This window comes from Streptomyces sp. NPDC020884 (assembly GCF_044333935.1).
Classification (GTDB): domain Bacteria; phylum Actinomycetota; class Actinomycetes; order Streptomycetales; family Streptomycetaceae; genus Streptomyces.
In genome coordinates, this window is sequence record NZ_JBIRRY010000012.1 from 223,365 (window position 1) to 281,035 (window position 57,671).

Genomic DNA, 57,671 nt, shown 5'->3' on the forward strand with positions numbered 1-57,671 from the left:
GTAGGCCCAGGAAGGCGTCTCGATGGCCTGGGACGTGAGGGCGGCCTTCACCATGGCGGGCTCGGTCACTTCGTCGCTCCTGTGACGTCGGGGTGAACTCGAATGAATCTGAAACGATTCACGCGGCTTGAAGGTAGGAGCGCCCACGAGAGCTGTCAACCCTCCTGGCAGCCTGGACCCGGCGGAACCTCACTCGGATAAGGGTCGAACGAGAATTTGCGTTCACCCCCATTGACGCGACCCAAGGGACCTGCCTAACGTCCCGGCAACTCATTTGAAACCTTTCACGATGCCGTGAGGACGCCCTCCGCGTCGTTGAGGAGCCCCCAATGACCCACCGGTCCGCCAAGGATCCGGCCCCCGTACTGGCACTGAGGGACGTCTCCAAGTCCTTCGGGGCCGTGCGAGCCCTGCGGGACGTGTCCCTCGACCTGTTCCCCGGCGAGGTCCACGCCCTCGCCGGGGAGAACGGCGCGGGAAAGTCGACCCTGATCAAGACGCTCGCCGGAGTGCACCGGCCCGACGCCGGCCAGGTCCTGCTGGACGGCGAGCGGGCCGTGTTCCACGGTCCCGCCGACGCCCGGGACGCCGGCATCGCCGTCATCTACCAGGAACCCACGCTCTTCCCCGACCTGTCGATCGCCGAGAACATCTTCATGGGCCGGCAGCCCCGGCGGGCGCTGGGCCGGATCGACCACCGGGCCACCCGGACCGCCACGGCCGCCCTGATGCACCGGCTCGGGGTAGAGCTCGACCCCGACCGCCCGGCGCGCGGCCTGTCGATCGCGGACCAGCAGATCGTCGAGATCGCCAAGGCCCTCTCCTTCGACGCCCGCGTCCTGATCATGGACGAGCCGACGGCCGCGCTCACCGGCAGCGAGGTGGCGCGGCTGTTCGGCGTGGTCCGGGCGCTGCGCGAGCAGGGGGCCGCCGTGCTGTTCATCTCGCACCGGCTGGAGGAGATCTTCCGCATCTGCGAACGGGTCACCACCCTGCGGGACGGGGCGCTGATCGCCAGTGAACCGCTGGCCGGCATGGCCGAGGAGGATCTGGTCCGCCGGATGGTCGGCCGCGACCTGGACGAGCTCTATCCGAAGCAGGACGTCGAGGCCGGCGAGGTCGCCCTCAGCGTCCGGCGGCTCACCCGCGAAGGCGTGTTCACCGACGTCTCCTTCGATGTGCGCTGCGGCGAGATCGTCGGCATGGCCGGGCTGGTGGGCGCCGGGCGCACCGAGGTGGCGCGGGCCGTGTTCGGCATCGACCGGTGGGACGCGGGCGAGGTCGAGGTGGCCGGACGGGCCCTCGTCAACGGCGCCCCTTCCACCGCCATGGCCGCGGGCCTCGCCCTGGTACCCGAGGACCGGCGCGCCCAGGGCCTGGTGATGGGAATGTCCATCGAGCGCAACATCGGCCTGACCGGCCTGCGCACCACCCGGAAGGCGGGGCTGATGGACCGGGGCGCGGAGCGCAGCCGGTCGCTCGACTGGGCGGTGCGGCTCCAGGTGAAGTACGCCCGCATCGCCGATGCCGTCTCCACCCTGTCCGGCGGCAACCAGCAGAAGGTGGTCCTGGCCAAGTGGCTCGCCACCGGGCCCGCCGTGCTGATCGTCGACGAGCCGACGCGCGGGATCGACGTGGGCACCAAGGCGGAGGTGCACCGGCTGCTGAGCGCGCTGGCCGCCGACGGGGTGGCGGTGCTGATGATCTCCTCCGACCTGCCCGAGATCCTCGGCATGGCCGACCGGGTGCTGGTGATGCACGAGGGCCGCCTCACCGCCGAGATCCCCCGCTCCGACGCCACCGAGGAGAGCGTGATGGCCGCAGCCACCGGGAGGGCCGCCGCATGACGGTGACGACGACCGAACCGGCGCCCGTCGCGCCGATCCCCGAGTCCAGCAGCACCCGGCTCGTCGACCGCGTCTTCAGGATGCGCGAACTGGCCATCCTGTTCGTCCTGTTGGTGATGCTCGTCGTCACCCAGCTCGGCAACAGCGCGTTCCTCTCCGAGCAGGGCATCAAGGACCTGCTGCTCAACGCCACGATCCTGGCGCTGGTCGCCACCGGCCAGTCGCTGGTGGTCATCACCCGCAACGTCGACCTGTCCGTGGGCTCGACGCTCGGCATCAGCGCCTTCGCCGCCGGTACGTATCTCCAGGGCGGCGGGCACCCGGTGGTGGCCGTGGCGCTGGCCGTGCTGCTCGGCGTCGGGTGCGGGCTGCTGAACGGGCTGCTCGTGAGCCTGGGCCAGGTGCCCGCGCTGGTCGTGACGCTCGGCACGCTCTACATCATCCGGGGCATCGACTCCATCTGGGTGGGCTCGCGGCAGATCACCGCGGCAGATCTCCCGGGCGGATTCGTGGACTTCGGCTCCGGCGGCATCTCGGCGGTGCCCTGGCTGGCGATGATCGCGCTGGCGCTGCTGGTGTCCACGGCGTACTACCTCAAGCACTTCGGCAGCGGGCGCGAGCTGTACGCGCTGGGCTCCAACCCGGAGGCCGCCCGGCTGGCCGGGATCCCCGTCCGCCGGCGGATCCTGCTCGCCTACACCTTCTGCGGGGCGCTGGCCGGTCTGGCGGGCGCGCTGTACCTGGCCCGCTTCGGCAACGTCGACTCGGGCACCGGCACCGGCTACGAACTCACCGTGGTCAGCGCGGTCGTGGTCGGCGGCGTGGTCTTCACCGGAGGCTCCGGCACGGTCTACGGCGCCGCGCTCGGCGCGCTGCTGCTGACCTCGGTCAACAGCGTGCTGCCCGCCCTCGGCGTCAGCTCCGTATGGGTCCTCGCGATCAACGGCTTCCTGCTCATCCTGGCCATCGCGGTCGACCGGATCGTCGCCCTGCGCGTGGCGTCCGCACTGAAGAAGAGGAACGCCCGCCATGGCTGACTCCGCACTCGCGCGCGCCGTCCGCTGGGACACGGTCGTCGGCGCGCTCCTGATCGTGGTGCTGCTGCTGTCCTTCGGCTTCGTCGACGGTTTCGGCAACGCCCTCAATCTGTCGTTCCTGATCGGCAACACCCTGCCCATCGCGCTGATCGCCCTGCCGATGACCCTCCTGGTGGTCTCCGGGGAGATCGACCTCTCGGTGGCTTCCACGGCCGGCCTCTCCGGGGCGGTCATGGGGGCGCTGTGGAACCAGGGCCTGCCGATCGAGGCGATCATCCCCATCTGTCTGCTGCTCGGCGTGGTGTGCGGGCTGGTCAACGGGCTGCTCGTGACCCGGCTCGGGCTGCCGTCGCTCGCGGTCACCATCGGGACGCTGGCCGCCTACCGGGGTATCGCGCAGATCGTGCTCGGCTCGGACGCCGTCACCGACTTCCCCGCCCCCTACCTGGACTTCGCCGCCGGACGCATCGGCGACACGTTCGTCCCGTACGCCCTCCTGCCGTTCCTGGCGCTGCTCGCCGTCGCCGTACTCACTCTGCACGCGACGCCGTTCGGACGTTCCCTGTTCGCGACGGGGGCCAACGAGGAAGCGGCCAGGTTCGCGGGCGTGCGGGTGAAGCGGCAGAAGCTGATCCTGTTCACGGTGACCGGCCTGATGGCCTCCCTCACCGGGGTGTTCTGGGCCCTGCACTACGCCAGCGCCCGCTTCGACAACGCCACCGGCCTCGAACTGTCCGTCGTGGCGGCCGTGCTGCTCGGAGGCATCGACTTCGACGGCGGCAGGGGAACGCTCGGCGGCGCGGTCGCGGGGGTGTTCCTGCTCGGGGCGCTGCAGAACGTGATGAGTCTGGGGGACGTCTCCGCACAGTCCCAGATCGTCGTCACCGGCGTGCTGCTCGTCGTCTCCGTGCTCGGCCCGCGGGTCGGGCGGCAGATCTCCGTCGCGAGGGCGGGGCGGCGAGCCGCCTCGGCTCCGACTCCGGCCCCGACCTCGGTTCCGTGACCGCCCCGCCCCCGCATCCGCATCCGCCCCACCGGCTCCGTAACCACGCCCCGGCTCCGTAACCACGCCCCCTTCCGCAAAGGACCCCTGCCATGCGTACGTCATCGATCCGCCGCACCTGTGCGGCCCTCGCGGCCGTCACCTCCCTCGCGCTCGCCGTCACCGCCTGCGGGGGCACCACCAAGAGCGATGTGAAGGAGGGGAGCGGTTCGGCCGCCTCGGCCGGTGAGGCGGACCCGGACGCGCCCACCAAGAAGGGCCTGACCGTGGGCTTCCTGCCCAAGCAGGTCAACAACCCCTACTTCACCACCGCCGACAAGGGCGGGCAGAAGGCCGTCGAGGGCCTGGGGTCCACCTTCAAGGAGGTCGGGCCGACCAGCGCCACCGACACCTCGGGCCAGGTCTCCTACGTCAACACCCTCACCCAGCAGCAGGTCGACGCCATCGCCGTGTCCGCTCAGGACCCGGGCGCGCTGTGCACCGCGCTCAAGCAGGCCATGAAGAACGGCGTCAAGGTCGTCACCTACGACTCCGACACCAAGACCGACTGCCGCAACGTGTTCATCTCGCAGGCCGGCGCGGAGGACCTGGGCCGGACCCAGGTCCAGCTGCTCGCCGAGCAGATCGGGTACAAGGGCGAGATCGCGATCCTGTCCGCCGCCCAGACCGCGACGAACCAGAACCTGTGGATCGACTACATGAAGGACGAGTTGAAGGACCCGAAGTACAAGGACGTGAAGCTGGTGAAGGTGGCGTACGGCAACGACGACGCCCAGCAGTCCTTCCAGCAGACGCAGGGGCTGTTGCAGGAGTACCCGAAGCTCGCCGGGATCGTCTCGCCGACCACGGTCGGCATCAAGGCGGCGGCGCAGTACCTGTCCGGTTCGAAGTACCGGGGCAAGGTGAAGCTGTCCGGTCTGGGCACCCCCAACGACCTGCGCTCGTACGTGAAGAACGGCACGGTCGAGGCGTTCGAGCTGTGGGACCCGGCCAAGCTCGGCGAACTGGCCGGCCACACCTCGATCGCCCTGGCCTCCGGGCAGATCACCGGCAAGGAGGGCCAGACCTTCGAGGCGGGCGAGCTGGGCACGTACACGATCGGCAAGGACGGGGTGGTCAGCCTCGGCAAGCCGACGGTGTTCGACAAGGACAACATCGACGACTTCGACTTCTGATGCACGCGGATAGGCTGAGGGCTCGATCCGCGTCCCTCGCCCCTCTGGAGGTCTCCGTCTGATGGCCCGGTCGGTGGGTATCAAGGACGTGGCCCGGGTCGCCGGAGTATCGGTGGGCACGGTCTCCAACGTCATCAACCGCCCGGACACGGTCGGCCCCGACACCCGGGCCCGCGTCCTGTCGGCGATCGACCGCCTCGGCTACGTCCGCAGCGAGTCGGCGCGGCAGTTGCGGGCGGGGCGCAGCCGGATCATGGGGCTGCTCGTCCTCGACATGGGCAACCCGTTCTTCGTGGACGTCGCGCGCGGCGCCGAGCGGGCCGCGCGCGAGGCGGGGCTCGGCGTCATGGTCTGCAACAGCGCGCAGAGCCCCGGCGAGGAGGCGGAGTATCTGTCGCTCTTCGCGGAGCAACGGGTCCGGGGCGTGCTGCTCACCCCCGCCGACGCGACCGGGCGCAACATCGAGGCGTTCCGGCGCCACGCCATCCCGTTCGTCCTCGTCGACCGGGTCGCCGAGGGCACCACCGAGTGCTCGGTGTCGGTCGACGACGTGGCGGGCGGGGCCCTGGCCGTACGGCATCTGCTGGACGCCGGGCACCGCTCCATCGCGTACGTGAGTGGGCCGCCCGGCTTCAACCAGGTCCGGGACCGCCGTACGGGCGCGCTCGCCGCACTCGCCGAGGCGGGCCTGGGACCGGACGCCCTGCGGGAGCTGCCCACGGAACGGCTCGACGTGGCGGCGGGCCGGGACGCGGGGGCCCGGCTGCTGGGGCTCTCCGACCGTCCGACCGCCGTGTTCTGCGCCAACGACCTGCTCGCCCTGGGCGTGCTCCAGTCCCTGTTCGCCGCCGGGGTCTCCGTCCCCGGCGAGCTGGCCCTGGTGGGGTACGACGACATCGAGTTCGCGGCGGCCGCCGCTGTGCCGCTCACCTCCGTACGGCAGCCGGCGGCGACCATGGGGGCGCTGGCGGCGGGTCTGCTCCTGGAGGAGACCGGGGCGGCGGAAGTGCCCCACGAGCACCGCCGGGTGGTGCTCCAGCCGGAGCTGGTGGTGCGCCGCTCCAGCCTCGCCCAGCGCTGAGAGCGGGCCACGGCCGGGGGTCAGAGGTCGGTGAGGAGCCCGTCCAGCGGTCGGGGCAGGCGGGTGAGGTCAAGGGATCCGGTCAGGGCGCGGGCGTAGTGCTCCTTGCGGCCGCCGATGGTTCCCATGAAACGCCGCAGCTGCGCCTCGATGGTCCGCTCCCGCTGGGCGGGCTGCCGTTGGAAGGTCCGGAAGGTGCGCAGGTCGCCCTGGTCCTCGATGACCTGCTGGACGCCGTCGGTGCCGAGCGCCCGGATCAGCTCGTCCTCGAGGTCGGCGTGGCAGGTGAAGAAGCCCAGCGTCTCCAGGTCGTCGGGGGCGAGAGCGGCGCCGAACCCGGTCCGCTCCAGGCCCTGGAGGAAGAAACGCTGCTCCGCCGCGTCGCAGAGACCGGCAGGGCGGACGTCGAGCCCGTCGGGTCCCAGGAGGCGCAGGAAGCGGGTGATGCTGGTGGCGCCGCCGAGCGGCACGACCACGACGCCCTCGGCGGCCAGGGTGCGCCCCTGCCGTTCGGCCAGCGCCTCCACGGCGGCGCGGTCGCTGACCCCCTCGACGAGCACCACGGTGCGCAGGCCGAGGTCGGCCGCCAGCTCACGGGCGGCCCCGGCCTCGGGGGGCGCCGGCGCGTCGCCGTCGCCCGCGGCCCAGGAGATGACCGTCTGCCGGAAGCGCGTCTCTGTGTCCACGGGGCCAGTCTCGCACCATGATCGGCGGCGTCGGCAAGGGTTTTTCGCGTACGTGGACGGAGGGGCTCGTGCGTCAGCCCGTGGGCGCGTACGTCAACGGGGCACGGGCGGCCGCCGCGCCAGGTACAGGCCGACGCCCAGGGCGAGGACCAGCACACAGCCGGAGAAGGTCAGCCCCGCGTTCCTGAGGCCGATGCCCAGAGTGAGGGCGCCGACGCCGACGACGGGCAGGGAGATGCCCAGGTAGGCGATGACGAAGAACGCGGACACGGTCGCGGCCCGGTGCTCGGGCGGCGCCGCCGCGCTGATCGCCGTCACCGCTCCCCGGAACGCCAGCCCCTGGCCGAGACCGCCGCACAGGGCCCCCGCGACGAGCAGAGGCAGCGAGGCGGACAGCAACGAGGCCCCGACCAGCACCAGTCCGGCGACCAGGACGAAACAGCCGCCCGGCAGGGCCCGGCGCTCGCCGACCCGTCCCATGAGCGCCTGCCCGGCCGTCGAGGCGAGAAAGACGGAGAAGACGACGAGTCCGGTCAGCGCCAGGTTGTGCACGTCGAGCGTCTCGGCCACGAACGCGGGGGCGACCGCCGTGAAGAGACCCAGCAGGGAGAACCCGGCGAAGGCGGCCAGCGCCGAAGCGGCGAACACGCCGCGCACCTCGGGCGGCACCGCCAGTCCCTGCGGCCGCAGCCGCAGACCCCGTACCCGGGAGGAGGCGACCGTCTCGGGGAGGTACCAGGTCAGCCCGGCCGCCACGACGATCAGCGCCAGGTGCACGACGAAGGGGAGCCGCAGGGGCCAGGGCGCGTACTCGGCGAGCAGCCCGGACAGGAGCGGGCCGCAGCCCAGGCCGCCCATGTTCGCGGCGGTCGCGGCCAGCCCGGCCCTCGCCGCGCGCCCCGGCGGGGCCAGTTCCATCACCGTGACGGTCGCCGCGCCGCTCAGCAGTCCGGCGGCGAACCCCGAGAGGAGGCGGCCGGCGAAGAGGGCCGGGAGCCCTCCCTCGAAGAGGAAGCACAGGGCGCTGGCCGCCGAGAAGCCCAGGGCGGCCAGGAGAACGGGCCGTCGCCCCGCCTCGTCGGAGACGTTCCCGGCGAGCAGCAGCGTGGCGATCACGCCCAGGGCGTAGACGGCGAACACCACCGTCACCATCAGTTCGGAGAAGCCGAGCTGTTCCCGGTAGAGGCCGTACAGCGGGGTGGGCAGTGTCGTGCCCGCCATGCCGATGGCGAAGACGGCCGCCGCGGCCGGGTAGCCGAGGCGTCTCCTCCGGTGGGCGGCGTCGGTCGTCCGGCTCATGCGGCGGCCGGCGGGGCCGTCGTCGCAGCAGGGCTGATGGGGGTGAGCACGCACCGCCGGCGGTGCCCGCGCCGGACGGAGACGTCCCGGACCCACTCATGGGCGTCGAGACGGCGGACACGGGCCCTCGGTGTGCTGATGGCCGCGATCCGGGCTCCGCTGTCTTCCATTTTTCGAGCGTAGCCGTGGGACAGGGGGGCCGCAGTTCATGGGCGGCCGGGCAGTCGCCGACGCTACGAGAGGGTCGGGGCCGTGGTCTCCTCCGCCGCTTCCGCCAGCGCGTCCGCGAGGCCTTCCGTCGTCAGCACCATGCTGACCGGGGCCGAACTGTTGAGGCTGAGGCTGTGTCCGGCGGGGATGCGGGCCAGCAGCTCCGTGAACGGGAGCGTCACGGATGCCAGCTGCCCCAGGCCGCGGAGGTAACGCGGGGAGGTGTAGACGGGGACCACCGCCGTGCCGTCGGGCGCCGACGCGCTCACCGGCTCCCCGTCCGCGGTGACCGGCACCGCGACCTGGGCCCCGGCCAGTGCCGCGGTGACGTCCTCGGCGGGGCCGTATCCGGTGGTGGCGAGCTGGACGGCGCGGTCCACCTCGTCCGCGGGCTCGGGCCACCCCATCGCCTCCGGCGACGGGCGGTACTCCGGGTTGTCCTCCCACTCGACGATCTCGCCGGTGGAATCGGAGCGCCACTGACCGATGACGGCCCACTCCGGTGGCGGGCCCTCGCCCCGCCAGGCGGGGTCGGTCAGATAGAGCCAGTGGTCGGGCGCGAGCCGGGCGGCCTCGACGAACTCCTCCGGCGGCGGGGGGTCCACCGGGGAGAAGGCAGGGGCCTCGGTGCCGGGCTCACTCATCGTGTCCTCGTTCGCTGGGGGTGCCTGATTCCGTGCTCGGGCGTCCGCCGGTCCGGGCGGGGGTTCCCGGCGCCTGCTCGCCCGCCGTCTCCTCCCACCGGGCCCGGAGCTCGTCCGCGCGGACGAGCAGGGCCGCCGGGGCGGACGAGCTGAGGAACAGTACGTTCCGGCCCTCCGGCAACCGGTGGAGGAGTTCGGGAAGCGTCATCATCACATGGGCGGGCAGGCGGTCCGCCCGTGCCCGCGGCGACTCCGGGAAGACCGGGACCGCGTGCGTTCCGCCAGGGGTCCGCGTCGATGCCGGTCGCCCGTCCTGGCCCACGCACACGGCGACGGTCCCGGCCTGCGCGAGGGCGTCGGCCACATCCGCATCCGGTCCGTACCCGGTGGCGGCCAGATGGACGGCGGCGTCGGCGTCACTGACCGGCGGGGGCCAGCCGAGCGCGGCGGGCGACGGCCGGTAGTCCGGATTGGCCTCCCACGCGACGATCTCGCCCCGCTCGTCGCTGCGCCAACGGCCGAGCACGGCCCACGGGGGCGGGGACTCGTCGTCGCTCTCGCCGAGCCAGTGCCGGTCGGTCACCGACAGCCAGTGCTCGGGCGTGCTGCGGGCCGCCGCGAGGATGTCCGCGGGCGGGGCCGGGAAGCCCGGTTCGCCTGCCGCGACGGCCGCCGGCGGGCGGGCGGAAGGCGGGACGGAGGCTCGCGGGAAGCGGGCCGGGGCGGCCTCCTCCGTCGCGGGGAGGAAGGCGGCGTACAGGTCCCGGGCATCCCCGGGGAGCCCGTCAGAAGCCGGCATTGAGGTCACTCCAGACAGTCGTGCTGTGTCGTGCTGCGCGGACTACGCGGCACCGGTCGTGCCGTCGTCATTCCCCGTCCCCGTCCTCGTCCCTGCCCCCGTCCCTATCCCCGTCTCCGTCCCGCCGGTCGGCGGGACGGCCGGTGTCGCCCGCCGGGAGAACTGACAGCAGCGCTCGGGCGTGCTCGTCCGGGAACAGCCCCTCGCGGGCGACGAAGGTGCGCAGTTCCTCCTCCGTCAGCGGGTGGACATCCCAGTACCGGCCCCAGTTGCTCCGGTAGACCGAGGCGGCCGAGGGGCCGATCTCGTCCAGGGCGTGCTGCGCGCCCATCATCACCTCGTGGAAGCTGTGGTGACCCACCCCCACCAGCACGCTCACCAGTCCGGCCCGGATCAGACCGAGGTCCACGGGCACCCCGGCGAGCCGGTTCAGCCGGGCCACGTGGGTGACGATCCGGTAGGCGCTGCCCGAGGTGCCGGTCAGCACCAGGCCGCCGGACTCCTCCGAGCGGGCCTGGAAGTCCGCGGCCATCGGCAGGGTGAACATCTGACCGGCCGGCGACCACATCAGTGCTCCCTGCCGGACCGCGAGGCGCCGTTCGGCCGGGCTGAGCGCGGGCCCCACCTCGTGGGGGCGCAGAGGGGTCCGCAGCATCGCCTCCAGCTCCTCCCGCTCCTGGGCCTCGTCCTCCGGGTCCAGCTCCGCCGCGCGGAGTTCGGCCAGCTCACGCTCGTAACGCCTGAGCTGCTCGGTCCGGTGCCGGTCACGGCGCTCCACGCCGATCACCGGATGCTGCGGCTCCACGCCTCCCATCAGGTGCGGGACGAGATTGCTGGCGACGCCGTTGAAGAGGAACGTCACCCGCTCGCGCAGGTTGCCCGACTCCACGACCCGTACAAGGTTCTCGTACGAGGTCCCTACGGCACCGCCGTCCTCCCCGCTGTCGCTGCCGAACAGCCGGTAGTCCGTACGGTTGTGCAGAGCGATGAGCCAGAGCGACCGCACGACCTTGCCGAACTCGTCGTTGACGAGCTGGTTCTCTCCCAGGTGGGCGGCCAGCCGCTGCTCGAAGGAGAGGGCCTCCTGCGCGTAGCGGACGCGGGCCAGGACCCAGGCGGGGGCCGGGGTGGCGGCGGGTGCGGGAGCGGGTGCGGCCGGCACCGGCGTCTGCGGGCTCGGCTCGTCGTCCGCGTCATCGTCGTCGTCACGCGACAACAACGGCCTCGGGTCATCGTCCGAGTCATCGTCACGCGACAACAACGGCCTCGGGTCATCGTCCGAGTCCGTCTCCTCGTCCGTGTCCAGTGACAGGGCCGGGAACGATTCGAGGACCGGCGGACCGCCCGGCTCCCCCGGGCCCGCGAAGTCCGCGTCCTCGACGGCCGGAGCGAAGTGCGGGTTGGTGACGTACGGTCCGACCGGCAGTCCGTACGCCATCGGCTGCGCGCCGCGGATGTACCGGCGTCCGACGCCTCCCGGGAAGAGCACCTCCTCCTGGTCGGGGAAGGGCGAGGCCAGGCCCAGGGTGGCGTTCACGTCGATTCCGCCGGGCGCCTCGATGTCGTAGCGCCAGCGGTAGCGCCGGTGGAGGGCGGGCGCGCCCAGCGGGTTGGCGCGGGCGCTGTCGCGGACATAGTGACGGTTCGCGGTCGTGCTCGCGAAGACCGTGTCCGGGACCAGGGCGCTGCCGCCGTAGACGTGATCGATCAGGTGCACCATCTCGGGGCCGTACGGCTTGAGTCCCTCGCCGAAGACCCGCTCGGGCCCGTCCGGGCTGAAGCGGTACAGCGGGCCGTCGTGGTCGCGCCACAGGGCGTCGGGCAGGGTGCTGTTCGCCAGCGCGCCGGGGTCCGCCGCGGTGGTGGCCGGTTCGACGGGCGGGGTCGGGCGGACCGGTCCCGTGGCGGGCCAGGCGACCGGTACGGGAGAGGGGTCCTGCTGGTCCGCCGTGCTCGGCACCGTCAGCAGACGGGAGGAGGCGACCAGGCCGCGACCGGGCAGGTACCAGTCCCAGGCCGGGCCCTCGGTGTAGATCTGCCCATCCATGCCGGTGACGCCTCCGGCGGACGGGCCGTCGGGGTTGTACTCCCCGCGCAGGCCGAGCGACGGGATCTCGGCCACGAACACATGGAAGTCCGGGTCGTCCTGGCCGTAGCCCCAGACGGTGTGCCGCCCGGTGGCGGCGGCTACCGGAAAGCCGTCGAGCGTCTCGGCGAACCGTTCGTCGAACCGCCCGTCCGCCGCGTAGGGCAGGGGCGCTCCCGTTGACGTCGCGGTCGGGGCGTTCTCGGCGCTCCACTCGGCGGACCGCACCGGGGTCGCCGGGGTGGTGGACGGGTCGGGGGCGGACTGATCGACGCCCGGGTCGGGGGCATACGGCAGGCGCGGGCGGGTCCGGTGCCAGCCGGCGGGCTCGGGCGCGGCCGGGTCCGGGTCGGCCGCCGGGCTCGGCAGCACGGTCACCCGGCCGGGCCGTGTCGCGTCGCCCGCGGAGACCTGGAGCGGGCCGTCGTAGCTCCAGACGGTCCGGTCGTTCCGTGACGCGAACTCCCCCAGCAGGGCGGCCTGCTGGGCTGCGCCGAGACCGGACACCAGGAGCACCAAGGGGCGTTGGTGGTGGGTCAGCGGAAGTTCCGGGTCTGATTCCAGGAGGGCGTAGAGCTCCTCCGGTGCGATGTGGACGGTACCGCCCGGCAGGCGCAGGGCGACGGAGCCGGTGCCGTCCGCCTCCGCGTGGACGAACCACGGGGCGAGGGAGCCCTCCTGGGCCCACGGGGCGAATCGCTCCGTGGTCTCGGACGCGGCGCCGGGCCCCGCCTCCGAGAGTCGGATCGGGTCGAGCCCGCCGGGGATCGGCACGGGTCCCCAATGACGGCCCTGGACTGAGCCGTCGGCTGTCCGGATGCGGCCTTCGTCGGCGAAGGCGCCCAGCGTCTCCAGGTGGAAGACGGCGAGCACGCCCGGAAGGCCGGGGTCCCGTCCGGCGGCGAGGGCCTGTTCGGACAGCTCCCGCAGCCGGGCCTCGGCCGCCGCGTCCCACGGGGCGGTGGCGGGCAGGTGCAGCGCCGTACGCCCCGACTCCTCGTTCTCGGCGGCGGAGCGGGCCTCCAGCAGGCGGGCGGCGCCGGTCATCGCCCAGAGCGCGCGGGCCCGGTCGCGGGGGCCGAGCGGGCCGGTGGGCTGCCGCAGCACCGCCCGTACGGTGGCTTCGGCCACCGCGTCGGCGGCCGTGAGCCGGTCCAGCGCGGTCCGCAGGGTGGGCGTGTCCCACACCTGGGTGAGGCGGGCGTCCGGCGGTGCGGACAGGGCCCGGTCGAGTACGGCCTCGTACGCGGCCGGGGTCGGCCCGGATCCGTGGGAGGGCGCCGCGAGCAGTTCCCACAACTCCAGGCGCAGCGGCGTGTGCGGGGCCAGGTCCGGGTCGGCCGCCCGCAGGTTCTCCAGTGCGCCGATCCCCCGCAGCAGCCGCTCGTGCCGGCCGCCCGGAACTCCGAGGTCGGCCTCGACGTCCGCGCCGAAGACCTGCCGCAGCGCCCGGACCAGCCGCAGCGCGCGCGGCCCTTCGCGGTCCCAGGCGGCGAGTCCCGAGGGGTGGGTCAGGGGGCGCAGCCCGGCGGCCTCGGCCACCTGCGCCGCCGTGTCCACCGGTTCGGGCCGGAAGGTCTCCATCCGCGCCCGGGTGCCGTCCGGCGTCGCGGCCAGCAGCCGGACGGTGTCGTTGTAGCCGGTGCGTCCGGTGGCGGCCGAGGTGGTGCGGCCGCTGTGATTGGCGGCGTGCTGGGCGAGCGCCACCTCCTCCAGCGGGTCCTCGACCGGCGGCGCGGGCCGGGTCAGCGGCTGGGCCCGCCGGGGGTCGCCCGCCACACCGCCGTAGCAGCTGGCGACGTGCAGCCCGTCGCCGGCCGCGCGGGCGACCACCTCGGGCAGCCCGCCGACGTAACGCCCGCCGTGCTCGGCGCCGAGGAGCAGCACCCGGCCGTCCCGGTGGACGAGTTTGAGGCCGCCGGGCACGCCGTGGGCGTGGAAGGTGTAGACGGACGCCTCGGGGTCGGGGGCGGTCTCCTCGGCGCCGACCGGGTGGTAGGCGTCGCCGAGACGGAGGACGTGGGTGCGCTCGCGCATCTCCCGCCACCGGCGCAGCCGCCGCTCCCGCAGCCGCCTGCGGCCGTCGTCCGGCATGGACTCGCGGCCCTCGAAACGGTGGTCGGCGCCGACCAGGGGGCGGGTGTCCACGTCGCTGTCCCGGAACCGGATGCCGTCGACCGTGACCCACGCGCGGTCCTCGGCGGGCGGGGTGCCTTCGGCGGGCGGGCCGAACGGCACCCAGTCTCCGTAGGCGTCGTTCGGGTCGGCGTCGACGAGGGAGAGCACCTGCGGGTCCGTGCCCGTTCCCGCGCCCCGGATACCCGTTCCCCGCGCCGCGTCCAGCAGACGCCCGTCCCCGCTGGGGGCCCAGACCCTGCGGCCCAGCCGCTCCGCCACGGCACGGGCCAGCCGCCCGCCCTGCGCGCCCGCGTACGGGCTCGCCAGCACCACCGGGACGTCCGGCGCCAGCCGGGCCAGTGCCGGATCGGCTGCCAGCAGCTCCGCGACCTCTTCCGCGTCCAGCTCGCGGCCGTCGGCGAACAGGGAGTCGTAGCCGCCTTCGGCCGCTACCACGTAGGCGTCGTCGCCCCAGGGCGCGGGCTCGTCCGACACCTGCCGCAGCACGCCGTTCCGCTCCTCGTGCACGTGGATGCGGGAGATGCCGACGGTTCCGGTGGCGAGGCCGGTCCAGTCGCGGCCGCGCGTGGCACCCGACGCGTCGGTCAGCCGGGTGGCGTCGGAGAGCAGCGGGTCTCTCGCCGGGGCGGCGTCGTCCGCCGGGGCGAACGCCCGGTCGGGGCCGGTCGGTTCGGTCCGGGCGGCCCGCCCGGCGGAACGGGGCAGCGGCGCCGGGACGGGGCGTGGTGCGTCCTCGGCCGAGGCGGGGTGCGCGGGGCGGGTCCGCTGCCAGGGGGCGGCCCCCGGGGTGGCGCCGTCGGCCGTCGGGTGCAGGGTCAGCACGGGGTCGCCGCCATCACCGGTGCCCGAGAGGTCCGCCGGGAAGCCGGTCCACCAGACGGTGCGGCCCAGCCTGCGGGCGATGCGGTCCGCGAGATCGGCGGCGTCGGCGGCCGGGCCCGGCAGGGCGAGGACGACCGGAACGGTCAGCTCGGTGCGGGCCAATGCCGTGTCCGCTGCGAGGAGTTCGGCGAACTCGTCGGCGGTCGTCCCGTAGGTGTCGCCGTTCCAGGACACCTCGACGCGATCCGGGTCGTCCGCGTCGGCCCCGACCCGCACCAGGTAGGGGACGGGACGGTCCTGCCCCTGCGCCCAGGGTGCGTCCTCCAGTCCGGTGGGGGTACGGAAGCGGGCCAGGTCCACATCCGGCGACGGCCCACCGGTGTAGTCGCGGCCGGTGCCGTCGGACGCGCCCTGGACGGTGTCGCGTGCGGTGTCCTCGTACGCGCCGGCCTCCTGGAGCGCGTACGCCGCCGCGCTGTCGGGATCGGACGCGTCCCGGCCCACCGCGAAGGCCCGGGTGAGCACGTCGAGCGCCTCGGTGCGGCGGCTGTGGGAGGCGCCCGGGTCCGGGTCCAGGTGGAGGACCCGGGCGATGAACTCCTGGGTGGCCGGGCCGGTCCCCGGCAGCGTCTCCTCGGCCTTGACCCGCGCCCAGAACAGCCGGGACGTCTCCGCCTCGCCCACCTCGTCGGTGCGGATGCGCAGAACGGCGGCGGCCTCGTCCGCCACATCGCCCTCCGCCAGCCACTGGGCGGCGGCCTCCACCGCGGGCAGGTCGACGAAGCCGATGAGCCCGTCGCCGGGGTAGCGGGCCCAGTGCTCGGCGGCGGCGGTCAGCACCCGGCGGGTGCTCTGCCGGTCCACCCCGGCGGCGGCCTCCGGGTGCGCGGCGACGACCCGGTGCAGCAGGTCCAGCGTGAGAGGACCGGCCTCCTCGAAGTCTGAGTCGCTGCGCCACATCTGGTCCACCGCCGCCGCACCGCGCAGCAGGCCGTCGAAGCCCGGGTCGTCGTCGATGTCGTGGCCGAGGGTGATCCGCAGCGCCCGCACCAGGCGCAGCGTCCCGGTGCGCATCTCGTCCGACACCTCGCCGTCGCCGGGGCTGATCCCGGCCACCTCCGCCAGCCGGTCCAGCTCGTCCCCGGCGGGTTCGGGGCGGGCCAGCGCCCAGGCCCGGCGGCGCCCCTGGGCGTCGGCGAACAGGGTCCGCTGGTAACGGCCGTTGCTCTGCCGGGTGCCCTGGGAGCCATAGGCCAGGCGTACCGCGCGCCCGGTGGCGTTGGCGACGTGCTGGCCCATGGACACGGAGGCCAGTGGGTCGGCGACGAAGGGCCCGGCATAGGCGTCGGATGCGGTGCTCGGCTTCGGCACGGCGCTGTCGCGGGGCGCCCCGCTCCAGCAGACGACGAGGTCGACCCAGTGGTCATCGGGCAGGGTCGTCAGGCTCTTGCGGCGGCGCAGCCACGGTCCGGCCTCCCGCTCGTCGACGGCGCGGGTGGTGCCGTCGCGCAGGGCCAGCGTCAGACTGCCGGGTGAGCCGTGCAGGTCCAGCCGGTACGCGCGGTCCTCGGGGCCCGGCCGGGGCAGGTCGTACTCGCCGGAGACGCGGTCGGTGGCCGGGTGGTCGTGGACGAAGGTCGCCATCCGGTCCAGGTGGCGGTCGTCGTCCTCGAAGTCCCGGGCGAACTCGGCGGGGTGGTGGGAGGCCCGGCCGATCTGCCGGCCGCTGAGCGCGCTGACGAGGGCGCGGCTCACCACGTCGTGGTGCCAGTCGGGCGCGTCGTCGTCGGCGTCCGGCCCGAGCCCGGGGGCGCTGGCGATCCAGTCGCCCCGGGGGGTCTTGGGGGTGCGGACGACGTCGATGGTGCTCGCCTCCCCGGGGGCGGACTCGACGGTGACGCGGCCGCTGTGCGCCCACACGGTCCGGCCGGTCCGGTCGGCGAGCCTGCGGGGCAGGTCGAGATAGCCGTCGGCGGCGAACGGCACGGCGAGCACGACGGGCGTGTCCGGCGGCAGCGCCTCGCGGGCCAGGTCCGCCGCGACCAGCTCCACGAACTCCTCGATGCCCAGTTCGCGGACGGTGCCGTCCGGGAGCCGCGCCGCCACCCGGTCGTACCCGCCTTCGGCGGCCACCACGTAGGGAGTCGTGCCCCTCGGCCAAGGGGCCGGTGAGGTGCTGACGACGTCGTAGCCTCCGGCGGGGTCGGCCTCCAGCAGGTCGCCCTGGGTGGTGTCGAGCCCCGTGACGTCGCTCGTGCCCCAGTTGAGGCCCGGTACCCGGCTGCCGCCCACGGTGAAGTGCTGGGCGCGGCCCGGCGCGGTCACGCCCAGCTCGGACAGGTGGTACGCGGCCAGCGCGGCAAGGCCGGTCGCCCGTCCGGCCGCCGTGGCCCGGCCCACCAGGCCGAACAGCTCCTGCCTGGTGTCCTGCTGGACGGTGTCCCCGGGGGCCGGGTGCAGGACGCGACGGGCGATGGCGTCCACGTCGAGCGGCCGGCCCCGCAGCGCGCGGTCACGGCGGCGCAGGCTGTCGAGCTGCTGCACCGCCACCGCGTCCGGAGGCTGGTGAAGGACCACGGTCGCCTGCCGGCCCAGCTCGGCCCGGCTCATCCCGGCGAGGGCGCCGGTGCCCACCCAGTCGGCGGGCACGCGCGCCATGGCCTTGACGACGACGGCGAAGTCCTGGTCGGTCAGGCGGGGTGCGTCGGCCGGCAGATCCCTTTGCAGCCGCTCCAGTTCGTTCGCCAGCAGCCGGGTGAAGCGGTGGCGCGCGGTGGTGGCCCGTCGCCTCGCGGGCGAACCGGCGGGCGCCCGGTCGGGGCGGATGTCGGCGCCGTAGCCGGTGACCTCGACGCGGGGCAGCGACGCGCCCGCGCGCCGGTTGCGCAGACCGGTGGCCGCGACCTGGGCGGCGAGCAGCTCCAGGGTCCGGTCGCCCTGCGCGGAGGGGCTCGTCTCGTCCCGCCCGAACGCCACCAGGGTCCGGGGCGGCAGCGGTTGCAAAGCCTTCACCGAGGCGGGGGTGACGGGCGTGGCGGGGGACGCGGGGGCTGTGGGTACGGAGGTGGACTCGACGCCCTCCATCGGGTCGCCGAGAGAACTGCGTTGGTTCCGGGCGGAGTTGTCGGCGGACGGGTCGGGGGTCCGGGCGGGACCGGCAGACGGGGCGGGGGTCCCGACGGGACCGGCAGAGGTATCGGGGTTGCGGTCGGGACCGGCAGAAGGGTCGGGGGTCCCGGCGGGACCGGCAGAGGTATCGGGGTTCCGGGCAGAGTCGGCGGCAGTTTCGCTGTTGGTGGCCGGAGTCGGCGCACCGGGGCCCGGTGCCGGTGCAGTAGACACCGGCGGCACACCCAGGTCGGGGGTGGCGGGTGCGGTGAACCGCCAGTCCGTGGCGCTGGGCTCGGACAGCGTGGAGAGGTCGGGCGCCAGTACGGGGAGTTCGCCCTCGGCGGCGTCCGGGGCGGACAGTTCGACCGGGGAGGTACTCCACCAGACGGGCCGGCCCAGCCTACGGCCGACGGTCTCGGCGACCTCCGGGGTGGGGCCGCTGAGCCCGTCGAGCAGCAGCAGGACCGGCGTGGCGGACTGGATCCCCCGCAGTTCCGTGTCGGCGGCCAGCAGTTCGGCGAACTCGGCGGCCGACAGCCGGTAGGAGACCCCGCCCACGGTGACCTGGACCTGGCCGCTGTCCTCCAGGTCCACCGAGGCCCGCACGGCGTAGGGCACCGGCCGGTCCCCGCCGTCCGCGTCCTGCCCGGCCCACGGCGCGTCCACCGTCGTGTCCGCGACCCGGAAGCTGTCCAGGCCGGGCAGCAGGGTCGCGGGGCCGCGCCAGTCCCGGGCGGACCCGAACGCCCCGCCCATGGAGGTGAGCAGCGCGGGCCCCGCGAGGGCGCCGGCCGCCTCGACGGCGTACGCGCCCACCACATCCGGGTCGGCCATGTTCCGGCCCGCCGCGAACCCCTGGGTGAGCAGGGCGCGGGCCCGCTCGCGCAGGGCGTCGTCCAGCGGGGCGGCCGGGTCGAGGCGCAGGGCGCGTACGGTCAGCGCGTCGGCGGCCGGGCCGGGGCCGGGCAGCGTCTCCTCGGCGCGGACCCGCGCCCAGAACATCCGGGTCCGGTGCGCGGGCGCGTCGGCGGGGTCGGCGAGCCGCAGCGCGTCGACGGCCGCCCGGTCCACGGTCGCCCCGTCGGCGAGCCAGACCGCCGCCGCACGCAGCTGCGGCAGGGTCACGAAGTCGCTCACCGGCAGCGCGCCGCCCGAGTTCCGCCACGCCTTCGCCGCGTCGGCCAGCACCTCGCGGGTGACGTCTGCGTCCACGCCGCCCGTGGCGAGGGGGTGCGCCGCGATCACCCGACTGAGCAGTTGGGGCCAGAACGGGCCGGTGGGCTGGAGGTCCGGGTCGGCGAACCACATGTTGACGACCGCAGCGGCCCCGGCGACCAGCGCCGGGAAGTCGTCGGCCAGCTGAACGTCCGGGCCGACGACCAGCTTCAACGCACGGACCACGCGCAGCAGTTCGGAGCGGACGCGCGGGGACGGCTCACCCTCGAAACCGGCCTGCTCCGCCAGCCGGTCGAGCTCCGCGTCGTCCGGTTCCGGACGGCTGGTCTCCCACCACCAGGGGCGCCCCTGGGCATCGGTGGCCAGCACCCGCACCGGGCCGTCGCCGAAGCGGACCACGCCCTGGGAGGAGTACGACAGCCGCGTCGTGCGCCGCAGCTGGTTCGCCAGGTGCTGGCCGAGGGCGAGAGCGTCGTCGCCGAGCGGATCGACGGTGAACGGCGCGGGCAGTGCGCCGTCGAGCTGGGAGACGTCCTGCGCGGAGCCCTGCCCCGGGGCTCCGGAGTGACAGATCACCAGGTCGACCCAGTGGTCCTGCGGCAGGCTGGCCAGGCTCTTGCGCCGCCGCAGCCACCCGGTCGTCTCGTCCCGGTCCACGATCCGGCTGCTGCCGTCGGCCAACGGCAGGGACAGCCCGCCCGGGAGCCCGTGGCCCGCCAGCCGGTAGGCCTTGTTCGCCGGGCCGGGGTCCCGCATCGGCAGCTTGCCGGAGTACGTGTTGGTCGCGGCGTCCCAGTGGACGTAGAAGGACATCCGGTCGAGGTCGCGGTAGCTCTCGCGTTCACCGACCAGTTCGGCGGGCTGGTGGAAGCTGCGCCCGATCTGCTCGCCGGTCCCGGAGCCGACGATGGGCTGGGTCAGCACCTCGCGGTGCCAGGCCGGGGCGTCGTCGTCGGGGTCCGGCGCCAGGCCGGGGCGGACCGGGAGCCAGGTGCCGTCCGGCAGACCGTCCCGGTGGAGCACGGCAATGGTGTTCGGCGCGGTCGGGTCGGGGTTGCGCTGGGCCGGGCCGGTGTGGACCCAGACGGTGCGGCCGGTGCGCTCGGCGAGCTTGCGCGGCAGATCCAGGTAGCGGTCGCCGGCGGACGGAACGGCCAGCACGATCGGGGCCCGCTCGGTCAGCGGGTGGCGGGTCAGGTCGGCGGCGACCAGCTCGGCGAACTCGTCGGCGTCCAGCTCCCAGGTGGTGCCGTCCGGCAGTTGCGCGGTCACCCGGTCGTGGCTGCCGTCCGCCAGCACCGGGTACGGGGTGGTGTCCCACGGCCACGGCGCGATGTCCACGTTTCCGGTGGGGGCGGGTGCGCCCGTCGGGCCGGTGGTGAGCCGGTCCACGAACAGGGCGTCGATCCCGGCGGTCTCGGCGCCCGTCCAGTTCAGGCCCGGCACCCGGTCGCCGCCGGCCGTCACGTGCCGGGCGCGGTCGTCCGCGAGCAGGCCCTGCTCCTCCAGGTGGAAGGCGGTGAGCGCGGCCAGGCCGGTGGCCCGCCCGGCGGCCAGGGCCCGGCCGGTCAGCGTGTACAGGTCCCGCCGCATCTCCGGATCGACGAGCACGGACGGCCCCAGGTGCCAGATCCGGCGGGCGACGGCGTCCACGTCCAGGGGCCCGGAGCGCAGGTCCCGGTCGGTGCGGCGCAGCGCGTCCAGGGCGTCCAGGGCGGCGGCGTGGCGCGGTGATGTGACGCCGATGGTGGCCTGGCGGCCCAGCTCCTCCCGGCCGATCTGCCCGGCCAGGGCCACGGTGGCGCCCTGGCCCGGCACACGGCTCCGGCCCCGCGCGGCTATCGTGAAGTCCTGCGGCCGCAGCGGCGTGACCCCGGCGGGCAGGTTGGCCTGGAGGGTACGCAGGGCGTGATCCAGCTTGCGTACGAACAGGTCATGGGTGGCCCGCGCCCGCAGATCGCCCTGCGCCTGGGCGGCCTGATCCCGGTCGCGCGCGGTGCCGGCACCCCGTGCGTCGGCTCCGTAGCCGGCGATGTCGATCCTGGGCAGCGGCACCCGGTTGCGCCGGTTGCGCAGCGCGGTCCGGGCGACCTGGTGCGCCAGCCGCTCCACCCCGCGCTCGGCACTGTCGTCGGGCCCGGTGGCCTGCGGTGCGAACGGTACGAGGGTCAGCGCGGGCAACGTGGTGAGCGGCCGGGCGGGCGGGGCCGCCGGCACGGCGTACACCGGCTGTCCGCCGTCCGCGCCCGGCCCGACGGGTGCGGGCACGGGCAGACCGAACGTGAAGTCGAAGTCGGGCAGGTCACCCAGATCGCCCAGGTCACCCAGGGCGTCCATGCCTCCCAGGGCGTCCAGAGCATCCAGGTCGAGGCTGTCCAGGGCGGAGGGGAAGCCACCGGACAGATCGAGACCTCCCAGGTCCCCCTCCAGGTCCATGCCCATGCCCATGTCCACGTCCGCGCCCAGGTCCACGTCCATGTCCAGGTCCGGGAGCTGGTCTTGGCCCTGGCCGAGGTCGGGCAGGTCCAGATCGGGCATGTCCAGGTCCGGCAGGTCGCCGCCCGGCCGGGACTGGAGCGCGGGCCGCTCCGGCGCGGCGTCGCCGCTCGTGGACCCGCCCGCGGGCACGGTCCAGCGCGGTGCCAGGCCGAGACCGGTACGCAGGGTGTCGGCCAGTTCCGCGACCGACGCCCGTACGCCCTCGGCACCGGCCTCCGCCGCCAGCAGATGATCCGCGACCCGGCGCACCGCGTCGCGGAAGGCGTCACCCGCGTACCGGAAGTCGGCGAGCACCGGGTGCGGTTCGGGCGGCAGCACCAGGGCGACGGCGGCCGACCAGGCGCGGGCGGTCTCCGTATCTCCCCGGCCCTCGGGGGCCGCGTCCAGGAGGTCGGCGTACGTCCCGGCCCAGAGCCGGCGCGCCACGTTCGCGGCCACCGCGTCCAGCTCCCGCCGCCCCCCGTCGTCGTCCCGGACCAGGCGTACCCGGGCCAGGTCCAGCGGGGAGAGTCCACGGGCGGGCAGTCGGCCGTCACCGCTCAGCATCATCTCGGCGCGCAGCCCCGGCGAAAGCGTGACGCCCGCTTCGCGCAGCTCGTCCGGGCCGACGGTCTCCTCCGCGCCGGGGGGCGCGGGGTCGGACGGCAGGTCGTCGGCGGTGACCTGTTCCGCGATGTGACGCCGCTGTTCGGGGTCGCGGGACACGGCCGGGGGCGGCGCGAGGGGACCGCTGGCGTCATCGGAGGTGGTCCGGGCGGCACCCAGCGCGTCCGGAGCGATCCCCAGGGCCCACAGCCGCTCCTCCGCCCGCTCCAACAGCCTTCGAGCGGTGCTGACTTCGGCCGGTGTCCCGGGGGCAGCCCGGACCGCCGCGTCGAACGCGCTCCGCGCCCGGCCGTGCGCCTCCCAGGCCGCGTCGAGGTCCGCATCGGACCCGGTCGTCATCGTCCGGGCCTCCGGTGAGGCCGAGTTGATCGCCGGGGCCGGGGCCCGGACGGGGGCGGAGGCCGGGCCGTCGGCGTCCAGCAGTTCCTGGGCGTGCTCATCGGGGAAACGGCCGTCGCGGGCGATGTGCCGGCGCAGCTCCTGCTCGGTGAGCGGGTGGATGTTCCAGTAACGCCCCCAGTTGTCCTGGTAGTCCAGCGCCGGATCGTGGCCGGGGACGGAGTCCAGCGCCAACTGGGCGCCGCGCATGACCTCGTGGAACGAGTGGTGGCCCGCCGACAGCGACATAGCGATCATCCCGGCCCGGATCAGCCCGAGGTCGAGGTCGAGGCCCCACTGGTCCCGCATCCGGGCGGCGTGCACCAGGAAGCGGTAGGTCGACCCCGCGGTGCCGGTCAGGACCAGGCCGCCCGAGTCCTCGGAGGCCGCCTGGATGCCGGAGCTCATCGCGAGGTCGTAGACGGAGGAGGCGGGCATCCAGGTGAGCCCGAGGTCGTTCACCGCGAAGGGACGCTCAGCCCGGCTCAGCGGCGGACGTACGTCGTCGGGGTCGGTCTGGACCGTGTGCTCCCGGGTGGCACGGCCGAGCGCCGCCTGCTTCTCCGCTGGGGAGAGCGTGGCGTCCAGATTCAACTGCGCGGCCAGCCGCTCCAGTTCGGTGCGGCCCTCCGCCTGGCGGCGGCTGGGACGCTCCGCCTCGATCTCCGGGTTCGGGTCCTCCCGGCCGCCGAGCATCTCCGGCACCAGGTCGCTGGAGATGCCCTGGAACAGGAAGGTCACCAGCTCCCTCAGGTTGCCGGTCCGCAGCACCTGCTGGAGGGCGGGCCGGCTGGTGCCGACCGTGCCGGGCATGCTCGGGTTCTCGCTGCCGAACGTGGCGAGGGCGCGCGGGTACTGCTGCCGCGCCCGCTCCCACGCGGCGCGCGCCATCTTCCGGAACTCCTCGGTCACCGCCTCGTTCTCGGCGAGGTGTTCGGCCAGCCGGCGCTCGAAGGCGACGGACTCCTCGGCGTACCGGATACGCGCCCTGACCCACGCGGGCACCGGTACGCCACGGTCGGGGCTGGGCGTCGCGGACCGGCGGCCCGGACGGGAACGGTCCCGGTCGGAGCGGGTGGTGGACGCGGTGTCGCCGGGCCGGGCGGGCGGGGCCCCGGTGGCCGGGTCCCCGTCGCCGGAGAGCGGCCCGTCCGGCGCGGTCCCGGCGGTCGGGCGGGGCAGCGCGGGCGGTTCGGTTCGGGGCAGCTCTCCGGCGGGCGTGGGGCGGCCGGGTGCGGGCGGCGACGCGTCCCGGCGGTCGTCGATGTCGACGGTCACCACCCGTCCCCGGCCCGGGTCGGTGGCGCGGCGGACCCGCTGGGCGTCCAGGGTGAGCGTGAAGTCGGAGAGCCTGACGTGCGGGCCGGGAGCGCCTTCCTGGAACGTCCTCAGCAGTCGGCCCAGCCGGTCCCCGAGCGCCTTGCCGACCGCCGCGGCCCGCTTCTCGCCGCTGGCCCGGGAGCGGTTGCCGTGTCCGGTGACGGTGACCGTGGGCAGGGGCAGGCCGTTGGCGCGGTTCCACAGGCCGGTGCGGGCCAGCGACCGGGCCAGGGCGTCCAGACGGTCGTCCGCGTCGTGCGACAGGGTGTGCTGCTGCTCGGCGAAGCGTACGGTCCGCTGGTCGGGGCGGAGCGCGTGGCCGTGCAGGGCGACCGTGGTGAGCGGATTGGACACGGCGGGTGAACGGTCCGACAGCAGCGCCGCGTTGACGGCGTGGGCCGACTCGCCGGGGCGCTTGCTGTACGCCCGGAAGAACCACTGGTCCTTGTCGTCCGGGACCGGTGCGGCGGACCGTACGGCGTCCCGGGCGCGGGCACGGGCCTGGTCCACCTCGCGCTGGGCCAGGGCGTGTTCGGGGCGGTCCTCGGCGAAATACCACCGGACGTGCTCGGCCTCGTGGACGGCGGCCAGCGCCCGGACCGCGCGGGCGAACCCTTCCAGCCGGGCGATCTCCGCGGGATCGGCGGCACCGCGCCGGGCCGTCTCGACGCGCTGGTCCGTCTCCTGGGCCAGCGTGTTCAGCCGGTCCTCGTCGTAGCGGTCGAGGTTCTCGTCGACGACCGCGTCGAGTTGGTCGGCCGGCAGGTCCGGGCGGGAGTGGGTCTCGTTCTCCAGGGTGATCTGGTGGGTGCCGTCCTCACTCGCCAGCACCACCTGCGCGAAGTGGTACGGGGCGTGCGGACCGACCGGGTCGCCGGGCTTGGCGTGGTTGTGGGTGAAGAGCTGGGCGCCGCCGTCGTTCGTGGTGCTGACCGACTGGATGAGATAGCCCTCGCCGACCTCCGCCCAGGCGTACTCGTTGACCCCGGCACGGGCGGAGGCCTGCGTCAGCGGGCCGCGCAGTGCGTTGTCCTGGGTGTGGCTGAGGGCCTGGCCGTACGCCGCGCCCGGGGTGGGCGCGCCCACGACCCCGCCGGTGAAGCGCGGGTCCCGGCCCGCCTGCCGGACGGCCCAGTCGGGCGAGACGCCGGTGGCGGGACGGGTGCCACGGGCGACCTCCGTCAGTGCCTGGGCCAGGTGGTGGGTGCCGGTGACCTCCCGGCCGTGCAGGCCGTTGGCGGGGGCCGTGGCGACGGTGCCGTCGGGGGTGCGGAAGGCGAGGTGGGAGAGGGGTGCGGCGTCCGTTCCGGCGACCATCCGGGCGAAGTCCCGGGTGAAGGCGTGCTCGGATTCCCCGGAGTCGGTGAGGAACCGGGGCTCCACCCGGAACAGCGGTTCGCCGGGCGTGCCGTCCTCCTGGTCGAGCACCACACGCACCGACGGGTCGGCCTCCAGCCGCACCCCGGCTCCGGCGGCGGCGAGTCGCGCCGAGGAGCGGTCGATCGCCGCCCGGGTCGCGTACACCTGGCGGCCCCGGCCGGTGGTGTCGTCCCCGGCCGAGAGGAGCGCGACCGTCCGGTCGGCGGAGATGTGCAGCGGCGGCCGGTCGGCGGCCAGGATGCTCCCCGGAGTCTGCTGGGGCAGGACCAGCGCGGGCTCCTCGGCCCCCTCCTCCGTACGGACTTCGCCGACCGTCCGGGGACCGGGCTCGGTGAACAGCACTCCGGTGCCGCTGTCGTCGACGACCTGGTAGTCGCGGGTGATCAAGGGGTGGGGGCGCAGAGCGTCGGTTCGGCGTTCGAACTGGGCCAGGTCGGCCAGCCGGTCGAACTCGGCGTCGCCGTCGCTGGTGGAGCCGCTGTCGCTCCAGGCGTCGCTGCCGCGGTCGTCGTCGCTGTCGTCGCTGACGTCACGGGCGCCGGGCAGGCCGGGCTCCTGGGGCGGCGGGGGCGTGGTCCAGTCCGGCCCGGTCTGCCCGGCCCTGCGATGCACGACCAGGTGGGCGGCCCCGGTGGTGGGGTGGGTGGCGACCTCGGCCGGTCCCGTCGGGTACCAGACCGGGCGGGCCGTCGTGCCGGCGACCAGATTGGCGACCTGCGCGGCGAACGCCGGGGGCAGGGCGAGGACGATGTCCGCGCCGCCCGGCCGCCGGGAGTCGTACGAGATGATCCGGGCCATCTCCTCGGCGTCGCGGACGACGAAGGTGCGCCACGGCGTGACGATCTCGACGCCGCCGCCCTGCGCCGCCTCGGCCACGAACAGGTACGGGTTCCGCCAGGGCGCGCCCTGCCCCGTCACGCTGCCGGAGCGCTCGGCGAGGTAGGAGTCCGGAGCCGGCAGGCCCCGGTCCGTCCCGGTGAAGTTCCGTCCCGCCGGGGTCCGGTCCGTGGTGCGCAGCAGGGTCTCCTCGGCGAGGGCGTCCCGCCGGGTCTCGATCTGCCGGTCGACGAAGTACACGGCGAGGTCATCGGCGCTCGCCAGGTCGTCCGACGACGCCTCCAGCGCCAGCGCGCCCAGATCCCGTACGTCCTGGTTGCCCACTTGGGCACGGTGCGGCAGGTGCAGGACGTTCCGGGCGAGGTCGGCCAGCCCGGCGCGGGGCGGACGGTCGCCCGCCGCCTCCTCGACCAGCGCGTAGAGGGCTTCGGAGGTCTCCTGGAGCCGAGAGCGCGGGGCTCGGCTCCACTGCGGGCCGAACACCGCTGTCAGCCACTGGGGGTCGGCCCAGGCCGGGCCGTTCTCCTCCTCGCCCTCGGAGTCGGAGTCGGCGTCCGAGTCGGAGTGGAATTCGGCGTCGGTGGCGGTGGCGGTGGCGTCGTGGGGCCGGGGCTCCGCGCCGGACAGCGTGCTGAGTTCGTACGCCTCCTCCTCCCCCGGCAGTCCCGGCAGCCCTGGAACGTCGCTGCCGGCGGGTGTCTCCGCCGTCTTCGGGGCCGGGGCCTTCGGCTTCGGGGCCGGGGCCGGGGTCCTCAGGAGCAGCGGTGCGAAGTCCCCACCCCGGCGGCGGAGTCGGAGGACCGGCGCGTCGGCGGAGGGACCGGCATAGGTATGGGCGGTGCCGTTCTCCTCGATCAGGGTGACGGTGGCGCCGGTCGCCTTGGCGGCCCACTCGGCCACCGCGCGGTCGGCGGTCGGCCCCCACGGAGCGTGGGCGAGATGGCGGCGCAGGTGTCCGTCCCGGGCGTCCCGGCTCGGCGCGGGCACGCCCGGTCGTTCCCGGAGGGGCGGGGGCGAGAACAGCGCGTCGCGTTCCGCCCGGTCGCCGGGGAGCCCGTTCAGGCGCATCAGCTGGGCGGGCGACGCCCCGGCGCGGGTGCGGAGCCGGGCCGCCGCCTGCGGGTCGCGGCCGGGCTGCTCGGCGGCGTGGCGCAGGGCCGTGGAGAGCGCGGCGAAGAAGCCGTTGCCCCGGCCCACCGGGGTGCCCTGGGTGTAGGTGGCGCCGTCGGGTGCGGTCAGGAGGCCGTTGCGGTCCAGCCGGTAGCGCGGGCCGCTGGTGTCGGCGGGCGGCAGCCAGGGCGGGGTGGGGTGGCTGCGGTGGGCGGGCGGCTTCGGGGTGGTCTCCGTGCTGGTGCCGACGGTCGCGTCGGTGCCCGTGCCCGTGCTGGCGGTCGGCCTGGGGGGCAGCGCGGTGGCGGAAGGCCGTGTGGCGCCGGGCGGCAGCGCGGCGGAGAAGAAGCCGTCCGCGGCGAAGAGCACCGGGCCCGAGGCCGGGTCGGCGGTCGCCGGGTCGGCGCCGTGCGGGAGGAACGTCTGCTGCCGCCCCTCCCCCGTCACCACCGTCACCGGGGTGCCCAGGACCCGGGCCGCGAGCGCGGGCAGCACGTCGGCGCCACCGTGGTCGCCCGCCCGGCGCTCGGGCGGGGCCGGGTCCCCGGCGTCCGGGTCCGCCGTCGCGGGCTCGGCCGTGAACGGGCGGTACAGGGCTGCCGTGGCCAGCGCCACCCGTTGCTCCGGGCTCGGCCAGAACGTCTGCGGGAGCCGGCCGAGCGCGTCGAACTCGGCCTGCTGAGCAGCCGTCAGCTCCACTCCCGCGGCGTCCAGTTCGGCCTGGGTGAAGGTGTCCAACACATCCAGGGCCAGGCCGTCGAGCAGATCCTCGTTGCCGTTGTCGCCCAGCGCCCAGGCCAGCCGGTCGCGGGCGGCGTCAATGGCCTCGGCGGTGACCGCCGGGTCACCGGGGGCGGCTGCGAACCGGTCGGCGAGGTCCGTGTCGAGCAGGAAGGGCAGCCGGCCCCGGTCCTGGGCCGTCGCCAGGAGCGCGTGGAAGAACGAGGCCCCGTCGTGCGGCACTTCGTGGACCTCGTGCACCGTGTGTCCGTCCGGCGAGGTCAGGGTGCGCGGGGCGGAGTCGGTGGCGTCGGTGACCTTGTACGGTTCCGGCGCCTCGGAGCGCCAGTCGGGCGCGGTGTACTCCTGCGACACGTCCTTCACCGCCACCGAGCCCGAACCCTGGTGGTGAGCGGTGAGGCGGGCGGCGGCCAGGTGGAGGCGGTGGTGGTCCTTCGCGGCGGCGTCCAGCCGGTCCTGCCAGCGGCGTACCTCTTCGCGGGCCGTCTGCCAGGCGGTGACGGCCGGGGAGTCGGCGACGGCCCGGGGCAGGACCGTGGCCCGGCCGTCGTCGCCGAGCGCGGTCTGTTCCTCGGCGCTGAGGTCGAGCCAGGTCTCCCGGGTCCTGGCGCGGGCGTCGTAGTAGTTCTTCTCGGCGGTGGCGAGGTCGGCCGCCGCCTTGGCCTGGTCGTCCCAGGCCGTGCGGGCCTCGTCGGGGAAGGTGGTGTCGTCCAGGAGGCCGTAGTCGCGGGCGATGTCCTCGCGGAGCCAGACCAGGGCGGTGGTCTCGGCCTCGACGGCGCGCGGACCGCGCCGGGGCTTGCCGAGAGCCTGCATCGGTCGGCTGTCGGTGACCCGGTGGTCCACCTCGGCGACCGACAGCCAGCTGACGGGGACCGCGAACAGCATGCTGCGGTCGGTGACCACCTTGACGTGGGCGCCGAGGGTGGTGTCGGTGGCGCTCCTGAGCGCGGTGGAGTCGTTGGCGCCGCCGATCGGGACCGTGGCGCCGGGGTTGGTCACACCGGCGTTGCTGTTGCCCGCCAGCGGCGACGTACTGACCGCGCCCTCGATGTTGTCGGTGATGCCCGCGTCCAGCGCGTCGCCGGTCTTGCGCCGCTGCATGGCCTCCATGCGCGGCTTGTTCTCCACGGCCAGCAGCCGGGCGCCGCTGCGGTGCATCTTGGCGTAGAGGCGGGAGTCGGCGGTGTGGGACTGGCTGAGGAGCCGGGCGGAGGACTGGGTGGGCAGCGGCGAGCCGTCGGGGCCCAGCGCCTCGCGGAAGCCCGCGGTCAGACCGATCTGGGAGGTGGCCTCCTGCTGGGCCTGGGCCGGGGCGGTGCCGAGGCCGGTGAGCGGGGTGTGGCGGGCCATCCGTACGCGTTCGGCGAGCGAGGTCCCCGCATGCCGCCGGCCGAGGTCGAGGTCACCGGGGAAGCCGCCGGCGCGCGCGGTGGCGAGGGTCAGGGCGTCCTGCACGTTGGCCGAGCCGAGGATGTCCACGGCGAGGATGCCGGAGCCGATCACATCGTCGAAGGGCAGGATGTCCGGGTCGCTCGCGCCGGTCTCGCCGTCCGTGGTCCGCCATTGGGCGATGCCTTCCGGACGGGCCTGATCGGCCGTCAGTATCTTCGCCGCGCGCTCGGGTTCGGGTAGGTCCTGTTCGGTGAGCGCGCCGTCGGAGCCGTCGCCGTCGGGGGTGAGCAGGCTCGCCGGGAGGATCTCGTTGAGGCTGCCGACGGGGGCGGTGGCGGTGGGACCGAGGGGCTTTCCGGACGCGTCCACCAGGGTGGCCGTCAGGGTGTAGGTGGTCACGATCTCGGCGTGCGCCTGAGTGGTGGCGATATTGGGCATCGTGGTGCTGCCGACCGCCTCGGTCACATTGCTGGACCGCTGCTTGGCCGCCGTGCCCTGGAGCGCCGGGTTGGCGACCAGCGCGCCGCTGCCCGCCGCGCGTTCGCTGCCGCTGAGCGTCACATCGGCGCCCCGGTCCTGGGACCGGCCGTCGACGTCGTCGCGGGCGGTGGTGCGGTAGTCCTCCAGCTCGTAGCCGGTGCGCAGCCGCTCCACGGTGGTGGTGACCGGCGTCAGGGTCAGCCTCAGCTGCCCGGGGCTGCCGCCGACCGGCAGGTGGTGCGGGCTGGACCAGCTGCGGTAGCGGACCGGCAGGGCCATTCCGTCGGTGGTCAGCTCGTGCACATGAGAGCGGAGGAAGTCCGGCGAGAGGCGCTGGAGCACCTGTTCCCGGTCGTGCGAGGGCACGCCCATCCGCTCCAGCTGCCCCATCAGCTGCTGCGCCGCCCGGCTCGCGTCGAGTTGGCCGTTGGGGTGGGAGGAGAAGTGGCGGCGGAGGAAGGGGGGCAGCCGGTAGCCGCCGCCGAGGTTGTCCGGGGTGCGGGTCGCGAGGCCGTCCGGGGCGAGCCCGGCCTCGATCGCGTCCTGCATCGGCAGGTGGAACATCACCGCGTCGCGGATGCGCTGGAGCGCGGCGGCGGGCGGGCGCGGGGCGAGGCCGCGCCCGAGCCGTTCGGAGATCCGCCCGGCAGCGGAGCTGATGGCGCCCCCGGCGCGGGTGCCGATCGTCCCCATCGCGGCCGTCCAGCGGTCCCGTACGGCCACGGTCTCGGCGGCGTCGGCGACCACCAGGTACATCCGCCCGGCGTAGCTGAGGGTGGTGTTACGGCCCCGGGTGAGGGTCTGGGAGACGCTGCGCCCCGTGCCCCAGGCGTACTGGAGAGCGGTCGAGTACGCACCCACCAGAGCCTGTTGGCCGGGTGCCTGCTGCAACGGCGTTACGGCGCCCTGGAGTCCGAGGGTGGTCCGTGAACCGGTGCTGGAGGTGCCGGCGACGCGGTGCTCGTTGCCGATCGTGGCCTCGAGGTTGCCCGGCTTCGGGTCGCTCTTGACGCGTACGTTGTCGAGTTCGCCCCGGACCGTCGCCTTGAGGTAGTGGGTCGAGAAGGGGCCCGCCCCGGTGAGCCCGGTGATGCGGGAGCCGAACGGGCCGAGGTACTGGCCGAGTTGACCGGCGATGCCGAGGTTCGCCATGGCGCGGCGCAGGGCGGTGCGGATCGGGGTGCCGGGCGCGCTGACGTGCCAGGAGGAGCCGGTGGCACGGTCGGCGGTGTCCTGGACGAGCCGCTGGCGCTGCTCGCCGCCCTCGGCGCTGAGGACCACGTGCGGGGCGCTGAGCAGCTTGTTCACGAGCTGCCGGTCGGACTCGGTGGTCCGGGGCAGGGGCCGCGTTCCGTCCAGGAGCTGGTCCGCCTCGGTGGACGGGAGGGGACGCGGTGCGGGGGCGGGGGCGGGCGCCGGAGCGGGACCGGTGGCCGGAGGGTCGGCAGGGGCGTAGCGGTCGGAGCCGTGGGCCGCGGGGACGGCGAGCTCCACCCGGCCCACGGTCTCGGTCCCCCGGGTGAACAGCGGGCGCTCCCCGACCTTGCTGACGAAGACGCCCGCGCCGAGCAGCCCCACGGTGACGAGCCGGGTCCAGCCGCGCGGGCGGCGGTGGCCCTCGAAGGTGGCGCCCAACTCGACCTGGTAGCTGTAGAGATCGGCGCCGTTCTGGAAGGCCAGCTGGTCGTGGGCGACCGCGACGGTGTTCTTGGTGCCTCGCGTGCGCGTCTGTGCGTAGCGGGCGCCCAGGGAGACGTTGCCCGCCTGGCGGGGCAGCCCGGCTTCGGGGTCCTTGTCGTGGTCGCGCGGGGAGATGCCCAGCTCGACACCGGCGGAGAGGGTGGTGGACTCCTGCTGGCCCTGGCCGGAGATCTCGGTGCCGATGACGGCGTTGCGCAGCGAGCGTTCGCTCAGGGTGGTCTCGAACTGCCGGTCGGTGAGGCGGGCGCGCAGGATGAGGGTGTGGTGGCCCCGGCGGACCTTGCCGTCCTCGGTGAGGGTGACCGGCAATCCGGTGGTGGTCAGGTCGTCCAGGCTCTGCGCGAGGCTCGGCCGGTTCAGCGCCTCGCGCACCTGGCGCTCGTTGTGCAGGGCGGTCCGCATGCGCCCGTCCCCGTACCAGAGCTTGGCCAGGTGGGGGTGGCGCAGCATCAGCGGCGGGACGAAGAGCGACGGGTACGCGCGGTGCAGCGTGTCCAGCACCGTGTCGGTGAAGGCCTTGAGAGGGTCCTGGGGGGCGGGGGCCGGGCCGGGCGCGGGGGTGGCGGTCGCCGGGGTGGGGGCCGGCTGCGCGGCGGGGCGCTGGTCCGGCACGAAGCCCTCGGCGCGGACCTGGCCGCCGATGTGCACCGGGTCCTGACGGGTGAGGTACCACGGCACCGGCGGCTCGGCGTCCGGGTTCGGGCCGGTCGCTCCCGGCGTACGGCTGTCCCAGCCCGCGAGGCGGCGCGCGTCCTGGGTGGAGTACCAGTCGAGGCTGACCACCCGGACCGGCTGCGCGGCGGAGGCCGGCTGACCGGCCTTGCGCACCATCAGGGTGCGCTCCACCCGGTACAGCGCCATCGGGTGGTTGCGGACCCGGCCGGTCACCTTGCGGGCGGCGTCGGTCCCGAAGTAGTGGCCCCGGCCTGCGCTGAGGTCGGTGCGGACCAGGGGGCCGCCCTGGAGGCGTACGTCGGTCTCGGGGCCGATGAGGGTGTAGTTCGGCCCGGCGGTGACCTGGACCCCGAGTCGGGTGTCGCGGACGTGGGCGCGCTGGTTCTGGTAGGTGGTCTGGGTGAGGTCGCGGACCTCCGCCTTGACCGACTCCGTGACCAGGGTGGCCCGGTGCGGGATCGACCGCTCGACGATCAGGTGGCCCAGCGGGTGCTGCCCTCTGCCCCGGGTCAGCTCGGGTCCGCTGACGGGTCCGGAGAACCGCCCGAAGAGGCCGAGCAGCCGTCCGGGGCGCACATAGGAGACCAGGGTGCGGTGGGCCGAACTGCCGGGCTTGGCACCGGAGATGGCCATGGCCACATCCTCCGGCGGGTCCGTGAGGTGCAGGGCGGTCGTGTCGCTGATCCGCGGTTCGGCCCCGTCCGGGAAGGTGAGCGTCTCCGGGGCCCGCTTCGGCCCCTTGAAGGGCACGGTGAGGTCGTCCGGCAGCCGCCAGCTCAGCCCGTCCCGCATGGCGAACCCGGCGGAGTGCACCTCGCTGCGCTGCCAGCGGGGGGTGGCGGCGGGCGCGGTGCCCGGACCGGGAGTCGTCGGCGCCGGGGGCTTCGGGGCCTCGGTGACCCGCTCGACGCGCACCCGGTAGTGGACGTCGTCCAGATGCAGGTGGGACCCGTCCCAGGCCCGGTACTCGCTCTGGTGGTACGCCTGGGTGCCCTGGGTGTAGTCGGTCCTGCGGGTCCAGCCCAGCGAGACGCCGATCTTCAGCATCCAGTTGAGCGGCGGGCCCATGCCCAGCGCGGCGGCGACCCGGCGTCCGACACCGACGCTGCGCCCGCCGCCCGTACCCGCCTGGCCCCGCCGCATGGTGTCCAGCCGGACGGTGGCGCCGCCGGGCTCGGAGAAACGCTCCCAGCGGTGGTAGGGGACGGCCTCGACGACCATCTCGTGGCCGACCCCGGACTTCTCCCGGCCCACGAAACGGGCGCCGCGCGGGGCGGTGAACGCACCGGGCTGGTCCTTCAGCAGACGCAGCAGCTCCGCCTCGTCGAACTGGGCCCGGAGCTTCTTGGGCAGCTGGTCGAAGACCTCCTTGGCCACCTGCTCGGGCGAGCGCAGGGTGAGGACGCCCAGGCCGTTGAGGAGCCCGGCCCTCGGCGTCCCTGCGGTCCGCGCGCCCGGGTCCCTGCCGCCGTCGTCCGGATCGGCGTCGGGGCTGATCAGGACGGTGGGCAGCCGGCTGCCGTCGTCGAAGGTGACGGTGCGCGGCGCGGGGCCCGGCGGCCGGGCGTCCTCGCCGGTCAGCAGCCGTGCCGGGCGGTGCCGCTCCAGCTGGGTCTCCAGCGGCACGGGGTCGCCCCGGTCCGGGATCTCCTCGGCCGGCGCGTCCAGCTCGGTGACCTGGCCCATGCTCCGCAGCCACTCGCCGAAGACGTCGGAGCCGGCCGGGTCCTGGGTGACCGGGGCGGGTGGGGGCGTCGGGGTCGAGGTGGAGGTGGGCACGGCTGCGGCCGGAACCAGGGCGTCGTAGTGGTCAACACCGTTGTAGGCCAGGTGCAGGACGCCGCCCCGGCCGCCCGGGTTGAGCGGGGTGACGGAGGTGCCGCCCGGGGCCGAAGCGTCGGGCCGGACGAGCCGCAGCTCGACGTCGAGGGTGTGCGCCAGCGCGAGCGGGAGCGCGTCGGCGAAGGGCGAGGACCACAGGGCCGTGAGCTCGGCCGCCGCGAGGATCAGCCCGTCGGTGCCGAGCCGCCGCGCGTCGGCGGGGGTGGGGGCCACGTCGGCGAGGTGGGGGTAGCCGCTGTCCCGGAGGATGCGCCGCCACCGGCGTCCGTCCCCGTCGGTGACGACCGCCTGCTCGATCCGGTCCCAGCGCTGCCCGATCCGTTCCCGCGCCTCCGGGTTCCGCACCCCGGCCAGGGCGGTCATCCGCAGGTCGTCGACGACGGCGAGCACCGGGTCCGGGGTGGCCTCGACGTCCGGGGCGAGCAGTTCGGAGCCGATGAGCCGGTCGCGGAGCAGACTGCGGAGTCCGGCGAGGTTCCGTGCGGCCCAGGCGGGCGGCACGTCCTGGCTGCGCGCGGTGTCGAGCAGCGACCGGAAGAGGCAGTCGCCGTCGGCCCGGGTGCGCAGCCTGCGGAGGGCCTGCCCGTCGGCGTGGACGGTGTCCGCGAGGCCCGGCGTCCCGGTGTCCTTGCTGAACAGGTCGACGTCCTCGGCGATGCTCTCCGGACGGCCGGACGGGGAGGGCTCGGCGGACGGACGGGGCTCGGGGTGGACGAGCACGGCGTGGTCGTTGCCGGGGCTGAAGCGGAGCAGCGGTTCGCCGGACGAGCCTTCGTGGGAGCTGACGATCTTGTCGAAGACCGACTTGTCGAAAGCGGTCGGCGGATTCCAGAACATGTGCGCGCCGTGCGCCACGGCCATGTCCTTGGCCCGCATCTCCTCGATCAGCGCGTCATGGGCCGGATGCGAAAGCCGCGAACCGTCCGGCGACGAAACATCGAACAGGTCATGGTCTCCGGTGATCGGCCGACGACCGCCTCCGTCATCGAATCCGAACACGATTCCGTCGTGAACGGTGAACTTGCCGTCGGCCTCGTACTGCGCCATCTTCCCGGCCAGCTCATGGAACTCCGTGGACCGCTGATTGAACCGGGAGACCACCCGGTCCCACGCATCCACCGGAACCGAACCCTGATCCGGCAACACCGGCTTGAAATAGCCGACCAGACCGATGTTCCCCGCATCGGCGCCCAGCAGAACATCAGCGTCGGTGACCGTCTTCGCCTTGATCTCCTGCGGCTTCGGCATCGCCCCCGCATCCAGCCACTTCGGCGCCGACGGATTCGTCGGCCGCACATCCACGACCACATTCCGGTCCCGCGCCACATCACGGAACTTGTTGAAATTCTTCTCCGGAATGCCGTACGTGTGCCGGGCCGTGTAGGAGTCGACCTGTCCGGGCTTGAGCTTCTGCGTCCAGGTGAGGACGGCGTGGTCGCTGTTGGGGCTGAAGCGGAGCAGCGGTTCCCCGGAGGGGCCCTGATGGGAGTTGACGATCTTGTCGAAGACCGACTTGTCGAAAGCGGTCGGCGGATTCCAGAACATGTGCGCGCCGTGCGCCACGGCCATGTCCTTGGCCCGCATCTCCTCGATCAGCGCGTCATGGGCCGGATGCGAAAGCCGCGAACCGTCCGGCGACGACACGTCGAACACGTCGTGATCACCGGTGATCGGCCGCCGATCACCCTCGCCGTCGAGACCGAACACGATTCCGTCGTGAACGGTGAACTTGCCGTCGGCCTCGTACTGCGCCATCTTCCCGGCCAGCTCATGGAACTCCGTGGACCGCTGATTGAACCGGGAGACCACCCGGTCCCACGCATCCACCGGAACCGAACCCTGATCCGGCAACACCGGCTTGAAATAGCCGACCAGACCGATGTTCCCCGCATCGGCGCCCAGCAGAACATCAGCGTCGGTGACCGTCTTCGCCTTGATCTCCTGCGGCTTCGGCATCGCCCCCGCATCCAGCCACTTCGGCGCCGACGGATTCGTCGGCCGCACATCCACGACCACATTCCGGTCCCGCGCCACATCACGGAACTTGTCGAAGTTCTTCTCCGGAATGCCGTACGTGTGCCGGGCCGTGTATGCGTTGACGACGAGCGAGTTCACCGGGGGCGGGACCGGAGGCGGCGTCCCGTCGGACTCGGGGGCACCCTGCTCGACGGCCGGGGCGGGCGGGACCGCGGGCTCCGGGCGGTGCAGGCGGCGGGCCAGCTCGGCGGTGTCGTCGGGGCCGAGGTCCAGATCGGACAGGGGCAGCGGGTCAGCCGACAGCGACCAGGTGATCTGCGCGGGGCGGGCGTAGGAGAGGCCGAGCACGTCGGACTGCGAGACCAGGGTGTCGGGGGCCAGGCCCGGCGGCGGGGGCGGCAGCAGGCTGTCGAGGGTGGTCACGGGGGTCGCGCCGGCCCTCAGCCCGGCAGCGGCTCCCAGGAACGCCGTGTACTGCTCCCGGGTGGGACCGGTGGCCGGGTCGACGGTCGTGCCGTTGGTGGCGGTGTGCCAGTCGGTGACCATCCGGTCCAGCAGGTCCGGGGTCATCCGGCCGTCGCCGTACCGGGCCGCGGTGCCCGGATCGCGCCAGCGCAGGCCGTCCACGTAGGCGAGTGCCGCCAGCGCCTCCCGGTTCCCCGGCTGCTGTTCGGCGTCCGTGCCGAGGACCTCGCGCAGGGTGCGGATCTGCTGGAGGGTACGGGCGCGGGCGAAGGCGTCGGCCGGCTCCGGGCCCGTGTGCAGTCCGGCGTCGCGCGCCAGGTCGTCCAGTTCGGTCCCGGTGGGCTCCGGGGTGAACAGCCGCCACCGGCCCGGCCCGTCCGGGCCTTCACCGAGCACCGCGCGTACGTTGCCGTCCCGGTCCTTGGCCGTGCCCGCCTCGGTGGTCGGCGCGTACACCGGGCGGCCGGTCCGGTTCGCCACGTGCTGGGCGACCGGCAGTCCCGCGATCTTCGGCTGCTGCCCGGTCTCGCAGGAGAACAGCACCAGCGGCCGGTCCTGGTCCCCGTCCTGGGCCCAGGACTTGAGCACCTCGCCGAGCTGTACGCCGCTGACCTTGACGGTGGGGTACGCGGCGTTGTCCGTCCCGAGGGTGACGGTGCGGGGCGTGCCGTGGCCCACGAAGTAGTCGGCGCCCTGCTCGGTGCCGGAGCCGGGGAGCGGGGTCGGCGGACCGGTGAAGACCGTACGGGGGGCGGGCGGGGCCTGGGAGGTCCCTGGGGGCGGCTGCTCGGTCGAGGTGGTGCGCACCCCGCGGAAGGTGTCCTGGCCGAGCAGTGCCTCACGGCCCGCGCTCTGCCCCGTACCGTCCTCGGCCGGGCCCTGCGAGATGGTCACCGTCTGCACGGCGACGCCGGGTTGCGGAGTGAGCTCGGTCTGCGGCACGAAGCGCCGGAGCTCGCTGAAGGGCACCGTCTGGTGGTCCAGCGTGGTGACGGACGGACCGGCCGTGGGGGGCGGAGTCGTTCCGTCGCCGTCGGTGGTGCTCGTGGTGATGGGGGCGACCGGTGTGTCGCTCGTGTCCGTGTCGCCGTCCCGCCCCGACTCCAGGTGCGGGTCGGCTGCGGTCTCGCCCTGCGGCGGGCGCGGCCTCCCGGTGTCCAGAGCACCGTTGCGGATCAGGGAGTCGACCATCTGCGGTACCGAGTGGCCGCCCTGGAACAGGCTGTACATGTTGTCGGGCACGACGGGGCGCAGTCCCTGCTCCAGCAGAAGTTTCGGCAGCAGGATCTGCACGTTGGACCGGAGGTTGCCGTCCTGGAACGGGTGGACCACGTGCAGCGCCCGGATGGTGCGCACGATGGAGGCGACCTTGGCCGCGTCGTCCGCGTCGGGGTCGGAGACCCGGGCGTAGTGCTGCTGGAAGAGCGTGTCGACGAGGTCGGGCGCGGCGTTCTTGCCGTAATTGGTCGCCAGCGAAGGGTTGTTGTGCAGGAACCGGGTCAGGATGGTGACCGGCCGGGGCTTGGGCAGCGGCTTGGACCAGTCGCGGCTGGTCGTGTCGTAGACCAGCAGCTGTTCGCCGATGCGCTCGTCGAAGATGTCGTCGGCGAGGGTGTCACCCCGCAGCGGGAACTGGGTGGCCCCGCCGCCGGACCAGCCGATCGTCCGGCCGAGATGGCCGGTGGCCAGCCCGTGCATGGTCTGGTACGACGTCGAGTCCATCGGGGTCACGACCGTGTCGGGGTCCCCGAGGAACTGCGTGTACGCCGACACCATGCCCTGCTGGAACCCGGGCGAGCGGTCGTGGTCGTAGTAGGAGCCGGGGTCGTCCGGGAAGGCCTCGAGCGCGGCCTCGTGGTTCTTGGGGTCGATGTAGAAGGTCCACCACTGGTCCTCCGGCAGGAAGTCCCGGAGCGTCTGCGGCGGTTGGTCCGGTGTCGGGTCCGCGGGCCGCACGACGATCTGGCCCGGCGGGGGCGGGTCGGCCGGAGGGGTGGCGGTGGTGTTCCCGTCGCCACGGCCCGACTCCAGGTGGAGGTCGGTGGCGGTCTCGGTCCAGGGCCGTGCGTCGGCGGCCTGCTTGGAGGCGACGGGCTGCTCTTGGGTCGTCGTGATGACCGGCGGCTTGACGTCCGGCGCGGGGTCGGAGGTCGTCGTGATGACCGGCGGCTTGACGTCCGGGGCCGGGTCGGAGGTCGTGATGACCGGCGGCTCGATGTCCGGGGTGGCATCCGAGCTGGTGGTGATGACCTTCGGCTGGGTGTCCGGGGCGGCATCCGGGTCTGGGGTGGTGACGGTCGGCTCGACGTCCGAACCGGTCTCCTCGCCGGAGACCGGGGGCTGTTCGCCCGACTCCACCGAGACCGAGGACGGGTCGGAGTCGGAGCCGCGCTGCTCGGACTCGGCCCCTCCCGGCGTCTCCGGCGTCTGCTCACCGGGCTCACCGGGCTCCGGCGCGACCGCGCCGGGCCCGTCGGCCGGGCCGCCGTGTGCGACGGGACGCGCCGGCGGGGATGTGGAGGCCGGCGGCGCGGCGGTCGTCGTCCCGGGAGGCGGGGCGGTCGTCGTCCCGGGCGGCGGGGTGGCCGACGCGACGGGCGGCGGAGTCGCCGTCACCACGGGCGGCACACCCAGGGCGTCGGCGAGCGGCAGCAGCACGTCCGCGCCGGGGAACGCCGTGTTCACCGGCGCGTCCGGGCTCCCGACGAACTCCGGTCCGGTGAGCGGGCGGACCTGCACCGGGGCGCCGGGGCCCTCCCGGGTCAGCTCGACGGCACCGCGCTCCGGCAGCCCCGTCCCATCCGCCCCGGTCGGCGGGCCGAGCACCACGGCCCGGTCGACCCCCGCGTCGTCCAGCAGCGCGGCCGCCTCCGGGGACTGTTCGGACAGGGACGGCGGCGTCTCCGAGACGATGACGGTCAGCGGCGGCGCATCGGTGCCGGGACCGGGACTGGACCCGAGGCCGGGGCCGTCGACAACGGTCGAGCCGCCGCCCGGCCCGCCGAACGCGTCGGAGCCCGTGGGCGTACCGCTTCCCGGCTCCGGCGACGGTTCCCCGACGACCGGCGGGTCCACGGTCACCGGCGTGCCGAGGCTCTCCAGCGCCCTGCGCACCTCGTCGGCGTCGATCTGGGCGGCGGTCCCGTTGCCGGTGGGCACCACCCGTACCTCGGGGATCTGCGACAGATTGCCGTGCAGGCCCTCGCGCACGCCGATCTCGGCAGGTCCGGGACCCTGCTCGCCGCGCAGGGCCGCGAGGTCGCGCAGCGCCTGCTCCCGGACCTCGGCGGGGCCCTGGTGGACCTGCTGCCACAGCGCGTTCTCGGCCGCCGTCACGGGCAGCGGGCCCGGAGTGTACGGCGGCGGGTCGGCCGAGAAGTAGGGGGGCGGGTCCTGCGACACATAGGGCGGCGGTGACTCGCTGCCGGTGAAGTCGCCCTGGCTCGTGGTCTGCTGGACGACCGGCGGGGGTGTGGCGAGACCGGGGCCGGGGCCGGGGCCACCGGTGGTGTCCGTACGGGAGGAGCCCTCGGTCCGGTCGTCGGAGCCGCCCGTCCCCGAGCCGTTGCCGCCGGAGACGGTCGGCGGCGGCTGGTTGCGCAACTTGTCGATGACGTGGCGGAGTTCGGCGCCGCTGTTCAGCGCGGCCCCCATGAGGGTGGACTCGACCCGGCTGCTGACGCCCGCGCCGACGAAGGTGGTCCAGCTGGAGGACCAGTCCCCCTCGAAGGCTCCCTTGATCAGGATCTCCGCGACCACCTCGCCCGCTCCGGCGGCGATGAAGTCGGCCGTCCCCTTGAGGCCGTAGTGCGCGGCCAGCGCGCCGGGCCGGTCGAGGTTGAGGCGCAGGATCTGGCTGTTGCGCCACAGTTCGGGGTTGTTGCGGAAGGAGAGCGGGCCGTCCCGGAAGGTGACGGGCACCGGGCCCGGCGAGGGGGTGGGGCCGTTGCCGGACGGGGTCGGGTCGGGTCGGCCCTTCGGGGGGCCATCGAGGTCGGGTCCCGGCTTGGGGTTGGGGGTCGGGCCGTTGTTCTTGATGTCGATGTTCGGCGTGTCACGCAGGTTGGGGTTCTTGAAGTCGAGATCGGGGCCGTTCTTCAGGAAGTTGCCGTCGAAGCTCCGGACGATGTTCTTGGCGAAGTTCTCGAAGACGCTCGTGAAGAAGCCCGCCGCCGCACCGAAGGCGGCGGCCTTGCCGATGTCGCTCCAGTCGATGGAGTCGGGGCGGCGGCCGTCCGGGGCGAAGTTCATCATCGCGAGCCGGACGGCGAAGGTGGTGAACGCCTCGGCGAACGCCTCGGTCAGCGAGGGCGCCAGATGCAGCCGCTGGAGCAGGTGGCTGAGCGTGGTGAGGATGAAGAAGCGGCTGCGCAGCTTGGCCATCATGATCTGGCTGGCCGATGCGCCGCCGGTGAAGAAGGACATCGCCAGGTAGATGGCGATCTCGATGAGCAGCCGGATGATCTCGGCGATGACCTGCCACTTGGACTCCATGATGTCCATGGAGGTCTTGCGGCGACCCTCGGCGATCTTGTCGAGTTGGTCGGAGAAGTCGCGCAGGTAGTTCTTGCCGCCGTCGTCGATGAGCATGCCCATCGCCTTGGCGTACGACGAGGCGAGGTCGTCCGGCATGGACTCGCCGATGTCGTGGACCGACTTGTCGATCAGCGAGGACAGCCGATCCAGTTTGCGCCCGAGGCCGGAGTAGGGCCGACGGCTCTCGAAGGCGAGATCCTCGTCGGCGTCCATGAGCTTCTCCCCGGTGAGGATGAAGATCATGGCGTTGACCTCGGGCGATACCTGGATGCTCACCGACGGCCGCCTCGGGGGCCGTGCGGGCAGCACGCCGTGGCCGCTCCCCGGTGGTTACGGAAGCGGCCTGCGGTGCGGAGGTCAGCGGCGGCCATGCCCGCCGGTGCCGTCGAATCCATCGGCTCCGAGGCGGCTGTTGCCGTGCTCGATCTCGTCGATGTTGCGGTCGCGGGTGTCCTTCATCATCCGGACGTTGCCGATCGTCGCGTCGGTGATGCCCACCAGCGCGTCCCGGATGGAGAGCATGGTGTCCTTGGTGGTCTGCCGCTCCTTCTGCTCCTGCGGCTTGGCCTTCTCCGAGAACTCGCTGTTGGTGCCGGGCCAGCTGACCGTGGGCGCCAGCTCGTCCAGGAACTCCTCGGTCATGGACCGGGTGAGGGTCCCGATCTCCTCCAACTGCCGCGCCAGCGCCTCGATGCGATCGGGGTCGACGTAGTACCGCTGTCCCATGGTCAGTCCTCTCCCTCGTCGCCGAGCGCGTCCCGCCAGGCGGGGGTCGCCGGGCCGCCGCGCGCGCTGTCCTCGTCGTCCTCGCGCAGGACCTCGGGGCCGAAGATGCGCTCCCAGTCCAGCTCGAAGCCCTTCAGCTCCGGCACGTTGCTGCTGGGCTCGGCGAAGGGGGCCATCGCCTTCATCACATGCCGGTTCATCTTCAGCCGCGCCGCGCTCGCCGCCTCAAGGACGCTCGCGGCCAGCTCCTGCGGGGACATGTCGCGGTACTTGTTCTCCAGGAACTCGATCCCGGTCAGCTCGCCCTGCGGGCCCGCGGTGGCCCGTACCGCCCGGTCGGAGGAGAGCACGGCGAACGATGCCGACCGCAGCTCGCGCTCGGTGCGCGCCACCGCCTCCTGGGCGGACTGCAGTTCGGCCATGGCCTTCTCCAGGCGCTTCTCCAGTGGTTCCGTCACGCGCGCGCCCCTCCATCCGACTCGATCTTGTCGTCCGTAGGCACGACCGTACGTTCACCGTGCCGGGCCGGTGTATCCGGCCCCGCCACTCGGGCCCGAGCGGCGGTCACCGGCCGATGACGGCCGGGGTGCCGCCCTCCTCGGTGCCCCATACGTCCGCGTCCTCCTCCAGGTAGTCGGCGGACGTCACAGGCCTGCGTCCCTGCTCCGGCTCCTCCTCTTCCGGGGAGTTGCCGCCGGTGGTCGTCACCCGGGAGGCCGGGGTGAGGAAGGTGTCACTGTCCTCCTGGCGGTTCCACGGGCTGCGCCTGCGGCGGTTGCGCCGCTCGCTCTCCTCCGCCGCGTCGACCAGGACGGCGCGCACGCGCTCGCCGTTGCCCTTCTCACCGCCTCCGCCCATCCCGCCCATGCCGCCGCCCATCGGCATGCCGGGGCTGCCGGGCGTGCCCGGAGCGCCGGGCGCCCCCGGGCCGGCGCCACCGGCGCCGGGGGTCGCCGCGTTGTTCGTGGCGCTGTCGGAGAGCGGGGACACCTGGCCGAGGGTCTCCGAGGACGGGAGGTTCGCACCGGGCAGGCCACCGCCGGAGCCGCCGGCTCCGGCCTGGGCGCTCAGCCCCAGCTCCGAGAGGGAGACGTCCCGGCTGCTGGACCCGTCGCCTCCCCCGCCGCCGCTGCCGCTGCCGCCGCTTCCGAGATCCTTGAGCGCGTCGAGATCGAGGTCCCGGTTCTGGCCGGGGCCGTCCAGGTCCCGGTTCCCGTTGAGGTCACCGAGGTTGCCGAGGTCCCGGTTCTGACCGAGGTCCCGCAGGTCGTCGAGGAAGTCCGGCCTGCCGTTGCCGTCACGCGAGTTGAGCTCGTCGAGGGTGACCGTCTCGGTCCTGCCCTGGGGGTCGGTGACGGTGGCGATGCCGGTGTCCGGGTCGATGGAGTGGCTGGAGCCATCGGGGAAGGAGTTGAGGAACCGGCCGTTGTCCAGGGTGGAGACGGAACCGTCCGGGTTGGTCACCTCGGCACCGTGGGTGAGGTCCGTGGTGACCTTGGAGCCGTCCGGCGCGATGCTGGTGAGCTGACCGGTGTCCGGGTCGAAGACGGCCTTGCCGCCGTCCGGGAAGGTGGTGGCGAAGTCACCGTTCTCCAGACCGGTGAGGCTGCCGGTCGGGGACTCGAGGCCCGTCCTGTCGGTGTTGAGGTTCCCGAGGTCGCCCAGGTCGTTGATGGTCTCCCGGTCGCCGAGGCCGCCGTCGGACTCGGTGGGGAGATCGGTGTCGATGTTGCCCAGGTCGCCCAGGTTGCCCAGGTCCCCGATCTCGTTCCGGCCGTTCAGCCCCCCGAGGTTGCCGAGATTCTCCGTGGTGACGGTGCCGTCGGGGGCGGTGGAGACGGCCTGACCGGTCTTCGGGTCCACCACCTGCTCCGTTCCGTCGGGGAACGTCGTCGTCAGCTTGCCGTCGTCGCCGAGGGAGGTGACCGAACCGTCCGGGTTGGTCACCCTCGTGCCGTCGCCCAGATCCTGCGTGGTGACGCTGCCGTCCGGGTGGGTGGTGGTGAGCAGCCCGCTGTCCGGGTCGAAGGAGGTGCTGCTGCCGTCCGGGAAACCGCTGGTGAGCTGGTTCCCGTCGAGCTGGGTGCTGCCGCCGGTCGGGGTGTCCAGCGAGCCGCCCGCGCCGTTGTTGAGGTCGCCGAGGTTGCCCAGGTTCTGCGTGATCGCCTCGTTGGCCCCGTCGTTGGGGTTCCTCGTGTTGCCGGGGCCGCCGTTGATCCCGCCGAGGTTGCCGAGGTTCTGGCCCACGGGAAGCGGGCCGCCGCCGCCGGGGTTGTTCACATCGCCGAGGTTGCCGAGGTTCTCGGAGACCGCGTTGTTCACGTCGTCGAGGCTCGGGGTGTCCGTGCCGCCGGGACCTCCAGGCGTGTTGATACCGCCGAGGTCACCGAGGCTCTCGGTCACGGGGACGTCCTGCTTGAGGTTCAGCAGGTCGTCGAGGTTGCCGATGTTCTCGCCACCGCCGCCACCGCCCGGCCCGTTGATGTCGCCGAGGCTCTCCTCCATCTGCTTGGCCTGCTCCTCGGCCTCGCGCTTGGCCTCCTCCTGCTGGAGGCGCTGCTCCTCGCGCAGCTCCTCCTGGTACTTCTTGTCCTCATCGCGCTGCTCCTGCTGCTCCTGGCGCAGTTCGTCCTGGAGCTTCTTGTCCTCCTCGCGCTGGATCCGCTGCTCCTCACGCAGCTCGTCCTGGTACTTCTTGTCCTCCTCGCGCTGCTCCTCCTGCTCCTTGCGCAGCTCCTCCTGGAGCTTCTTGTCCTCCTCGCGCTGGATCCGCTGCTCCTCACGCAGCTCGTCCTGGTAGCGGCGGTTCTCCTCGTTCTCCTCGTTGATCTTGTCCTTCTCCTCGTCCAGCTTCTTCTTCTCGTACTCCTCGCCGGCCGTGCTGGTCGACTTGGGCTCGGGTACGTTCTCGGAGAAGTCCTTGGAGAGGTTGAGGAACTGGTTGTTGAGCCTGGACTGCACCTCGCGGGCGGGCTCCACGAGCAGGTCGTCCACGGCCCGGCTCCAGATGTCCACCGCCTTGTCGCCGACCTTCGCCCAGTTCGCGATGTCGGTGAGGTCTCCGTAGTCGGGGTGCACCTGGGAGAAGCCGCCCTGCGGGCTGTGGCTGACGGTCGTGGTGTAGCGGCTGGTGTACGACTTGATGTCGGTCTTGGCCACGTTCTCCGTGTCCACCCACTGGGCGAGGTCGTCGAGGACGTAGCGCAGCACGCGGTGCGGGTCGTAGTAGTCGGACTGGGCCCAGGTCAGCCAGTGGCCGAGCAGGTCCCGGGCCGCCTGCTCCAGGTGGGAGCGGCCCAGGGAGAGCGCGCGGGAGTAGACGGTGCTGCCGGTGCCGGTGCTGTCACCGCTGCCCGCCGTCTCGTTGAAGGTCTCCACGTAACTGTCGTAGTTCTCGCGGATCTTCTTGATGAGGCTGCGGAAGACCTCCGCGGCCTCGCCCTTCCAGCTCGCGTCGTCCCGGCCGAAGCGGTCTTCCCAGTCCTTGAGCAGCGGTGCGTGGTCCTTGAAGAACTTGGCCGCGTAGTCGAAGGAGTGGCCCGCGTCGGTGAAGGAGTCCAGGTCGACGACGTCGGCCTCCTTGGCGACCAGGCCGCTGAAGCGGCCGTCGCCGCTGTTCCCCTTCAGCAGGGCCATCAGCGCCGCCCGTGGCCCGTTCATGTACCGGGCCAGCGGGATGGTGCTGAACTTGTCCTTGTTGTAGTCCGTGAACTCGTTGCCCTCGCGGACGGACACGTCGTTGACGTCGGTGGAGTCGGTGCCGGCGAAGATGATCTCCTCGCCGGACTTCACGCGACCCTCGAAGACGATCCGGGCCTGCATGATGGAACGCTTTTTTCCGCTGTCGAAGAACCAGATGTCGTAGTCCTGGCCCTTGTCCCGCAGAAAGCCGGAGTCCTTGACGAGGAGGCCGAGGCTGCGCTCCTTGATGTCCATCCGGAAGAGCTTGCCGCCGTGGTCGGAGCGGAGCGTGTCGAAGACCTCGCTGCGCTTGGGCACGGGATAGCCGGTGATGTGGGTGACGAGATCAGCCCAGTTGTCAGTGGATGCCGCGTCTCTGTCCTCGTACTTGTCGACGTTGTCCACGGATGATTCGTCGTACCGGTCGGCCACCGCGCGCCCTCTCTCGTCTCTCGCCGTCCACCCCGGTGCGTGGGGGCGGCTAGTTCTCTTCCGTGCCCGTGGATCCGCTGGTGAGCGTGTCGACCTCTTCGAAGGTCTGGAGCAGCGTCTGGGCGTCGATCGCGTCCAGGTTCTTGTTCTTGGTCTTGTTGGCCTCTTCGATGGTGTCGGTGAGGGCTTCCTTGAGCTCCTTGAAGAGTTCCATCTGGTCGCCGAGGAGCTTGTCGAGGGAGGTCGCCACCGACTTCACGCTCTCGACCAGCGTCGGACCGGAGATCAACTTCTCCCTGTTGATCAGTCCGAGGCGCAGGAGCTGCGATTCCTGGTCGAGGTTGTCGGCCGTGGTGTAGCCGCCGATCAGTTCGCTGAGGGGACGGGTGCGGCCATCGCCCTCGCCCTCGCCGTCCTCCTTGTGCTTCTTGGCCTTGGTGTAGACCGGGTGCACCTCGTTGTCGCGGAAGTTCTCCATCTGCTTGAGGTCGAAATGCTTGACATCGGCCTGCTCACCAGCCATAGGACGTCCTCCTGCGATCGGGCCCGGACGGGGTCACTCAAACGGAATTACGGAAGGCCGGGGTCCGCCTCTCCTGCGCACGGCAGGGAGGCGGACCCCGACCGGAAGGCTAACGGGCCCGTACACCGCCCCAGTTGTCGGCGCTCCTGCGCTCGTCCCTGGAGTGGTTGTCGTGGATGCTCTGGACCAGTTCACCACTGTCGCCGAGGAGCAGGGCCATGTTCTTGGTCGCCTGGTCCCATTCGGCCTGCACCCCGCGGTACATCGCCTGGTCGTCACCCTCCCAGGAGGTGATGAGCGGCTTCAGCTCGTCCTCCAGGTTGTTGAGGGTGGTGATGATCTGCTGGGTCTGCTGCTTCAGCTCCTCGATCGCGTTGCGGACCGTGGAGTACTGGACATCGATGATGCCGTCGGCCATGACATCTCCTCTCGGATGGCCGGGCGCCAGGGCCCGGGGTGCTCATGAGTTCCGGCCTCCGCGAGAGGCCGGTGACGCGAGGGGGTCAGCGCAGTGCTTCGAAGACGCCCTGGCTGGTCTTGCTGTTGAGCACCTCGGTGAGGTCCTGGTTCTCCTTCGCCAGCCGGTCGGCCGACGTCACGTTCTCCTGGAGCGCGTCGACCATCTTGCTGATCTGGACGACGACCTTCTGGGCCTCGCCGTTCCAGCTGCGGAAGAGCTTCAGCAGGGCCTGACCCTCGTCGCCGCCCACGCCCGAACGCGCGGCGATCTCGGCGACGTTGTTCTGGGTCTTCTCCACCGAGGCACGGGCCGACTCAAGTGTCGAGACACCTCCCAAGCCCTTGGCATAATCCGCCCTCCTCTGGCCACTGTCCGCCATGTCACGCTCCCTTCGTCGAGGCAACTCTCGTCACACCGTTGCCCGCTGAGGCTATGGAGAAGTCCCCGTCCGGCGCAACATATGCAAGGAAGATTTGAGCATAGGTCAGGGCGATCGGATTCCTTGAGGGGCAAGGAAGTTGCCGGAGGTTTCCACGAAATGAACGCGGACCGACTCCGGGCGGCCGAGGGAGGGGATACGGACAGGAAACGGGCAGCAAAGGAATCCGAACGGTCATCGGGTCCGCCCATTTTCTGAGCTTTATCTGAGGTTTCTTCCGCGCCGGTCCACACCGAATCTCCCCCAACCGGAGCCGGGTTATGTGGGCCGCCCCTCCCTCTGCTCCCTTTTCTCTTCTTAGGCAGCGTTTGAGGCGTTTGCCGGGATCATGGCCGGAAGTCGGCCGCGGTACCGGCCCCCGCGGTGCGGGCCGCCCCGTCCTTGGCCGCCGCTCCGTCCTTGCCCGCCGCATCGTCCTTGCCGGCAGCGCACTTGGGGGCCGTGACCCTGGGCTCCGCGACGCCGGAGGCGGCGGCCGGGTCCAGGTCCGCGCCGGTGGGCAGGGCCGCGAGCAGCGGTGCGGGGACCGAGCCGATGTCTCCCTCCCCGTACCCGAGCGCGCCCAGCGCGTCCTTGGCCGGGACGCGGTACTTCACACCGTTCTCCGCCACCAGGTAGGTCGTCCCGGCGTGCGCCGCCCCGCTGGCGTGCAGGGCCCGGACCAGGGCGCCGCGTCCCGGGCGTACGACCGTGGCGTCCGTCCGGGCGCAGGCCTCGGCCACCGGCTGGGCCGCGCCCTGGGAGAACGCCACGGGGGCGAGCCCGGTGAGCGGGACGAGCACCGACCGGATCCGGGCGCCGCCGTTGCCGCCGTCCACCTGGGCGCAGAGCGCGCTGCCACGCGGTGCGGACTGCGGGAGCGGTGGTGTACGGGGCAGCTCCGCGGCGGCGGGCCCGGCGGCGCCCGTCTCCTTCGACCGGTGCGTACGCAGCGCGTCTGCGCCCACCGCGCGGGCCTCGGGCGAGCGGCCCTGGTAGGCGTCCTTCTGGGTGGCCGGGTCGCCCAGCACGAGGGCGGCCTCCAGCCGGGAGAGCGGCACAAGGCCGTCCTTGCGCAACAGGTGGTAGGTGCTGCCGCCGCCGGGCACGCTCACCTCGAAGAGCTGGCCGATCGTGCTCGGCTCACCGCCGATCACCGGGCCCCTCCCTCCGCGCCCCGGGACCTCCGGCGGCTTCAGGGCGGGGCCGGGGGCCAGGGCGTCGAGGAAGGCGGCCGAGACCGGCATGGCCTGCTCGGAGCCGTAGCCGAGGGCATTGCGTGCGTCGGAGGCGCGGTCCAGGGGCAGTCGGCTGCCCCGCCACACCAGGTACTCGGTGCGGTCCGGGCCGCGTACGAGCATTCCGCGGTCGGCTCCGACGTCCTGGGTCTCCAGCGGTGCTCCGGCGACCAGGGTGGTGGCCCCCGGCCGGTCGACTCCGGCGTCCTCGAGGGCGCCGGAGGTGCTGGGCAGCGCGCCGTCGGGGCCGGTGACGCACATGTGCCAGGCGCCGGCGTCGAGCTGGCCGGGCCCGGGGAGGGTGTCGGGCGCGCCGGGGATGCCGGCCGGCGACCCCACGGGGACGTCCCGCAGCGAGGCGGTGGAGACGTCCACGGCCTTCAGCTGCGAGCCTCCGATCAGTCGGGCCGAGGCGTAGTTGCGGACCGGGTGGAGTACGCCGTCGGTGCCGGTCCACAGATAGCGGGCACCGGTCTCGCGGTTGACCACCAGGTTCTCGCCCTTGCGCCACGTCTCGTTGCCGCCGGGGCGCAGGAGCCCGTAGACGGTGGTGCCGGCGCCGATCAGGACGGTCACCAGGATGCCGAAGACCACTCCCCGGGTCGTCCGGCCCAGCGGGCTCTCCGGGGCGTCCGGGTCGGCCGTCAGCAGGCCCGAACTGAGCCTGCCCATCATGAATCCGTGGGCCTGCACCTGGTCGCGCTTGGACTGCACAGCCTCTCCTCAACTCTTCTTCGATGGAACGGCGTACGGGCGGACTCAGCCGAACAGTCCGCGCAGCCAGCCGAAGAGGCCCGCGGCCCACAGGGTGAACGGCAGCAGCGCGACCGCGAGGCCGGTGTGGGCCAGCTCCGCCGCCCGGCCCCAGTACGGCAGCACCCGGCGGCCGGGCACGATCCAGGACGCGGTCACCAGGGCGGCCGCCGCGGCGAGCAGCACCGCGAAGACGATCACCCGGCCGTCGGCGTCGCTGTCCACCGCCCAGGCACGGGCGAGGAGCAGCAGCCCCCAGATGCCGGGCACCGCCAGGGTGAGCCGCTGGCCGATGTGTACCAGCCCCCGGGAGTGCAGGAGCAGCAGCAGGGACAGCGAGACCGCGGTGAGCGTCTCGGGCAGGTCCGGGGTCTGGGCGAGGACCGCCAGGGCGGCGGCGGCGATGGTGCCGGTGGCGGCGAAGAGCGCGGCGACCCAGCGCCCGGCGAGTTCGGTGCGCTCGGAGACCTCGTCGCCCGCGTACGGGTCGATGCCCTCCTGGAGCTGGCCGGCGGAGGACGGCAGGGACGGCATCCGCATCCCGGCCAGTTTGAAGGCGAAGGGTGCCACCGCCCCCGCGGCGAGCGCGACCACCGTGGCCACCAACGCAACGGCGGCGGGCGCGTCCAGGCCGGTGTAGCCCATCAGGGCCCCGGAGATCGCGGTGGCGACCGCGACCACGGCGGTGGCCAGCAGAGCGGGGGCGCCGACGGCGGTCGCGGCGAGCGCGAGGACCGCGCCGCCCGCCGCCGCGGCGCCTGCCGCGAGCAGCCGCGCGCCCACGACCTGCACCGCGTCGGGCCCGGTCAGGTCGCCGCCGGGCAGCACCCAGCCGACCAGCGCGAAGCACGGGGCGACCAGCAGGCCGAGGGCGGTCGCGGAGAGGCGGTCGCCGACCGCGCGGCTGGCGGAGCCCGCGCCCGCGAGGAGCAGCGCCCCGGCCACGGCCGCGCAGCCGGCCCGGGTGGCGGTGGAATCGGCCACTCCCGGCCAGAACACCAGCACCAGGGCGGCCACCACGGTCGCCACCGCGGTGCCCACCAGCAGGCCCCGGGCAGCCGCGGCGTGCCAGGTGTGCAGCCGGCGCCCCACCGTCTCGGCGATCCCGTCGACCAGGTCGTCCAGCCGTGCTTCGGGCAGCGCCTCGGTGTGCGGGCGCAGATGGAGCACGGCACCGTCGGAGAGACCGGCCCTGGCCAGGGTGGTCTCCTCGTCGAGCGGGGCGTCGCCGAGCCGCTGGAGCACCCAGCCCGCGTGGTCGAGCCCGGCTTCCTCGGCATCCTCACCGACGTACCGCAGGAGTGTGGGCAGCAGGTCGGCGACCGGTACGTCGGCGGGCACGGCCAGATCGATGGTGACGCTCGGCGCACGTACGGTCAGGCGGCACGATTCGGCCACCGCACTGTCGGTCATCAGCAGAACTCTCGTCTTCCGTGCAGGCTTTGACAGGAAGGTTCCCCGGCAGAGGGAATGTGCGAACAGTACGGACAGGTCCCCGTGGCTGTGAACCGGGGGGCCTGGCAGAAAAAATGTGCCCGCGCGCCCGGCTGCCACCAATCCCGCGTGGACAGGGTGCGTTCCGTGAATGCAGACTACTGCCTGCGGCCACCGGCCGTACTGCGGGCCGGGTGAGGAATCCGGCAAACGGTCGGCCTTCACGGAAGTTGACCGCCACCGCTATCCGATCGAAACATTCACCCGGCGTTCATCGTGGCACCCGCGCCCGAGGAATCCGGCGGGTGCGGTCTTTCCTCCTTCCGGGTGCGCCGGTATTCGGAGCGGGCCGGAAAGTCAGTGAACCGGAGGTTCTCTTCCTTGAGTGTCGTGCTGTTTCGCCGCCCGGCCCGCAGGCGCGGGCCGGAGATGCCCGAGGGGCAGTTGACCCTCCAGGAGCCGCCGGTCCTCGCCGAGTCGGTGCCCGACACCTCGGCGGTGTGGACCTACCTGCCGATGGCCCTGATGTCGGTGTCGATGATGCTGATGTTCCTCCGCCCCGGGGGCGGCAACGGCGTCTTCATGTACCTGGCGATGGGCGTCATGGCGCTCTCCGCCGGCGCCATGCTGCTGGGGCAGCTGATGCGCCGCTCCAGCGAGCGCAAGCAGCGGCTGAAGGGCGAACGGCGGGACTACCTCCGCTATTTGGCCCAGACCCGCAAGCGCGTGCGGACCACCATCGCGGAGCAGCAGCGGGCGCTGGCCTGGCGCCACCCGGAGCCGGCGTCGCTCCGCTCGCTGGCCCGCACCTCGCGGTTGTGGGAACGCCGCCCGGCCGACGAGGACTTCGGCGAGGTCCGGCTCGCGGTCGGTGAGCAGCAGCTCGCGCTCACCCTGAACCCGGTCTCCACCCGCCCGGTCGAGGATCTGGAACCCCTCTGCGCGCACGCGCTGCGCCGCTTCATCCGCGCCTACTCCACCATCCCGGAGCAGCCGCTGGGCCTCTACCTGCGTTCCTCGGCCCGGATCCTGCTGCGCCCGGAGGAGGCGACCGGCGAGGAGAGTGCGGAGCCCGACAGCGGCGGGGGCGACGACAGCGACGCCGTACGGGCGCTGGTGCGGGCCATGCTCGGGCAGCTGGCGGTGTTCCACGCGCCCGAGGAGCTGTGGATCGCCTTCTGCGTCAGCGACGAGCGGCGGGCCGACTGGGAGTGGGTCAAGTGGCTGCCGCACGTGCTGGATCCGCACGAGGAGGACGGGGCCGGCCAGGCCCGCCGGATCACCGCCGACCTCACCGAGCTGGACGACCTGCTCGGCGCCGAGTTCGCCGAGCGCCCCGGCTTCGACCCGGACGCCCGCCCCGGCCGTGACGAGCCGTACACGGTCATCGTGCTCGACGGCGTCAACGTCCCCGAAAGCCACCGCTGGGAGGGCCACGGCTACCGCAACGCGCTGATCCTCGACGTCTCCGGGGCGCTGCGCTGGCGGCCCGGCCGCAACACGCTGCGGCTGACCGTGGGTCCCGACCAGGTGAACCTGGTGCGGACCGACCGCAGCCGCAAGGAGCGTTCGGTGCCGCTCGGCCGTCCCGACCGGCTCGGCCCGCTCGGCGCGGAGTCGCTGGCCCGGCTGATCACCCCGCGCCGGATGAGCCTGGGCACCGACATCGCGCAGCCGCTGGACACCGACGTCGAGCTGACCACCCTGCTCGGCATCCCCGACCTGCACCGGCACGACCCGCAGACCCTCTTCGACCGGCACTCCGGCTCCGGCCGGCTGCGGGTGCCGATCGCGGTCGGTGTGGACGGACGCGCCGTCGAGCTCGACATCAAGGAGTCCGCGCAGGGCGGCATGGGCCCGCACGGCATGCTCATCGGGGCCACCGGCTCCGGCAAGAGCGAGCTCCTGCGCACCCTCGTCCTCGGGCTCGCCCTCACCAACTCCTCCGAGACCCTCAACTTCGTCCTGGTCGACTTCAAGGGCGGCGCCACCTTCCTCGGCCTGGAGGAACTCCCCCACACCTCCGCCGTGATCACCAACCTCGCCGACGAAGTCGCCCTGGTGGAGCGCATGCAGGATGCCCTGCACGGCGAACTCATCCGCCGTCAGGAGCTGCTGCGGTCGGCGGGCAACTACACCTCGGCCCTGGAGTACGAGCGGGCCCGCGCCGCCGGGGCGGACCTCACACCGCTGCCCAGCCTGTTCGTGGTGGTCGACGAGTTCAGCGAACTGCTCTCCACCCACCGGGAGTTCATGGAGCTCTTCGTGATGATCGGCCGCCTCGGCCGTTCGCTGGGCGTGCATCTGCTGCTCGCCTCGCAGCGCCTGGACGAGGGGCGCATGCACCAGTTGGAGAGCCACCTCTCGTACCGCATAGGTCTGCGCACCTTCTCCGCGATGGAGAGCCGGGGCGTGCTCGGCGTGCCCGATGCCTACGAGCTCCCCGCCGCGCCCGGCAGCGGCTTCCTGAAGTCCGGGGTGGAGGCCCTGACCCGGTTCCGTGCCGCGTACTCCTCGGGGACCTACCGGCGTCGGACCGGTGCGGTGGTGCAGGCACGGGTGGCCAGCCAGGTGGTGCCGTGGACCAGCGGGTGGGTGGTGCCCCGCACCCTGGAGACCCCGCCCGCCCCGGAGCCGGAGACGGAGACGGAGCAGGCCGAGGACGCGGAGGCGCTGCTCGACGTGGCGCTGGACCGGCTGCGCGGTTCCGGGCCCGCCGCGCACCAGGTGTGGCTGCCGCCGCTGGACGAGCCCTCCCCGCTGGACGCCCTGCTGCCCGGCATCGCGCCCGATCCGGAGCGCGGCCTCATCGCCACGCGCTGGCCGGGCGCCGGAAAGCTGCGGGTCCCGGTCGGGCTCGTGGACAAGCCCTTCGACCAGCGCCGCGACCCGCTGATCGTGGACCTGTCCGGGGCGGGCGGCCATGTCGCCGTCGCGGGTGGTTCGCAGAGCGGCAAGTCCACGCTCGCCCGTACGCTCATCGCCGCCCTGGCCCTCACCCACACCCCGGCCGAGATCCAGTTCTACTGCCTGGACTTCGGTGGCGGCGGGCTCTCGCAGCTCGCCGCGCTCCCGCACGTCGGCGGGGTCGCGGCGCGGCTCAACCCGGAGCGCGTGCACCGGGCCGTCGCCGAGGTGATGACGCTCCTCGCCCGCCGGGAGCAGTTCTTCGTGGACCACACGCTCGACTCCATGCAGTCCTACCGGCGGCGGCGGGCCGCCGGGGAGTTCCCCGACGAACCGTTCGGCGATGTGTTCATGGTGGTCGACGGCTGGTCCACGGTCCGCCAGGACTACGACGACCTGATCCCGAAGTTCAACGAGCTCGCGGCCCGCGGCCTCAACTACGGCATCCACCTGATCATCACCACCACCCGCTGGGTGGAGTTGTCCGCCCAGGTCCGCGACCAGGCCGCCACCCGGCTGGAGCTGCGGATGGGTGACCCGATGGACTCCGAGATCGACACCCGCAAGGCCCGTTCGGTGCCGCGCACCGGCGGCCGGGGCATCACCGCCGACAGCAAGATGCACTTCCTGGCGGGCCTGCCCCGCCTGGACGGCAGCGGCTCCCTCGAGGACCTCGGCGAGGGCGTCGCCCATCTGGTCGGGGAGATCGCCCGGCACTGGTCCGGTCCGTCCGCCCCGCAGGTGCGGATGCTGCCGCACCGTCTGCCGGTCTCCGACCTCCCGGCGCCCGAGGCCACCGAGGGCGGCGGCATGCGCCTCGCGCTCGGTCTCGACCAGGACGCCCTGGAGCCGGTCTGGCACGACTTCAGCCGGACCCCGCACCTGATCGCGGTCGGCGACACCGAGAGCGGCAAGACCAACCTGCTGCGGCTGATCGTCAAGGGCATCACCACCCGGTACACCCCCGCGGAGGCGAAGATCATCGCGGTGGACTACCGCCGCACCCTGGTCGACGCCATCCCCGAGGAGTACCGCATCGGGCATGTGATCTCCCTGGACAACCTCAACGAGACCATCGAGGGGGCGGCCCGCGCGATGAAGACCCGGGTCCCCGGGGCCGACATCTCGCCCGCCCGGATGCGCCGCTGCGACTGGTGGTCGGGCCCGCGCCTGTTCGTCCTGGTCGACGACTACGACATGGTCTCGGGCAACTCCTTCCAGAGCCCCTTCGAGCCGGTCTTCGAGAACCTGACCCTGGGGTTCGAGATGGGCCTGCACCTGGTCGTCGCCCGCAGCGCGATGGGGGCGGGGCGCGGCCTGAGCGACGGGCTGATCCGGCGCCTGGACGAGGCCAACAACCCGGCGGTCCTGCTCTCCTGCCCGCCCACCGAGGGCCGCCTCTTCGGCAATGCGAAGCCGCTCAACCTGCCGCCGGGCCGCGCCCTGCACATCCAGCGCCGCAAGCCGCGGCTGGTGCAGACGGCGCTGGTGGAGTAAGGCGCCAGGGCACGGAGAAGGGCCCCTCCCGCGGAACGCTCCGCGGGAGGGGCCCTTCGCGTGTTCAGCTCTCGGTCGTGGTGCCCGCCTCGGCCGGACGCCACCCCCGGGCGCGGGCCCGGCTCAGCGCGAAACCGGCCCAGAGGAGGGAGCCGACGCCCGCCGATCCGAGGAGGACGAAGAGGGTGGCCCGGCCGGTGGCGCGGTCGGTGTCGGAGGTGTCGCGTACGGCCACGGGTTCGGCGGCCCGCTCCGCACCGGCGGCGGGCGTTCCTGACGCGCCGAGAACCGTGGTGACGGCGGCGTAGGCGTCCAGCTGGGGGATGTCGGCCGGGTAGGCGGTGGCGGTCAGCCGGCGGGTGACCGCATCGGCCGCGTCGCCGGGGTGGACGGCGCGGACGGCCGCTGCGGCCCCGGCCGCGTAGGCGGTGGCCACCGCGACCCCGCCGCCGAGGTAGTGCCCCTTCCCGCGCGGTCCACCGGAGACCACCCCGGCGCCCGGGGCGGCCAGATCGACGCCATCGGTGACCAGCGCGCCGTCCGGGCGGGCCCCGGCGGGCAGCATGTCGGCGACCGCGAGGACCCCGGGCTCACCGGCGGGCCAGTAGGTACGGGAGGGGATCTCGTCGGCCGAGCCGCGCGACGGGGCCTCCGGGGTGGCCGCCGCGACCACCACCGCCCCGGCCTTGCGGGCCTCGGCGACGGCCCGGGTGAGCGCGGCGTTCTTGCGCGGCAGGGCCACCGCGACCGCGATCACGTCGGCCTCGGCGGTGGTCGCCGCCCGTACCGCCGCCGTGACGAGCGCGGGGTCCGGCTGTCCGCGCCGGTCGGTGCCGCGCAGCGCGAGGATCTTCGCGCCCGGGACGACCCCGGCGAGGCGCGGGGTGCTCCCACCGGTCCCGGCGATCAGCCCGGCCAGGAACGTACCCTGCCCGACGCAGTCGTCGGCGGCCTCGCCCTGGGCGGTGACGCGGTCGTCGAGCCCTTCCGCCCCGGGGTCGACTCCGGTGGAGATCAGCGCGACGGTCACGCCCGCCCCGGTGGTGTGCCGGTGCAGCCGATCCAGGTCGAGGCGCTGGCGCGACCAGTCCTGCTTCTTCGCCTGCTCCTTGGAGGCGGGCGTGCAGGCGACGGCCTCGGCCCGCGCGTCGAGCGCGGTGGGCATCCCGGGCAGTTCCTGGCCCTTCGCCCCGTCTGCCGTCGGTGTGCGGGTGACGGGCGCCGCCTGGGCCGGGGCGACGGCGGCGGGCAGCACCAGGGCGGCGGCGAGAGAGGCCCCGTACAGCAGACGGGTCGTCCTGCGGGCGGGGGGCATCACTGGGGGACCACCTTCGGGGCCGCGGCCGTGACGTCGGCCGGGAGGAGGATGCGCAGGTCGTCCAGGGTGGGCGCGGCCAGCGAACTGAGCCGGCCCGCCTGGCGGGTGACCATCGACTCGACCACCTGGCGGGCCAGCCGGGCGTTGCCGAAGGAGCGGTCGCGGGGTACCGCGTCGAAGTACTCCCTGAGCAGCGGCCCGGTGCCGGGCCCGCACTCGTACCCCATCTGGGCGGCCTGGGTGCGCACGATGGTGACCAGTTCCTCGGAGGAGTAGTCGGCGAAGGAGATCCGGCGCGGGAAGCGGGAGGAGAGGCCGGGGTTGGAGGCGAGGAAGCGTTCCATCTCGTCGGTGTAGCCGGCGACGATGACGACCACCTCGTCACGGTGGTCCTCCATCAGCTTCAGCAGGGTGTCCACCGCCTCCTGGCCGAAGTCCGCGCCGCCGCCGCGCGGGGTGAGGGTGTACGCCTCGTCGATGAACAGCACACCGCCACGGGCCTTTTCGAAGACCTCGCGGGTCAACTGGGCGGTGTGGCCGATGTAGCGGCCGACGAGGTCGGCGCGGGCCGCCTCGATCAGCTGGCCGCGTTCCAGGACGCCCAGCTGGGTGAGCACCTCGCCGTAGAGGCGGGCGACGGTGGTCTTGCCGGTGCCGGGCGGGCCGGTGAAGACCAGATGGTTGCTGAGCGAGGGGACGGGGAGTCCGGCGGCGGCACGGTGGCGGGCGGTGGTGATGAGGTTGACCAGGTCGGCGACCTCGCGCTTCACTCCGGCCAGACCGATCATGTCGCCGAGCCGGGTGAGCGGGTCGTCGGCCGGTGCGGCGGTGTCGGAGGCCGACGCGGCGGCGGTGGCGGAGACGTCATCGGGCAGCAGCAGCCGCAGATCGTGCTCGCTGACTTGGGCCTGGGTGGAGAGCCGGATCGCCTGCCGGTCCACCATCTCCTCGAACACCCCGCGCGCGGCACGGCCGTTGCCGAATCCGGCGTCCCGGTCCATCGCCCCGAAGTGGGCGGCGAGCGCCTCCGCGGTCCCCTCGCCCAGCTCGTACTGGTGCTGGGCGCACATGCTCTCCATGATCGCGACCAGGTCGGGCACGGCGTAGTTCTCGAACTCGACGGTCCGCGAGAACCGGGACGCCAGGCCCGGGTTGGAGCTGAGGAAGGACTCCATCTCGCGGGAGTACCCGGCGGCGACCACGACCACGTCGTCGCGGTGGTCCTCC

23 protein-coding genes (2 of these 23 cut by a window edge) are annotated in these 57,671 nt (G+C 73.5%); 6 read left to right on the forward strand and 17 right to left on the reverse strand.

Annotated elements, in window-relative coordinates:
- Positions 1-69, reverse strand: the start of a protein-coding gene (gene rhaI, locus ACH4UK_RS32745) for an L-rhamnose isomerase (protein WP_398362227.1). 1,092 nt of this gene lie to the left of the window's left edge; the window shows 69 of its 1,161 coding nt (coding positions 1-69); the start codon lies at positions 67-69; the stop codon falls past the left edge of the window.
- A 260-nt stretch (positions 70-329) separates the two neighbouring features.
- Between rhaI and ACH4UK_RS32750 the strand changes: the two genes are divergently transcribed.
- The 5 genes from ACH4UK_RS32750 to ACH4UK_RS32770 all read left to right on the forward strand — a co-directional run bounded on the left by ACH4UK_RS32750 (position 330) and on the right by ACH4UK_RS32770 (position 6,143).
- Positions 330-1,847, forward strand: a complete 1,518-nt coding sequence (locus tag ACH4UK_RS32750; protein ID WP_398362228.1) for a sugar ABC transporter ATP-binding protein — start codon at positions 330-332, stop codon at positions 1,845-1,847.
- Complete coding sequence (locus ACH4UK_RS32755) at positions 1,844-2,884, forward strand: ABC transporter permease (protein WP_398362229.1); 1,041 nt, start codon at positions 1,844-1,846, stop codon at positions 2,882-2,884. Before ACH4UK_RS32750 ends, ACH4UK_RS32755 begins: the two co-directional genes overlap by 4 nt.
- Positions 2,877-3,887 (forward strand): ABC transporter permease, encoded by a 1,011-nt coding sequence (locus ACH4UK_RS32760; protein ID WP_398362230.1) that lies wholly within the window; start codon positions 2,877-2,879, stop codon positions 3,885-3,887. Before ACH4UK_RS32755 ends, ACH4UK_RS32760 begins: the two co-directional genes overlap by 8 nt.
- Positions 3,888-3,979: 92 nt before the next feature.
- Positions 3,980-5,062, forward strand: coding sequence for a rhamnose ABC transporter substrate-binding protein (rhaS, locus tag ACH4UK_RS32765; protein WP_398362232.1), 1,083 nt, complete (start codon positions 3,980-3,982; stop codon positions 5,060-5,062).
- Between the two features lie 61 nt (positions 5,063-5,123).
- Entirely contained in the window at positions 5,124-6,143 is a 1,020-nt protein-coding gene (locus ACH4UK_RS32770; RefSeq protein WP_398362234.1) for a LacI family DNA-binding transcriptional regulator, read from the forward strand.
- Between the two features lie 20 nt (positions 6,144-6,163).
- Here ACH4UK_RS32770 and ACH4UK_RS32775 read toward each other — a convergent pair whose 3' ends face one another.
- The 14 genes from ACH4UK_RS32775 to eccD form a co-directional block, all read right to left on the reverse strand.
- Positions 6,164-6,829, reverse strand: coding sequence for a TOPRIM nucleotidyl transferase/hydrolase domain-containing protein (locus ACH4UK_RS32775; RefSeq protein ID WP_398362236.1), 666 nt, complete (start codon positions 6,827-6,829; stop codon positions 6,164-6,166).
- Between the two features lie 93 nt (positions 6,830-6,922).
- The gene (locus ACH4UK_RS32780; protein WP_398362238.1) at positions 6,923-8,128 is read right to left on the reverse strand and encodes an MFS transporter; all 1,206 of its coding nucleotides are present in this window, start codon (positions 8,126-8,128) and stop codon (positions 6,923-6,925) included.
- Entirely contained in the window at positions 8,125-8,298 is a 174-nt protein-coding gene (locus ACH4UK_RS32785) for a hypothetical protein (protein ID WP_398362240.1), read from the reverse strand. Before ACH4UK_RS32785 ends, ACH4UK_RS32780 begins: the two co-directional genes overlap by 4 nt.
- A 63-nt stretch (positions 8,299-8,361) precedes the next feature.
- Positions 8,362-8,982 (reverse strand): type VII secretion system-associated protein, encoded by a 621-nt coding sequence (locus ACH4UK_RS32790; RefSeq protein WP_398362242.1) that lies wholly within the window; start codon positions 8,980-8,982, stop codon positions 8,362-8,364.
- Entirely contained in the window at positions 8,975-9,781 is an 807-nt protein-coding gene (locus ACH4UK_RS32795; RefSeq protein ID WP_398362244.1) for a type VII secretion system-associated protein, read from the reverse strand. Before ACH4UK_RS32795 ends, ACH4UK_RS32790 begins: the two co-directional genes overlap by 8 nt.
- A gap of 67 nt (positions 9,782-9,848) precedes the next feature.
- Complete coding sequence (locus tag ACH4UK_RS32800; RefSeq protein WP_398362321.1) at positions 9,849-41,300, reverse strand: lonely Cys domain-containing protein; 31,452 nt, start codon at positions 41,298-41,300, stop codon at positions 9,849-9,851.
- A 114-nt stretch (positions 41,301-41,414) separates the two neighbouring features.
- Positions 41,415-41,783, reverse strand: a complete 369-nt coding sequence (locus ACH4UK_RS32805; RefSeq protein ID WP_398362246.1) for a hypothetical protein — start codon at positions 41,781-41,783, stop codon at positions 41,415-41,417.
- 2 nt (positions 41,784-41,785) lie between these two features.
- Positions 41,786-42,241: a YbaB/EbfC family nucleoid-associated protein gene (locus ACH4UK_RS32810; protein ID WP_398362248.1), complete on the reverse strand. Its 456-nt coding sequence runs from the start codon at positions 42,239-42,241 to the stop codon at positions 41,786-41,788.
- Positions 42,242-42,347: 106 nt separating this feature from the next.
- Positions 42,348-45,896, reverse strand: a complete 3,549-nt coding sequence (locus ACH4UK_RS32815; RefSeq protein ID WP_398362250.1) for an AAWKG family protein — start codon at positions 45,894-45,896, stop codon at positions 42,348-42,350.
- A 49-nt stretch (positions 45,897-45,945) separates the two neighbouring features.
- Positions 45,946-46,419, reverse strand: coding sequence for a type VII secretion system-associated protein (locus ACH4UK_RS32820; protein ID WP_398362252.1), 474 nt, complete (start codon positions 46,417-46,419; stop codon positions 45,946-45,948).
- A 109-nt stretch (positions 46,420-46,528) separates the two neighbouring features.
- Positions 46,529-46,837: a WXG100 family type VII secretion target gene (locus ACH4UK_RS32825; protein ID WP_018516200.1), complete on the reverse strand. Its 309-nt coding sequence runs from the start codon at positions 46,835-46,837 to the stop codon at positions 46,529-46,531.
- Between the two features lie 85 nt (positions 46,838-46,922).
- Entirely contained in the window at positions 46,923-47,258 is a 336-nt protein-coding gene (locus ACH4UK_RS32830; RefSeq protein ID WP_398362254.1) for a hypothetical protein, read from the reverse strand.
- A gap of 386 nt (positions 47,259-47,644) precedes the next feature.
- Positions 47,645-49,249, reverse strand: coding sequence for a type VII secretion protein EccB (eccB, locus tag ACH4UK_RS32835; RefSeq protein ID WP_398362256.1), 1,605 nt, complete (start codon positions 49,247-49,249; stop codon positions 47,645-47,647).
- Positions 49,250-49,294: 45 nt separating this feature from the next.
- Positions 49,295-50,701 (reverse strand): type VII secretion integral membrane protein EccD, encoded by a 1,407-nt coding sequence (eccD, locus tag ACH4UK_RS32840; protein ID WP_398362258.1) that lies wholly within the window; start codon positions 50,699-50,701, stop codon positions 49,295-49,297.
- A 450-nt stretch (positions 50,702-51,151) separates the two neighbouring features.
- Between eccD and eccCa the strand changes: the two genes are divergently transcribed.
- Positions 51,152-55,126, forward strand: a complete 3,975-nt coding sequence (eccCa, locus tag ACH4UK_RS32845) for a type VII secretion protein EccCa (RefSeq protein WP_398362323.1) — start codon at positions 51,152-51,154, stop codon at positions 55,124-55,126.
- 64 nt (positions 55,127-55,190) lie between these two features.
- Here eccCa and ACH4UK_RS32850 read toward each other — a convergent pair whose 3' ends face one another.
- Together ACH4UK_RS32850 and ACH4UK_RS32855 are read right to left on the reverse strand one after the other, a co-directional pair.
- The gene (locus ACH4UK_RS32850) at positions 55,191-56,444 is read right to left on the reverse strand and encodes a S8 family serine peptidase (protein WP_398362260.1); all 1,254 of its coding nucleotides are present in this window, start codon (positions 56,442-56,444) and stop codon (positions 55,191-55,193) included.
- Positions 56,441-57,671, reverse strand: the end of a protein-coding gene (locus tag ACH4UK_RS32855) for a right-handed parallel beta-helix repeat-containing protein (protein ID WP_398362262.1). It continues 2,081 nt past the right edge of the window; only the last 1,231 of its 3,312 coding nucleotides appear in the window; the start codon falls outside the window, past its right edge — the gene reads right to left on this strand; the stop codon is at positions 56,441-56,443. The genes ACH4UK_RS32850 and ACH4UK_RS32855 overlap by 4 nt, the downstream gene beginning before the upstream one ends.

Bases quoted from the DNA above. Each gene is read 5' to 3' on its own strand.
- ACH4UK_RS32755 (WP_398362229.1), top strand. From the start codon at position 1,844: ATGACGGTGACGACGACCGAACCGGCGCCCGTCGCGCCGATCCCCGAG.
- ACH4UK_RS32795 (WP_398362244.1), bottom strand. From the start codon at position 9,781: ATGCCGGCTTCTGACGGGCTCCCCGGGGATGCCCGGGACCTGTACGCC.
- ACH4UK_RS32780 (WP_398362238.1), bottom strand. From the start codon at position 8,128: ATGAGCCGGACGACCGACGCCGCCCACCGGAGGAGACGCCTCGGCTAC.
- ACH4UK_RS32800 (WP_398362321.1), bottom strand. From the start codon at position 41,300: ATGATCTTCATCCTCACCGGGGAGAAGCTCATGGACGCCGACGAGGAT.
- ACH4UK_RS32790 (WP_398362242.1), bottom strand. From the start codon at position 8,982: ATGAGTGAGCCCGGCACCGAGGCCCCTGCCTTCTCCCCGGTGGACCCC.
- rhaS (WP_398362232.1), top strand. From the start codon at position 3,980: ATGCGTACGTCATCGATCCGCCGCACCTGTGCGGCCCTCGCGGCCGTC.
- eccD (WP_398362258.1), bottom strand. From the start codon at position 50,701: ATGACCGACAGTGCGGTGGCCGAATCGTGCCGCCTGACCGTACGTGCG.
- eccCa (WP_398362323.1), top strand. From the start codon at position 51,152: ATGCCCGAGGGGCAGTTGACCCTCCAGGAGCCGCCGGTCCTCGCCGAG.
- ACH4UK_RS32785 (WP_398362240.1), bottom strand. From the start codon at position 8,298: ATGGAAGACAGCGGAGCCCGGATCGCGGCCATCAGCACACCGAGGGCC.
- ACH4UK_RS32820 (WP_398362252.1), bottom strand. From the start codon at position 46,419: ATGGCTGGTGAGCAGGCCGATGTCAAGCATTTCGACCTCAAGCAGATG.
- ACH4UK_RS32760 (WP_398362230.1), top strand. From the start codon at position 2,877: ATGGCTGACTCCGCACTCGCGCGCGCCGTCCGCTGGGACACGGTCGTC.
- ACH4UK_RS32770 (WP_398362234.1), top strand. From the start codon at position 5,124: ATGGCCCGGTCGGTGGGTATCAAGGACGTGGCCCGGGTCGCCGGAGTA.
- ACH4UK_RS32825 (WP_018516200.1), bottom strand. From the start codon at position 46,837: ATGGCCGACGGCATCATCGATGTCCAGTACTCCACGGTCCGCAACGCG.
- ACH4UK_RS32750 (WP_398362228.1), top strand. From the start codon at position 330: ATGACCCACCGGTCCGCCAAGGATCCGGCCCCCGTACTGGCACTGAGG.
- ACH4UK_RS32805 (WP_398362246.1), bottom strand. From the start codon at position 41,783: ATGGGACAGCGGTACTACGTCGACCCCGATCGCATCGAGGCGCTGGCG.
- ACH4UK_RS32830 (WP_398362254.1), bottom strand. From the start codon at position 47,258: ATGGCGGACAGTGGCCAGAGGAGGGCGGATTATGCCAAGGGCTTGGGA.